The sequence below is a fragment of the Pontibacter aquaedesilientis genome (assembly GCF_014773225.1).
GTDB lineage: Bacteria > Bacteroidota > Bacteroidia > Cytophagales > Hymenobacteraceae > Pontibacter > Pontibacter aquaedesilientis.
This window is the reverse complement of the sequence record NZ_JACXAJ010000005.1, coordinates 115,343-173,013: the sequence shown is the minus strand read 5'-3', so window position 1 is coordinate 173,013 and position 57,671 is coordinate 115,343. Positions and strand designations below refer to the sequence as shown.

At 49.1% G+C, this 57,671-nt stretch carries 49 protein-coding genes and 1 pseudogene (2 of these 50 running past the window's edge); 31 read left to right on the top strand and 19 right to left on the bottom strand.

Annotation, left to right across the window (positions count from 1 at the left end):
* Together nadE and lgt are read left to right on the top strand one after the other, a co-directional pair.
* On the top strand, positions 1-1,835 hold the 3' portion of the coding sequence (nadE, locus tag H9Q13_RS12140) for an NAD(+) synthase (protein WP_191184076.1). Its footprint begins 46 nt before the window's first position; the window shows 1,835 of its 1,881 coding nt (coding positions 47-1,881); its start codon lies off the left edge, out of view; it ends in the stop codon at positions 1,833-1,835.
* A gap of 157 nt (positions 1,836-1,992) precedes the next feature.
* On the top strand, positions 1,993-2,838 hold the full coding sequence (gene lgt, locus H9Q13_RS12135; RefSeq protein WP_191184075.1) for a prolipoprotein diacylglyceryl transferase: 846 nt from the start codon (positions 1,993-1,995) through the stop codon (positions 2,836-2,838).
* A 78-nt stretch (positions 2,839-2,916) separates the two neighbouring features.
* Here the strand turns inward: lgt and H9Q13_RS12130 are convergent, their stop codons facing one another.
* On the bottom strand, positions 2,917-3,774 hold the full coding sequence (locus H9Q13_RS12130; RefSeq protein ID WP_224744252.1) for a hypothetical protein: 858 nt from the start codon (positions 3,772-3,774) through the stop codon (positions 2,917-2,919).
* A 133-nt stretch (positions 3,775-3,907) separates the two neighbouring features.
* Between H9Q13_RS12130 and H9Q13_RS12125 the strand changes: the two genes are divergently transcribed.
* The gene (locus H9Q13_RS12125) at positions 3,908-4,300 is read left to right on the top strand and encodes a VOC family protein (RefSeq protein WP_191184073.1); all 393 of its coding nucleotides are present in this window, start codon (positions 3,908-3,910) and stop codon (positions 4,298-4,300) included.
* A 43-nt stretch (positions 4,301-4,343) separates the two neighbouring features.
* Here H9Q13_RS12125 and H9Q13_RS12120 read toward each other — a convergent pair whose 3' ends face one another.
* The 3 genes and pseudogenes from H9Q13_RS12120 to cdd all read right to left on the bottom strand — a co-directional run.
* Positions 4,344-5,684: a hypothetical protein gene (locus H9Q13_RS12120; RefSeq protein ID WP_191184072.1), complete on the bottom strand. Its 1,341-nt coding sequence runs from the start codon at positions 5,682-5,684 to the stop codon at positions 4,344-4,346.
* 196 nt (positions 5,685-5,880) lie between these two features.
* Entirely contained in the window at positions 5,881-6,516 is a 636-nt protein-coding gene (locus H9Q13_RS12115; protein ID WP_191184071.1) for an alpha/beta hydrolase, read from the bottom strand.
* A 253-nt stretch (positions 6,517-6,769) separates the two neighbouring features.
* A pseudogene (gene cdd / locus H9Q13_RS12110) lies at positions 6,770-7,192 on the bottom strand (cytidine deaminase); the annotation flags it as partial.
* 127 nt (positions 7,193-7,319) lie between these two features.
* On the opposite strand from cdd, the gene H9Q13_RS12105 reads away from it, so the two are divergent.
* Positions 7,320-8,669 carry a saccharopine dehydrogenase family protein gene (locus H9Q13_RS12105; RefSeq protein WP_191184069.1) on the top strand — a complete coding sequence of 450 codons (1,350 nt, stop codon included), beginning with the start codon at positions 7,320-7,322 and terminating at the stop codon, positions 8,667-8,669.
* Between the two features lie 24 nt (positions 8,670-8,693).
* On the opposite strand, the gene H9Q13_RS12100 is transcribed toward H9Q13_RS12105, so the two are convergent.
* The 5 genes from H9Q13_RS12100 to aroQ form a co-directional block, all read right to left on the bottom strand.
* Positions 8,694-9,410: a tRNA1(Val) (adenine(37)-N6)-methyltransferase gene (locus H9Q13_RS12100; RefSeq protein WP_191184068.1), complete on the bottom strand. Its 717-nt coding sequence runs from the start codon at positions 9,408-9,410 to the stop codon at positions 8,694-8,696.
* Positions 9,411-9,732: 322 nt separating this feature from the next.
* Positions 9,733-10,197 carry a ribonuclease HI gene (gene rnhA, locus H9Q13_RS12095; protein ID WP_188502868.1) on the bottom strand — a complete coding sequence of 155 codons (465 nt, stop codon included), beginning with the start codon at positions 10,195-10,197 and terminating at the stop codon, positions 9,733-9,735.
* 124 nt (positions 10,198-10,321) lie between these two features.
* The gene (locus tag H9Q13_RS12090) at positions 10,322-10,888 is read right to left on the bottom strand and encodes a MarC family protein (RefSeq protein ID WP_191184121.1); all 567 of its coding nucleotides are present in this window, start codon (positions 10,886-10,888) and stop codon (positions 10,322-10,324) included.
* Between the two features lie 113 nt (positions 10,889-11,001).
* Entirely contained in the window at positions 11,002-12,063 is a 1,062-nt protein-coding gene (locus H9Q13_RS12085) for an aminotransferase class V-fold PLP-dependent enzyme (RefSeq protein ID WP_191184067.1), read from the bottom strand.
* A gap of 81 nt (positions 12,064-12,144) precedes the next feature.
* On the bottom strand, positions 12,145-12,597 hold the full coding sequence (aroQ, locus tag H9Q13_RS12080; RefSeq protein WP_191184066.1) for a type II 3-dehydroquinate dehydratase: 453 nt from the start codon (positions 12,595-12,597) through the stop codon (positions 12,145-12,147).
* A gap of 124 nt (positions 12,598-12,721) precedes the next feature.
* Between aroQ and xerD the strand changes: the two genes are divergently transcribed.
* The 14 genes from xerD to H9Q13_RS12010 all read left to right on the top strand — a co-directional run bounded on the left by xerD (position 12,722) and on the right by H9Q13_RS12010 (position 29,089).
* On the top strand, positions 12,722-13,621 hold the full coding sequence (gene xerD / locus H9Q13_RS12075) for a site-specific tyrosine recombinase XerD (protein ID WP_191184065.1): 900 nt from the start codon (positions 12,722-12,724) through the stop codon (positions 13,619-13,621).
* A 299-nt stretch (positions 13,622-13,920) separates the two neighbouring features.
* Positions 13,921-15,573, top strand: a complete 1,653-nt coding sequence (locus H9Q13_RS12070) for a beta-N-acetylhexosaminidase (protein ID WP_191184064.1) — start codon at positions 13,921-13,923, stop codon at positions 15,571-15,573.
* 152 nt (positions 15,574-15,725) lie between these two features.
* Positions 15,726-16,700, top strand: a complete 975-nt coding sequence (locus H9Q13_RS12065) for a YjgN family protein (RefSeq protein WP_191184063.1) — start codon at positions 15,726-15,728, stop codon at positions 16,698-16,700.
* A 1-nt stretch (position 16,701) separates the two neighbouring features.
* Complete coding sequence (locus H9Q13_RS12060) at positions 16,702-17,820, top strand: M48 family metallopeptidase (RefSeq protein ID WP_191184062.1); 1,119 nt, start codon at positions 16,702-16,704, stop codon at positions 17,818-17,820.
* A gap of 12 nt (positions 17,821-17,832) precedes the next feature.
* Positions 17,833-18,378 carry a TlpA family protein disulfide reductase gene (locus H9Q13_RS12055; RefSeq protein WP_191184061.1) on the top strand — a complete coding sequence of 182 codons (546 nt, stop codon included), beginning with the start codon at positions 17,833-17,835 and terminating at the stop codon, positions 18,376-18,378.
* A gap of 103 nt (positions 18,379-18,481) precedes the next feature.
* A complete protein-coding gene (locus tag H9Q13_RS12050; protein ID WP_191184060.1) occupies positions 18,482-19,507 on the top strand; it encodes a quinone-dependent dihydroorotate dehydrogenase in 1,026 nt (341 codons plus the stop codon).
* A 282-nt stretch (positions 19,508-19,789) separates the two neighbouring features.
* On the top strand, positions 19,790-22,411 hold the full coding sequence (locus H9Q13_RS12045; RefSeq protein ID WP_191184059.1) for an FtsK/SpoIIIE family DNA translocase: 2,622 nt from the start codon (positions 19,790-19,792) through the stop codon (positions 22,409-22,411).
* Between the two features lie 29 nt (positions 22,412-22,440).
* Positions 22,441-23,085 (top strand): LolA family protein, encoded by a 645-nt coding sequence (locus H9Q13_RS12040; RefSeq protein WP_191184058.1) that lies wholly within the window; start codon positions 22,441-22,443, stop codon positions 23,083-23,085.
* A gap of 149 nt (positions 23,086-23,234) precedes the next feature.
* Positions 23,235-24,065, top strand: a complete 831-nt coding sequence (pyrF, locus tag H9Q13_RS12035) for an orotidine-5'-phosphate decarboxylase (protein WP_191184057.1) — start codon at positions 23,235-23,237, stop codon at positions 24,063-24,065.
* 589 nt (positions 24,066-24,654) lie between these two features.
* Positions 24,655-26,385, top strand: coding sequence for a hypothetical protein (locus H9Q13_RS12030; RefSeq protein WP_191184056.1), 1,731 nt, complete (start codon positions 24,655-24,657; stop codon positions 26,383-26,385).
* Between the two features lie 223 nt (positions 26,386-26,608).
* Entirely contained in the window at positions 26,609-26,950 is a 342-nt protein-coding gene (locus H9Q13_RS12025; RefSeq protein ID WP_191184055.1) for a type II toxin-antitoxin system RelE/ParE family toxin, read from the top strand.
* Positions 26,934-27,245: a helix-turn-helix domain-containing protein gene (locus tag H9Q13_RS12020; protein ID WP_191184054.1), complete on the top strand. Its 312-nt coding sequence runs from the start codon at positions 26,934-26,936 to the stop codon at positions 27,243-27,245. Before H9Q13_RS12025 ends, H9Q13_RS12020 begins: the two co-directional genes overlap by 17 nt.
* A gap of 261 nt (positions 27,246-27,506) precedes the next feature.
* Complete coding sequence (locus H9Q13_RS12015; protein WP_191184053.1) at positions 27,507-28,025, top strand: GNAT family N-acetyltransferase; 519 nt, start codon at positions 27,507-27,509, stop codon at positions 28,023-28,025.
* Positions 28,022-29,089, top strand: a complete 1,068-nt coding sequence (locus H9Q13_RS12010; protein ID WP_191184052.1) for an aminotransferase class V-fold PLP-dependent enzyme — start codon at positions 28,022-28,024, stop codon at positions 29,087-29,089. Before H9Q13_RS12015 ends, H9Q13_RS12010 begins: the two co-directional genes overlap by 4 nt.
* Before the next feature lie 57 nt (positions 29,090-29,146).
* Here H9Q13_RS12010 and H9Q13_RS12005 read toward each other — a convergent pair whose 3' ends face one another.
* Positions 29,147-30,790, bottom strand: a complete 1,644-nt coding sequence (locus H9Q13_RS12005) for an ABC-F family ATP-binding cassette domain-containing protein (protein ID WP_191184051.1) — start codon at positions 30,788-30,790, stop codon at positions 29,147-29,149.
* Between the two features lie 311 nt (positions 30,791-31,101).
* On the opposite strand from H9Q13_RS12005, the gene H9Q13_RS12000 reads away from it, so the two are divergent.
* From H9Q13_RS12000 to H9Q13_RS11980, 5 genes are all read left to right on the top strand, one after another.
* A complete protein-coding gene (locus tag H9Q13_RS12000) occupies positions 31,102-32,391 on the top strand; it encodes a DUF2851 family protein (protein WP_191184050.1) in 1,290 nt (429 codons plus the stop codon).
* Complete coding sequence (locus tag H9Q13_RS11995; protein ID WP_191184049.1) at positions 32,388-33,707, top strand: hypothetical protein; 1,320 nt, start codon at positions 32,388-32,390, stop codon at positions 33,705-33,707. The genes H9Q13_RS12000 and H9Q13_RS11995 overlap by 4 nt, the downstream gene beginning before the upstream one ends.
* Positions 33,708-33,746: 39 nt before the next feature.
* Positions 33,747-34,382 carry a NeuD/PglB/VioB family sugar acetyltransferase gene (locus H9Q13_RS11990; protein ID WP_191184048.1) on the top strand — a complete coding sequence of 212 codons (636 nt, stop codon included), beginning with the start codon at positions 33,747-33,749 and terminating at the stop codon, positions 34,380-34,382.
* Positions 34,383-34,612: 230 nt separating this feature from the next.
* Complete coding sequence (trhO, locus tag H9Q13_RS11985) at positions 34,613-35,581, top strand: oxygen-dependent tRNA uridine(34) hydroxylase TrhO (protein WP_191184047.1); 969 nt, start codon at positions 34,613-34,615, stop codon at positions 35,579-35,581.
* A gap of 153 nt (positions 35,582-35,734) precedes the next feature.
* The gene (locus tag H9Q13_RS11980) at positions 35,735-36,589 is read left to right on the top strand and encodes a nucleoside phosphorylase (protein WP_191184046.1); all 855 of its coding nucleotides are present in this window, start codon (positions 35,735-35,737) and stop codon (positions 36,587-36,589) included.
* 229 nt (positions 36,590-36,818) lie between these two features.
* Here H9Q13_RS11980 and H9Q13_RS11975 read toward each other — a convergent pair whose 3' ends face one another.
* The 3 genes from H9Q13_RS11975 to H9Q13_RS11965 all read right to left on the bottom strand — a co-directional run bounded on the left by H9Q13_RS11975 (position 36,819) and on the right by H9Q13_RS11965 (position 39,015).
* A complete protein-coding gene (locus tag H9Q13_RS11975) occupies positions 36,819-37,118 on the bottom strand; it encodes a hypothetical protein (protein ID WP_191184045.1) in 300 nt (99 codons plus the stop codon).
* A gap of 92 nt (positions 37,119-37,210) precedes the next feature.
* Positions 37,211-37,996, bottom strand: coding sequence for a polysaccharide deacetylase family protein (locus H9Q13_RS11970; protein ID WP_224744262.1), 786 nt, complete (start codon positions 37,994-37,996; stop codon positions 37,211-37,213).
* 8 nt (positions 37,997-38,004) lie between these two features.
* On the bottom strand, positions 38,005-39,015 hold the full coding sequence (locus H9Q13_RS11965; protein ID WP_191184043.1) for an acyl-CoA reductase: 1,011 nt from the start codon (positions 39,013-39,015) through the stop codon (positions 38,005-38,007).
* Positions 39,016-39,123: 108 nt separating this feature from the next.
* On the opposite strand from H9Q13_RS11965, the gene H9Q13_RS11960 reads away from it, so the two are divergent.
* The 3 genes from H9Q13_RS11960 to H9Q13_RS11950 all read left to right on the top strand — a co-directional run bounded on the left by H9Q13_RS11960 (position 39,124) and on the right by H9Q13_RS11950 (position 43,004).
* A complete protein-coding gene (locus H9Q13_RS11960) occupies positions 39,124-39,474 on the top strand; it encodes a 4Fe-4S dicluster domain-containing protein (RefSeq protein WP_191184042.1) in 351 nt (116 codons plus the stop codon).
* 78 nt (positions 39,475-39,552) lie between these two features.
* A complete protein-coding gene (locus H9Q13_RS11955; protein WP_191184041.1) occupies positions 39,553-40,125 on the top strand; it encodes a pentapeptide repeat-containing protein in 573 nt (190 codons plus the stop codon).
* Positions 40,126-40,376: 251 nt separating this feature from the next.
* On the top strand, positions 40,377-43,004 hold the full coding sequence (locus tag H9Q13_RS11950; protein ID WP_191184040.1) for a valine--tRNA ligase: 2,628 nt from the start codon (positions 40,377-40,379) through the stop codon (positions 43,002-43,004).
* Between the two features lie 58 nt (positions 43,005-43,062).
* Here H9Q13_RS11950 and H9Q13_RS11945 read toward each other — a convergent pair whose 3' ends face one another.
* Positions 43,063-43,659 carry a hypothetical protein gene (locus tag H9Q13_RS11945; protein WP_191184039.1) on the bottom strand — a complete coding sequence of 199 codons (597 nt, stop codon included), beginning with the start codon at positions 43,657-43,659 and terminating at the stop codon, positions 43,063-43,065.
* Positions 43,660-43,708: 49 nt separating this feature from the next.
* A complete protein-coding gene (locus H9Q13_RS11940) occupies positions 43,709-44,224 on the bottom strand; it encodes a hypothetical protein (protein ID WP_191184038.1) in 516 nt (171 codons plus the stop codon).
* Positions 44,225-44,912: 688 nt separating this feature from the next.
* Here H9Q13_RS11940 and H9Q13_RS11935 point away from each other — a divergent pair.
* Positions 44,913-45,206 carry a hypothetical protein gene (locus H9Q13_RS11935; protein ID WP_191184037.1) on the top strand — a complete coding sequence of 98 codons (294 nt, stop codon included), beginning with the start codon at positions 44,913-44,915 and terminating at the stop codon, positions 45,204-45,206.
* Positions 45,207-45,228: 22 nt separating this feature from the next.
* A complete protein-coding gene (locus tag H9Q13_RS11930; protein WP_191184036.1) occupies positions 45,229-45,753 on the top strand; it encodes a hypothetical protein in 525 nt (174 codons plus the stop codon).
* A gap of 128 nt (positions 45,754-45,881) precedes the next feature.
* On the opposite strand, the gene H9Q13_RS11925 is transcribed toward H9Q13_RS11930, so the two are convergent.
* Both H9Q13_RS11925 and H9Q13_RS11920 read right to left on the bottom strand, forming a co-directional pair.
* Positions 45,882-47,231 carry a dihydrolipoamide acetyltransferase family protein gene (locus H9Q13_RS11925; protein ID WP_191184035.1) on the bottom strand — a complete coding sequence of 450 codons (1,350 nt, stop codon included), beginning with the start codon at positions 47,229-47,231 and terminating at the stop codon, positions 45,882-45,884.
* Between the two features lie 164 nt (positions 47,232-47,395).
* Positions 47,396-48,655: a competence/damage-inducible protein A gene (locus tag H9Q13_RS11920; RefSeq protein WP_191184034.1), complete on the bottom strand. Its 1,260-nt coding sequence runs from the start codon at positions 48,653-48,655 to the stop codon at positions 47,396-47,398.
* Between the two features lie 156 nt (positions 48,656-48,811).
* On the opposite strand from H9Q13_RS11920, the gene H9Q13_RS11915 reads away from it, so the two are divergent.
* From H9Q13_RS11915 to H9Q13_RS18210, 3 genes are all read left to right on the top strand, one after another.
* Positions 48,812-49,540, top strand: a complete 729-nt coding sequence (locus H9Q13_RS11915) for a DUF4197 domain-containing protein (protein WP_191184033.1) — start codon at positions 48,812-48,814, stop codon at positions 49,538-49,540.
* Positions 49,541-49,686: 146 nt separating this feature from the next.
* On the top strand, positions 49,687-50,967 hold the full coding sequence (locus H9Q13_RS11910; protein ID WP_191184032.1) for an erythromycin esterase family protein: 1,281 nt from the start codon (positions 49,687-49,689) through the stop codon (positions 50,965-50,967).
* A 254-nt stretch (positions 50,968-51,221) separates the two neighbouring features.
* Positions 51,222-54,155, top strand: a complete 2,934-nt coding sequence (locus H9Q13_RS18210; protein ID WP_191184031.1) for a ligand-binding sensor domain-containing protein — start codon at positions 51,222-51,224, stop codon at positions 54,153-54,155.
* 120 nt (positions 54,156-54,275) lie between these two features.
* Here H9Q13_RS18210 and H9Q13_RS11900 read toward each other — a convergent pair whose 3' ends face one another.
* Both H9Q13_RS11900 and H9Q13_RS11895 read right to left on the bottom strand, forming a co-directional pair.
* Positions 54,276-56,657, bottom strand: coding sequence for a glycoside hydrolase family 3 N-terminal domain-containing protein (locus H9Q13_RS11900; RefSeq protein WP_191184030.1), 2,382 nt, complete (start codon positions 56,655-56,657; stop codon positions 54,276-54,278).
* Between the two features lie 231 nt (positions 56,658-56,888).
* A protein-coding gene (locus H9Q13_RS11895) for a glycoside hydrolase family 30 protein (protein ID WP_191184029.1) crosses the window boundary here: on the bottom strand, positions 56,889-57,671 show its 3' portion. It continues 735 nt past the right edge of the window; the window shows 783 of its 1,518 coding nt (coding positions 736-1,518); its start codon lies off the right edge, out of view; the stop codon is at positions 56,889-56,891.

Here is a 57,671-nt window from a genome sequence, read left to right as displayed (position 1 = left end):
CCCCACTCGACTGGGAAGCCAACCTTCTGAACATACGATCAGCCATCCTGGAAGCAGCTACCCGGAATGTCGATATCCTGCTTTTGCCGGAACTTTGTATCACGGGCTATGGCTGCGAGGACATGTTCCTGCACCCTTGGTTTGCGGAGGAGACTTTTGAGAAACTGTTGCAGGTGAAGGAATGGTGCGATAACATCACGGTTTGCCTGGGTCTGCATGTGATTATCGGGCAGGATGTGTTCAACACGGCCTGTGTCATCAAAAACAAGGAAATTGTGGGATTCACGGCCAAGCAATTTCTGGCCCGAGATGGCATACATTACGAGCCGCGCTGGTTTACGCCCTGGCCAGCCAACGTGGTGGAAGAGTTTGAGATGAAAGGCAAACGCTACCCGATCGGCGACATCATCTATGAAGAGAAAGGCGTGAAATTCGCCTTCGAGATATGCGAGGACGCCTGGCGGCCCAACCGTCCGGCAGAGCGCCACATGCCCAAAGGCGTGCAGCTGATCCTGAACCCAAGTGCCAGCCACTTTGCCTTGAGTAAAACCGACCTTCGCCACCGCCTGGTGGTAGAGGCCTCCAAAAAATACCAGTGCGCATACTTGTACGCCAACCTGTTGGGTAACGAATCAGGCAGGGTGATTTTCGATGGGGAAGTGCTTATTGCCCAAAACGGCAAACTGATCAGGCGCAACGAACTGCTCTGCTTTAAGGATGTGGACCTGGAGTGTGCGGAAGTTTGCTTTGGGGAGAACCCTAAGATAGAGGAGACGATTGAATACCTGCCGCCGATCGATGAAAACGCTGAGTTGATTGCCGCGCTAAGCCTGGCCCTGTTTGACTATATGCGCAAAAGCCGCAGCCGGGGCTTTGTGCTGTCGCTGAGCGGCGGTGCCGACTCCTCGTGCTGTGCCGTGGCAGTGGCCGAGATGGTGCGCCGTGGCGTGGACAGCCTGGGCGTGACGGGTTTTGTGACCAAAGCGCGTATGTTCTCGCTCAAAGACGTGGAATACTTTGAATCGCTGTCGCAGGACCATGTGGTGCAGGCATTGGTAGGCCGCATGCTCACCTGCGCTTACCAGGGAACGATCAACTCGTCAGACGAAACCTATACCTCCGCCAAAAAACTAGCCGAATCGATCGGGGCTGTGTTCCATGACTGGACAATCGATGAGGAAGTAAAAGGCTATACCTCCAAAATAGAAAAAGCCATCAAACGCGACCTGACCTGGGAGCAGGACGATATTACCCTGCAGAACATTCAGGCCCGAGTACGTGCCCCAGCCATCTGGATGCTCGCCAACATCAACTATGCCTTGCTACTGGCGACCTCAAACCGAAGCGAGGCTGCAGTGGGTTACGCTACCATGGACGGTGACACGGCCGGCAGTATTTCCCCGATCGCAGGTATAGACAAAACCTTTATCCGCCAGTTCCTGATCTGGATGCAGGAGGAGTTGGGTTACCTGGGACTTGATTACGTGAATAACCTGCAGCCAACTGCCGAGTTGCGTCCGGCTTCGGAGTCACAGACAGATGAAAAGGACCTGATGCCTTACGAGATACTCAATATGATTGAGCGCCTGGCCTGGTATGACCGGCTTTCGCCGAAGCAGGTGCTGGACAGACTGGTGGCTGACAAAGTAGCCCCCACGCAGGCTTTGAAAGAGCACGTGCATAAGTTCTATACCTTATGGTCGCGCAACCAGTGGAAGCGGGAGCGCTATGCCCCTAGTTTCCATTTGGATGACTATAATCTGGACCCACGCAGCTGGCTCCGTTACCCGATACTGAGCGGCGGCTTCCGGGAAGAGCTGGACCAACTCAAATAACACGAATTAGTTTATATTAAAGGGCATTGCCTCTTATCTGCATCGGCAGTGTAGGGCAATGCCTTTGTTATGGGCTATATTTATACCTGCACTGGATCATCGCCGGTTTTTTACCTTTCTGATTTATTGTAACTTTGGCTGCACCATATATTCGATTATGAGCATTCTAAATTATATCACCTGGGATGTAAGTCCCTCTATCTTCTCGATCGGCTCCTTTGAGGTACGCTGGTACGGCCTCCTGTTCGCACTGGCCTTTGTGTTTGGGCAGCGTATCCTCACGAAAATATACGTGGCTGAGGGTCGCACAGAAGGCGATGTGGACGTGATCACCCTCTATATGATTATCGGCACGGTGGTAGGTGCGCGCCTAGGCCATACCTTGTTCTACCAACCCGAGTACTATCTGAGCAACCCCATCGAGATCCTGAAAATATGGGAAGGCGGATTGGCCAGCCATGGTGCCACCATTGGTATTTTGCTGGCGCTTTGGTTGTTTAGCCGCAAGCATAAGTTTGATTACATGTGGGTGTTAGACCGTATCGTGATCGTAGTAGCGTTGGGTGGTTCCCTGATACGACTGGGCAATTTAATGAACTCCGAGATTTTTGGCCGGCCGACTGACCTGCCATGGGGTTTCATTTTTTTACGGCAAAGCGAATACTCACACGTGCCACGCCATCCTACCCAGTTATACGAGTCGTTTAGCGTGTTTCTGCTGTTTGTGCTGCTCTACTGGCTTTGGAAGAAATACAAAGAGGCGCTTCCAAGAGGCCTGCTGTTCGGCATTTTTGTGACAGCCCTGTTCTCCTTCCGCTTCATTGTGGAGTTTTTGAAAGAGGATCAAGTGGCAAAAGAGGCAACCATGGCGCTTAACATTGGTCAACAGCTAAGCATTCCGCTCATCCTGGCTGGTCTTGTTATTCTGTTTATGGTATGGCGAAATCCCAAGCCTGCTCTGGCAGGCGGGCGTCTGGAGCGTGAAGCAGTAGGTAAAAAATAACCATACATTTTAAGATCTATCAATTTAAAAGGGCCGACATGAAATGTCGGCCCTTTTGCATGTGGCAGCATAGTGAGGTTACTTGGGGCCGTAGCGGTATAGCCCGCCATTTTCGCTGGTAATTACCAAGGTATGCTCGTTTTCGAAAGCCACAGCCTCTGTCTGCCCGGCTTCCTTAATGTTTATCTTCTGGTAGTCTCCCTCAAAGAAAGCTGCCGGGCTTTTCACGTTCCGGTAAATGTGCAGCGCACCTTCACTGATCAAAGCGACCTGTTGGCCACTTGGGCTGCTGGCTGCTCCTGTCACGGCTGTGCCTAGCTTATGCTCGCCTATCAGTTTCGCTTTGAATTTCCCACCAGTGTCAGGCAGTTCGTATACCTTGGCTGTCTCTTTGCGGCCCCTGTCCTTCGACACCAGGTATAGCTTGCCTCCCTGCCAAAATATCGCCTCTACGTCAAAATTCCTGTCTTTGGGGGAAGGAGGAAATTCCTTTTGGTCTTCGTAAGTAAACCGGATGGCCTCAATGTTTCCGGGCTGGCTGAGATTGAGTTTGTACACAGCGAGCTCGCGGCGCCTGTTATCGTTGTTGCCTGTGTCGGCGATGTAGATGTTGCCGGCATCATCCCGGGTCAGATCCTCCCAGTCCACGTTGGGCAATTGAAGTTTGATAGTCTCAAGCAGTTCTCCCTTTTGATCGACCACATACAGGTATGGCTTGTTTCCAGCGTCATTATGCGTGACATAGGCTTTTTTATTGGTGAGATACTCTACCCCTGAACTCTCGCTAATTGGAGACGGCAGGTTGGCCAGCTTTTCAAGTTTGGAAGAAGTAGGGGTATTAGCTACCGATTTATTTGCTACCGAGTCGGAAGGCTGCCCCAGAAAATAGAACAGGGCAACCATTACAGGTATAAAAAAGGCAAGTATTTTAAGCATAAGTTTCATAGAGTATCGAATAAGACGCTGGGGCGCTATGGTATAACGCAAAGCCAAAGGCCTTCGGTTGCGTAAAAGATGGAAATGCTGACGATCAGCTCAAAATTCGTATAGCTGCATAAATTATTGGGAGATGGAAATCAAGCAAATAAAGGAGACCTGCCTGTATGTAACCGACCTGGAGCGCACCCGGCAGTTTTATCAGGACAAGTTGGGCCTCCACGTGATCGGGGAGGTAGAAGGCAGACACATTTTCTTTCGGGCAGGGCGCTCTGTGCTGCTATGTTTCATTGCGGAAATGTCCGAAAAAGGGGGCACGCTGCCCCCGCACTTTGGGAGCGGCCAGCTGCATTTGGCCTTTGAGGTGAGCCGAGCGGAGTATGACGGCTGGAAAAAAAGAATAGAGGAGGCAGGTATAGCGATAGAGCAGGAGTACGACTGGGGGCGAGATTTCCTGTCTTTCTACTTCCGCGACCCGGACAAACATTTGCTCGAAATAGTGATGGAGGGGATGTGGGAAAAATAAAAGCCCCCGCTTTGTGCGGAGGCTTTTGCAATTGGGAGGGTGACTATTGTAGTCGTGCCTGTATCTCTTCGATAAGCCCGTCGTAGCGCTTGAGCAGTCGACCCCAGTCTTTGAAGTCCTCGTCGTCTTTCACACTGACGTTACGGTTCGTGTTGTTCTCGCGCTCGTGGCGCTGGCTGACGATCTTCACCACATATGTCAGGTCGTTGGTATTACCGCCGCTGCTCACAATAACACGGGTTCTGATCATGTTGGCTCCGTTAAAGTTCTGTACCTGCCAGGCACTGGTTAGGTAGCCGGTATTATAGTCTACCGTCTCCAGCACGTCGAAACGCTTGGTAATGATAGAGCTCAGAATCCTCCAGGCATCGGTTGGGTTCACGTTCTTACTGACAGGAATTGTGATACGCACATTGGCCATGTCTGATGAGATGGACGAGGTATAGGCTTCGTCTACGGCAAGCTCCACAAACTCTGTTGGGTCCGGGGCCTGCATATTTTCCTGGTTGCAGTAGTTTTTGATGTAGCGCAGAAAGGCGTCTTTGGTTACGCGCACTTCTACACAGGCGTTTTTTGCGACTTTCAGGTCATATTTGCCCACACCCACTACCTTTCCGGCTACTTCGATGTTGGCATCTGCCGGGGCAGTGGTGATTTTCACCAGTCTGTCTTCCAGCAGAGCACGGGAGCGCAGCGGCGGAATCGGGTCGGTAGAAGGTTTGTTGCAGAAAACCTGTACTACTTCGGCAAAGCCATCTTTTGTGACAGTTACCGTTACGCACGAGCCAAAAGGCACGCTCACATCGGTATTGCCTCTGCCCGCCACGACACCGTTCAGCGCTACAGACGCGTCTGCCGGAATCACTTCGAGGCGAACCTGACGGTCTTTTAACTCAAAGAAGTCCTTTACTGGCGGAGTTTCGCGGTCTTTCTGGTTGTAGTATACTTTGGTGATCGGAGCAAATCCGGGCTTTTTGATTTCCACGTTCAAAAACTTGTCCTTCTCTACGATCAGGTTGATGCGCTTAGAACCTGCCAGGCGACCATCGATGTAAATCTCGGCGTCGTATGGCTCCACGCTAATGTCGACCAGGCGATTTACAAGCTCTACCTTTTGCTCTTTTTCCCACTTCATGGTGCGCGGGAATTCTTTTACAACGGGCTCATAACCCTCCTTTACGACCGCAATGCGGTTACGGGAGTCTTTGTTCAGCTTCAACTCAATACTACCCATGCCAAGTTCAGTTACCTGGGTATTGTCTGCATCGTTCAGCAGGTAAAACTTGGCATCTGTAAAGTTAGAAGCGACATTGATTTTGCTCTGTGCGAAAGCCGAAAGCGTAACAAAGCAAAAAACGAAGGATAAGTAAAGGTTTCTCCTCATATGTATAAGAATAAAAGGGTGAATTAAATGCTGGACCTTTAGTAGCCTAGATAAAGTTAAAATAAATTTTTCAATATTAATATATAACAAAAGATATATACTATATATATTGGAATTAGTTGTGCTATTTGGTGAATTTGAACAAAAGAGGGTGTTGTTAGATGTGTGCGGTTTGGGAGTGAAGTGCTACAGGAGGCTACAACTTTATAAGCGTTTGGGGATGTATCGTGTGGCCGCCATCAAAGGTGTGAATTTGAGGTGAAATACCAAGCCGCGACATGAGTTGCTGCTGGCGACTCAGGGATTCTGGTGTGATGAACTCGTCCTTTGTGCCGTAGACCATGTCCACAGGCAGGTTGTTGAACGCAGATTTACCTGTTTCGAAATCAATATCCTCGGGGAAAGATGCGGCCCACAGCACGAGCCGGTGACAAGGGACTGTTCCGGAGGCAAGCCAACGGCAGACAGTGGCTCCCCCCTGCGAGAAACCCAGAACGTTTACTTTCACATCGGCTGGCAACTGCTTGAGCAACTCCTGCAACAAGAGATTGAGGTATGCTGCCTGGTCATCGATCTCGGAGAGCCGATCTTCTTTTGTCATCCAGGTAGCGCCAACACGACCCGAGAAGCCATCCAGGTAAAAGCGCGAGAGTCCTTCAGGAGCCACTATGAGTGTAGCACCATCGTCGAGCACGGCGAAGTGCCGCAAAAAGTAACGGGCCAACTGGCCATAGCCGTGGCATACCACCCACAGGTTTCGCGTCTGCCTTGAAGGCGTGCCCAAGGTATAATAGCGTGCCGTGCGTGGTACTATCAGCTTATGCTCGTGCATGGGTTGTTTGTTGTTTGTTGATCGTTATTCGTTGTTCGTTACCCGTGCCGGATTGCACAGGTTGGAGAAACAGGCCATACCTATAGCCTGTGCACGACTCGGTAAGTTCGCGACCTAGACCAGGAGGCCTTACCTACGCAACTTTGTAACACTTTAACATTCAAACTCCTCAACTTTCTAACTCCTAAACTTACAGATGTTCTTTGTTGAACTGGAAAGGCAAAAGGTCACCTACACTGCGCAGGCGATAGAACTTGCCATCAGGGCCTTGCAGTAATACAGGTATGGCTTCGTGTTGTTTGTGCTCGTATTCGGCCATTACCTGACGGCAGGCGCCGCAAGGCATAGCTGGCAGAAAATGCTGTTCACTTCTTCGTCGGGCCGTCACGGCAATCATCCTGATCTTTTTGTTCGGATGGTGGGCGCTCATGGCAAACAGGGCCGTGCGCTCAGCACACAAACCGGAAGGGTAGGCGGCATTCTCCTGGTTGCTACCCTTGAACATAGTGCCGTCTTCGAGCACCAAAGCGGCACCCACCAGAAAATTGGAGTAGGGAGCATAGGCGTCGCTGGCGGCCTGTTGGGCCATTTCCATCGCTTCACGCTCCTGTTGGGTTAATTCTTCTGCCGAGTCCAGTACGTCGATGCAGATATTTATATTCAGCTCACTTGCCATTTAAGACCTTGTAGGTATAGAAATTAGAAAAGGGCTATAAATTTAACGGAATATTCTGATAAAACAATGCAAAAGGTTGGCCTTGCAGGTGGTAATTGCTAAATTCAAATTCAACGACGTGCAGACTATGAAAAGAATACTTCTCCTCGGAGCTGGCCGGTCGGCCTCTTCGCTCATCCAATATTTGTTGCAAAATGCGCCTGCCGAAAACTGGCAAGTCACCATCGGCGATATTCAGGTGGATCATTTGCAGGACAGGCTCTCAAAGCTTGATTTTGCAGAAGCCATCGTTTTCGATGTGCATGACCAGGCGCAACGGGAAGCGGAAGTCAGCAAGGCCGACCTCGTGATCTCGCTCTTGCCGGCGATTTTGCACATCGAAGTGGCCCGTGCGTGTCTGCAGCAGGAGAAGCATTTGATCACCGCTTCGTATGTGTCGCCGGAGTTCAGGGAACTGCACGAGGAGGCGAAAAAGAAGAACCTGACCATTCTGATGGAGTCGGGGCTGGACCCAGGAATAGACCACATGTCGGCGATGGCGGTGATCCAGCGTGTGCAAGGTATGGGAGGTCGGATTACGTCGTTTAAGTCCTACACGGGCGGACTGGTGGCCCCTCAGTCGGATAACAACCCCTGGAACTACAAGTTTAGCTGGAACCCACGCAACGTCGTGCTGGCAGGGCAGGGGACGGCCAGGTATATCAAGAACGGAGCCTATAAGTATATTCCTTACCACCAGCTTTTCAGGCGCACCGATGAGCTATACGTGGAGGGCTACGGACATTTTGATGGTTATGCTAACCGCGACTCACTCAGCTACCGGGAGCACTACGGCCTGCAGGATATCCCGACCATGCTGCGTGGTACGCTGCGCCGCATTGGCTACTGCGCCGCCTGGGATGTATTTGTGCAGCTGGGCCTCACCGACGACAGCTATACCTTAGAGGGGGTAGAAAGCATGACAAACCGCAGTTACCTGGAGGCCTTCCTGCCACCTGCCGTCTCTGCAGACGAAACACTGCAACAACGCCTTTGCCGCTACCTCAATCTGCCTGCCGAAGGGGGCGTGATGGAGAAACTGGAATGGCTGGGCCTGTTCGAAGCCATACCGGTTAGGATGGAGGCTGCCACACCGGCACAGGTGCTGGAGAAAACTCTGGTCGGCAAATGGAAGCTGGAGCCCGGCGACAAAGATATGATCGTGATGCAGCACCTGTTTACCTACGAATTGAAGGGCGAGGAGCACGAGCTTACGTCCTCCTTGGTGGTGCTGGGCGACGATGAGGTACACACGGCCATGGCCAAAACGGTGGGCCTTCCGGTAGGCATACTGGCCAAATTACTGCTGCAGGGCAAAATAGATCGCCGCGGGGTGGTTATACCCATCTACCCGGATCTGTACGAACCCGTGCTGGAAGAACTGAAAACGTATGGGGTGGACTTTGTGGAAGATGAAATAAAGAAGACATCCCTTTAGCCTAGCATCGTCTCCTGATGTATCCTAGAAGATAAGGTAATAATCGCGGAGCAGTGCTGTGAAATGAGCGGTATAGGTAGTGCCATCTGCCTCGCGAATATCGAGGGCATGCCCTTTAGCCGCTGATGTCGGCCGGAAGGTATAGGTTTGGATATGGCGGATGCACTTGCCACCCGTGCGGGTATATACCTCGAGCGTATCGCACAGGTATAGGCCATTCGCTTTGGCGAGTTCTCCAAAGTGGGCAGCCTCGGCTGGGGGCAAGAGCAGGTATAGCTTGCCTTCTTTGGAAAGATGTTGCTGGGCAAAAGTCAGGATATCCTCAAATAGCAGATCGCCGGTATGTTTGGCTGAGTTTTTAGCAGCATCATCCGACTTGAGCGAGGCCAGGAAAAAAGGCGGGTTTGACAGGATCACGTCATACTGCTGCGCACAGGTTTTGGCAAATTCCTGCAAGGGCATCGGGTGCAGCTTCAGTCGCTCAGCCCAGGAACTTTCCTGAAAGTTTTGCAAGGCCTGTGCCTGCGCCTCCGGGTTAATCTCCACTGCTTCCACCACAGCCTCCGACCGCTGCGCTACCATCAGGGCCAGCAATCCTGTACCTGTCCCGATGTCGAGGATCCTCTTGGCTTGTGCCACCTCCACATACGCCCCAAACACGCAAGAATCCGTGCATACCTTCATGGCACACTGGTCCTGGTTGATGCGGAATTGCTTGAATTGAAAGTAGGTGTTGGGCAAGGCTTTAGGCTGAGTGGTGAATTATGCTTTCTTTTGAAACCGCTTGGTGCTTAAAAGGAAGAAACTGTTAAAGAGAATGATAGCAATAGTAGAAACAAAAATATAGTCAGGATTCTTAAAGTTATGGGTTAAGGCATACCCTATAATAAATAGTAGTGGAGTGACGCAAAAATAAATAGCACTTACGAATCTTTGCCTTTTCAAAATGACAAGTACGCCGATAATTAAGTAGAGAATAAGAGCTATCATTAACAGTGGTATTGTCACATAAACTGCCGCTACCAATCCATCAAGAGCAATCATTTGCAGGTATAGTTAATTTTTACTTCGAGTTAAACTGTCCTGATTCAAAACCCTCATCGATGAGCAAATTAGGCGAAAGGGCACTGGCAACAGCCAGCTCATCGCAGCGCTCGTTCTCCGGGTGGCCGGCGTGGCCTCTGATCCAAACAAAACGCACGTTATGCTTAGCATATACCCTTAAAAACCGAGCCCAAAGGTCGCCGTTGGCTTTGCCGGCAAAGCCTTTCTTCTGCCAGCCAAAAACCCAGCGCTTTTCCACGGCATCCACCACATACTTCGAGTCAGAGTAGACCGTGACAGGTATACCGGGCTTGGTGATGGCCTCCAATCCTACGATCACGGCCAGTAGTTCCATGCGGTTGTTCGTTGTTTTACGGAAACCGGCGGTCAGTTCTTTCTCATGGTTTTTCCAGCGCAGTATGGTACCATACCCTCCCGGACCCGGATTCCCTCGTGATGCACCGTCTGTAAAAAGCTCGATCATAGATTAGTTTTGAATGAGTGAATGAGTGCTTGAGTGAATCTACTGAGTTTTGAATAAGCGAATATGTTGAAATGAGAATTACGAATTCTAAATTATTCACTCATTCGCTCAATCACTCATTTGTTTAAATAGGTAAATTCGTTTTGAACAGCTTGATGGCGATGGCTAGCAGGATAACCCCGAAAACTTTGCGGAGCACGTTGGCGCCGGCCTTACCAAGTTTACGCTCCAGCCAGGGCGATGCCTTTAAGACGATGTACACAAACATCAGGTTGAGCACAATGCCTACCAGCACGTTTGGCAGCGAGTAGGCAGCCCGCAAGGAGAGCAGTGTGGTCATGGTGCCGGCTCCCACAATAAGCGGAAAAGCCAGCGGGACGATAGAGCCACTTTTTACTTCGGGGTCGGAGTGGAAGAGGTCTTTGCCCAGGATCATCTCCAAACCGATCAGGAAAATAATGATGGCACCGGCCATGGCAAATGACTCGAAGTCTATGCCGAACAATTGCAGGATACCATCGCCCACAAACAGGAACACGATCATCAGTATACCTGAAATAATGGTGGCCTTTTCGGACTCGATCTTGCCCTCGCGCTTGCGCAGGTCGATGATGATAGGGATAGAACCGAGAATGTCGATTACTGCAAAAAGGATAAGCGTAACCGAAGCGATTTCCTTGAAGCTGAACAGTTCCTGAATCATGGGTTTGGTGGTCGTTAAAGTGTTAGGGCCAGCAAATTAGGGTATAGCTATACCTTGATTTGCCGTGTACAGTCATTTAACAAGCCGCAAAGGTAGGATTCTTAGGCGTAATAATGCAGGAAAAACCGCTTTAGCTCTTCGTACTCCTCATCGGCAATGGCCGGGAAATTGGCGATCCGGAAGGTGTTGCGCTGCCAGGGGCCGTAGCCATTGCCCAGTCGGATGTGGTGGTGCAGGGCACGTTTCTTGATATCCTCCACCAACCGTTCGTTTGCCTCCAGTGCCAACACGGTTTTGGAGCGTACCTCCTCATTCTCAACCAGCAGCTTAAAATCTGTGAACTGCCCAAAGAACTCGTACAGGTCATTGGCACGGTCGGTCAGGTCAATATCGAGTTGCTTGATGAACTGCCGGTCTTCCAGCATGCGCTTGAGCAGGTAGATGTTGAGGACGTTGGGCGTATGCGTAGTCTGGTAGTTGAGCATTTTCTCATGCATAAACACCAAGCTGTTGTAATGATCGCGTTCGTTCATCTGCTTGGCCCGGAAGATGGCCCTCGGAGAACATACCAGCACCGCCAGCCCCGGCGGCAAACCAAAGCACTTCTGCACCGATGCAAACCAGATGTCGGCCTTGATGTACTTCAGGTTCAGGCCCGCCATAGACGAAGTCGCGTCCACAGCTGTGAGCGTGTCGCGGTAGCGGTTGTGCAGGTTCAGAATGGTGGTGGCCGATACCTGGGTACCGTTGGATGTCTCGTTTTGGGTAAAGCAGATCAACTCTGTGTCTGTGTTGATGTCGAGCCCCTCTACCGGCATAGCCTCATTGATGTCGAATTTCAAACCCTCAGACTCCGGCCGCAGTTTTTTGGCATACTCGTACCACTTTTCTCCAAATGAGCCATTGTAGATATGGTAGCTTTTCTTTTTGGTAAGGCTCTGGATGAGGATTTCCCAGCATTCGGTAGCCGAAGAAGTGAAAAAGATATGATAGTCCTGCGGAATGTTAAGCCGGCGTTTCAGCGAGCCCACCACGGTACGGGAGAGCTGCACAAATTGCTCTCCCCGATGCGGTGCCCCCAAAATCCCCTCATCATACGCGTCTGTCAGGTAGGTGCGTACCTCCGGGTATAGCTTGGATGGTCCTGGATAGAAATTCAACATGGAGGGTAATATAGATAATTATAGTATTTCTACTATAGGAATAAGCGAATATTTAGTGAATAGAAAATTGGTGTTGCCACGCTATTTCTTGGCACCGAAACCGATTTGCTTGGGTTTCATGCGCTCAAAATACTGCAGGGCAAGCCGGTAGCTCTCCAGCCCGAACCCGGTGATGACTCCTTTGCAAAAGGGGGCGAACATGCTCTTGTGCCGGAAGGCGTCGCGGGCGTACACATTCGATATATGCACTTCCACTACAGGCGCCTCGATGGCCTTTATCGCGTCGGACAGGGCCACGGAGGTATGGGTATAAGCGCCGCCGTTGAACACAATGCCTTTGTAGCTGAAACCAACCTCATGCAGTTTGTCGATGAGCGTACCCTCCGAATTGGATTGGAAGTAGGTCAGCTCCATAGCCGGGAACGCCTCTTTCAGTTCCTCGAAGTAGGATTCGAAGGATTCGGAGCCATAAACTGCTTTTTCGCGAATGCCCAATAGATTGAGGTTAGGGCCATTCAGAATAAGTATTTTCATAGTGCGGAGGTATAATTGTGTTTTCAACCAAAATCAGCAGCTGCAATTTAAGGATTAACTATCTTTGCTCTGTTTTTTTGACAAAAGAAAGTTTGCTAAAAGCTTTCTTCAAAGCACCCGACTTATGAAGTGGTCCATCTGCATTACTCAGTTCGAACAATACCTGCGCCTGGAAAAGTCGCTGTCCGGTAACTCCGTGGAGGCTTACCTGCGCGATATCCGCAAACTGACCGATTTTCTGGCTTTCAAAGGTATAACGGTGCAGCCGGAGCAGATGTCGCCGCCGGTTTTAAGGGAGTTTCTGGAATGGATAGCCGGGCTAGGCATGACGGCGCATTCGCAAGCACGCACGCTCTCAGGTATAAGGGCCTTTTACAAGTTCCTGATTATGGAGGATATGCTCACCGCCGACCCGACCGATACCATCGAAGCACCTAAATTGAGCCGAAAACTGCCCGATACGCTTCACTTTCACGAAATAGAACAATTGCTGGCCGCCATCGACCTTTCCACGCCGGAAGGGACGCGTAACCGGGCCATGCTGGAGACACTCTACAGTTCCGGGCTGCGTGTATCGGAGTTGCTGGACCTGAAGCTGAGCAACCTCTACGAAGACATGGGTTTCCTGAAGGTGGCCGGTAAGGGCGACAAGGAGCGACTGGTTCCGATCGGGCGCGATGCCCTCAAGCACATCCAGCTCTACCGCGAGGGCGTGCGCTGCCACCTCAACATCAAAAAAGGCCACGAAGACTATGTGTTCCTGAACCGCCGTGGCGCCAAACTGACCCGCGTGATGGTCTTCACCATTATCAAAGACCTCACCGCCAAGGCAGGAATACAGAAAACCGTGAGTCCCCATACCTTCCGCCACTCTTTTGCCACGCACCTGATCGAGGGCGGCGCCGACCTGCGGGCTGTGCAGGAAATGCTGGGCCACGAGTCCATCACAACCACCGAAATCTATACCCACCTCGACCGCGACTATCTGAAGCAGGTGATTAAGGATTATCATCCTAGGAGTTAGAAAGTTTTGAAGTTAGAAAGTTTAGAAGTTAGAAAGTTAGAAAGGTAAACTCGTAGGGACAGGTCGCGACCTGTCCGAATCGTGCACAGGCTATACCTGTACAAACTTATCGGGGCTATACCTAGCAAACTATCCGAATCTTGCACAGGCAACGATCAACGATCAACAATCAACAATTAACGAACAACGATTATCAACTATCGGTCAGGTATAGCAACCATACCAAATACATTGAACCAGCCGTTTCTAAATAAGTCTGAAGGCGACACCGTAACCCATTCTATACCTACGACCCCCACATGTTACCAATCCGATACCGTTTGCTCACTCTTGTCCTGCTGCTTGGGCTAGCTATACCTTTCCGCAGTATGGCCCAGTCCATCGACGACATCATGCCTATACCTGTCGAGGTGATGAAAGCCCGCCGGGGCCATGTGACCATCGATGGAAAAACACAGATCGTGTTCGACAGGCAGTTTGCAGATCAGGCGGTATACCTAAGAGAATTGCTGGCGGCCCAAACCGGTCTGAAACTTAAATCACAAGCCACTAACCAGACAATCACAAAAGCAAGCCACCGCATCCGCCTCGTGTTTGACACAAAATCCATCACCAAAGACGAGATGTATACCCTGACGGTGTCCGGCAAAGACGTGACCATTCGCGCCAAAGACACCGGCGGTGTGGTGTACGGCATACAGACTTTGCTACAGCTTTTCCCGCTCAGGCAAGTGAAGGAGGTGAAGATTCCGGACGTGACGATCAGAGACTACCCACGCTTCGCTTACCGGGGTATGCACCTGGACGTGGTGCGCCACATGTTTCCGCTGACGTTCATCAAGAAGTACATCGATTACCTGGCTTTCCATAAGATGAACACCTTCCACTGGCACCTGACCGACGACCAGGGCTGGCGCATCGAGATCGAATCCTATCCAAAGCTAAACACCATCGGCTCCTGGCGCGACTCCACACTGATCGGCCATTTTAAGGCGGCTCCAGCCCGTTACGACGGAAAACGCTACGGTGGTTTCTATACCAAAAACGAAGTGCGCGAAGTGATCCGATATGCAGCGGTAAGAGGTATCACTATTATTCCTGAAATCGATATCCCGGGCCATAGCCGCGCCACCATTGCCGCTTATCCGGAGTTCAGCACTCGCCCCGACACCACCTGGAATGTAGCCTATACCTGGGGAATGTATAACCGCCAGAACAACGTGCTACAGCCAAATCCGGCTACGTTTCAGTTTCTGAAAACGGTGTTTCAGGAAGTGGCCGAGCTGTTTCCGGGAGCCTATTTCCACTTGGGTGGCGACGAAACGAGCAAAATGTGGTGGAAAGCCGACCCGGTGTCACAAGCTTTCATCAAGGACCACAAACTGAAAGATGAAAAAGGCCTGCAGACCTACTTCGTAGAACAAGTGGCGGGCTACCTGGCTGCCAAAGGCAAGAAAGTGATCGGCTGGCACGAGATACTGGAAGGCGACCTGAACACGACCACCCTTATTATGAACTGGGGAGGAGAGAAGGAAGGTATAGCCGCCGCCAAACGTGGCCACCAGGTGATCATGTCGCCGGGCAAGCCACTTTATTTTGACCACTACCAGTCCAAAGACCCCAACGACAGCCTGGCCATACACGGCTACAACCCGGTGGACGCAGTATATGCCTTCGAACCTATACCTGACACACTCCACAAACTGAACCTCGACAAGTATATGATCGGGGCACAAGGCAATGTTTGGACCGAGTACATGGGCAGTCCGGCCAAGGTGGAGTACATGATCTTCCCGCGCATGACGGCCCTGAGCGAAGTGCTGTGGTCGCCGAAGGAAAAGAAAGATTATGAGGACTTCAAACGCAGGCTAAAAACGGCCATTATCCCACGCTATACTTTCTGGAAAGCCAGCTACTTCCCCAGCTTCGAGCAGTGGACAATGGAAAAGTAGGCTGAAATATGTGTTAAAATATGAAGAGCAGGTATCATAAATAGTTGATATTTACTATATTTAAAAGCTGTAATAACACAGGCTGTGTTCACGCACGGTCTGTGTTATTTTTATACCGTTCACAATCAGTTTTAACCGTTTTCCAAGCTTTTATGACAACAACTTTACTCGAAAAAGAAAAACAGACCAAATCCTTCACTTTTACCGGCAGGGGCTCTGACTACTTCGCCATCGAAATCGTTAATTTCCTGCTTACAGTTGTGACACTGGGGCTTTACTACCCTTGGGCGAAGGCTAAGTCCTTGCAATACCTGTATCGCAAGACGGAGCTGGCCGGTACACCTTTCGTTTTTCATGGCACTGGCAAAGAGATGTTTGTCGGTTTCATTAAAGGGCTAGGCGTATTCATATCCCTGTACTCTATGTTATTTTTCGCCGCGCTTTCGACCACACCTTTCATATCGGTGCTGTTTGTCTTTGCATTTATTGTTGGCGTTTTGATTCTGATACCTGTGGCCCTTCATGGCATGATGCGTTACCGCACGTCACGCACAAGCTGGCGCGGCATACATATGGGCTACCGGGGCGAACTGTCCGACATGGTCACTACCTACCTGGTTGGCTTCTTCCTGACTGTTTTTACTCTGGGCATCTACGGCTCGTGGTTTGTGGTGAAGCTGCGCAAGCAGATGATCGACAATGTGCGCTTTGGCAATGCGAGTTTGAGGTATGTAGGCGATGGTGCCGATCTTTTTCTGATCAACCTGAAAGGCTATTTCTTGTCTGTTTTCACGCTGGGTATTTACTTTTTCTGGTTCACCAAAAACCTCCTGCACTTTTATGTGAATAACATCGTGGTGTTGCAGGACGACGGAACGTATAGCCGCCTCAAATGCCATGTCTCCGGCTGGGAAGTGCTTAAACTGACTGTAGGCAACATTTTTATAGTGCTATTCACACTGGGGCTGGGCATTCCGCTCACGACTACTCGTACCCTGTCGCTGATCATGAACAGCATCGTGATGAGCGGGGATTTCGATGCCGACGCGCTGGTACAAACCGAGGAAGCCTATGACTCGGCCATGTATGAGAGCATGTCGGACATGATGGATATCGGCGTGATTTAGCATGACCTTTGAAGGGAAATACTATAACGGGCGTAGCTCCAAAGGTATGCCGGCCCAGATCACACTGCGTCCGGATGGCCTGCGGATAGATTATTGTGCGGATGAAGTAACGGACACGGTGCACTGGGAAACGGCAGGTATACACCAGTCGGAATTTAACGATGCGACCACACTCTTGCGTTATGGGAAATTTCCCCAGCAAAGTATCTCCGTTGTAGACAAAGGGTTTAGGGAGGCGCTGTTGCAGTGCTATCGCGGTGCAGCCTTCCTGAAGTCCGGCTACAACAGTATGCTGAGACTATGGGCCTCCGGTATAGCCGTTATGGCCCTGAGTCTGCTGGGCCTGCTGGTGGCCTTTATCGTTTGGGGGGTGCCGGCACTCGCCGACCGTGTGGCCCTGTATTTTCCGCAGCAATATGAGCGCCAGCTCGGCCAGCAACTCTATACCCAACTACTTCAAGGCTATCAGGTAGACGATGCGAAAACGGCCGCACTGAACGGTTACCTGAGCGAACTGGACACAGACCTGGATTACCCAATCAAAGCCGCCGTTGTGAAAAGCGACGAGGTCAATGCCTTTGCTATACCTGGGGGCTATATGGTGGTGTATGAAGGTATAATCGATAAAATGGAGCACCACGAGGAGCTGGCAGCTCTGGTGGGGCACGAACTGGCGCATATCCAAAACCGACATTCGTTGCGCGCCCTGACAAGGAGTTTGTCTTACTACATGCTGGCCTCCGTGCTCTTCGGAGATATAAGCGGTGTGGCCGCCGTGCTGGTGGACAATGCATCGGCACTTCGAAACCTGGAGTATAACCGCAGCCTCGAACTGGAAGCAGACCGCGAAGGGCTGGAACTGCTGCGTCGGAATGAGCTGAACCTTCAGGGGGCCGTGTTACTGATGGAGCGCCTGGATTTCGGAAGCGAATCTGACATGCTGGCCTTTGTGAGTACCCACCCCAACACAGGAGACCGCATCAAGGTCTTGAATGAGCTGATAGGAGATAGGAAGCAGCCTTACAAAAAAAATCCGGGGCTGGAGCGGCACTGGGAGTCGCTTAAAGGAAGAAACAAAACTAAAGGTTCTGATACACTAGAGCAGAATCAGACGCGTTAAACAGGATTTTTTATGAGAGTCTTCATTATATTTTTTGCCCTATGCCTTGTTTTTACCGCTCAGGCGCAACAGCAAGTGGTTAGCAAGCATGTGGGAGCCCCTATGATACCATTCGTAGCGGAAGACATGACAGGTATAACCTATTCGTCCAATGAGTTGCGAGGAAAAGTGGTGGTGCTCAACCTGTGGGGCACCTTCTGCAAGCCTTGTATCCTGGAAATGCCAGAGTTGAACAGGTTGAAGCAAAGCTATGCCGAAAAGGATGTCGTGTTTGTTTCGATGTCGCCTGAGGATAAGCCCATCATCAAAAAATTTCTGAAAAAGCATGTGTTTGATTTCATCATCTTACCAGGCAGTGCCCATTACATGAAGGATTTTGGGAACACGGTACCTCAGACAATATTAATTGACAGAGTAGGCATAGTGAGAGAGGTGCATATCGGAACTATGCCGGTAAAGGTGTCATCGGATGAAAAAGGAGAGAAGATGTATGAATTTAGGAGCGATGATCTGAAAGCGAAGATAGATCAACTGCTGTCAGAGCAGCAAATAGATTAACAGGATGCACAGTATTGTAAGCAGGCAAGGCACAATTATCGAGGATAGTATAAATTCGCTTTCTATCTTTGCAGGCAGCTAACTGTAACCTAAACCCGCTGCCGTGTATAAGAGCCTCATTCGCCCGCTTCTCTTCAAACTAGACCCCGAGAAAGTCCATTACCTGACCGCCGACGGGCTCAAAACCGCTTTCAGCCTGCCTTTTGCCAAAAGCATTAGCAGGAGCATATTCCGGGTAGAAGACAAGCGACTGGAACGGGAGCTGTTTGGCTTGAAGTTTCCTAATCCGGTTGGGTTAGCGGCAGGTTTTGACAAGGACGCCAAGCTAGTGGACGAACTGGCTGAGCTGGGCTTTGGTTTTATAGAGATCGGTACGCTCACCCCGAAACCGCAGGAAGGCAACCCGAAACCACGCTTGTTCCGACTCCCGGAAGACCAGGCCATCATCAACCGCATGGGTTTCAACAACGAGGGGGTAGATGCGGCTGTGCAACGACTGCGGGAGCGGAAGAGCAACATTATCGTGGGAGGGAACATCGGCAAGAACAAAGTTACGCCGAACGAAGAGGCACTCAACGATTACCTGTACTGCTTCAAGGCGCTGTATGACGTGGTGGACTACTTTGTGGTGAACGTTAGCTCGCCCAACACCCCGGATTTGCGTGCCCTGCAGGAAAAAGAGCCGCTGCAGCATTTGCTCATGGCATTGCAGGAGCAGAACAATCGCATGGCCAAGCCGAAACCCCTGCTGCTTAAGATCGCTCCAGACCTGAACGAGGCTCAATTAAATGATATAATCGAGATTGCTGTGGCTGCCAGGCTGAGTGGTATTATTGCCACCAACACCACCATCAGCCGCGAAGGATTGCACACCCCAGGCACGCGTGTTTCAGAGATTGGAGCTGGTGGCCTCAGCGGCAAACCCCTCACGAAACACGCCACCGAAATCATCCGTTACCTCCGCAAGCATTTACCCCAGGAAATCAAGATCATTGGGGTAGGCGGCATTATGACCGCCGAAGACGCCCAGGAAAAATTAGAGGCCGGAGCCGATCTGGTGCAGCTCTATACCGGTTTTATTTATGAAGGACCAGCATTGGTTGCAGCTATTAACAAGGCGCTGCTGTAGAAGTAGGACGCAGCATCAGGGCAGCACGTTGGCCAGTTTGCTTCAAGGCAAGGCAGTCAAACGCACAAGCAACCTGCACCATCACCTGAAATACTACCCAAAAGAAAAAAGCTATACCCGATTCGGATAGGGTAACCCCTATACCTACAGGTTACTCCCAACTCCTAAACTCTCCAACTCCCAAACTCTTATTTTTTAGCATATTTCCTGAAAAGCCTGCCAATTTGCTGGGTGTCGTTTGCCGAAAAAATGTAAATTTGGAATCTTAATTAGTCGAAGGGTATGGCAAAGAACACTTACAGAGACGATGCGATCAGCACGGGGAGGGCAAGGAACGAGGTACGTGGCCGAAACGAACCACGAAGCAGCAATACATCCGCCGGGGAAAAGACCAAGCAGAAGAAAGCCAAAAAGCCTTTCTTCAAGATGCCGTCCTTCCGGGTGAGCTTTAAAATGCCTGCGTTCCTCACAGACAGACGCTTCAAGCTTTTCATCGGTTTCTCCTTCCTGCTCATCTCGTTTTTCATGACCATTGCCTTCGTTTCTTACCTGTTCACGGGGGCAGCTGACCAGAGTGTGGTGGAGTCGGTGGAGGGAACCGGGCTTAAGGAGTCGGGTCAGGAGGCTGAGAACTGGCTCGGACTGGTCGGGGCTTGGGTATCGCATTACTTCATCTATGATCTCTTGGGTATAGGAGCTTTCTTCCTGATACCTGTTTTCTTTTTTGCCGGAAGCCGCATTGTGTTCCGATGGAAGTCCATCTCTATGTCGTATGTGCTGGGGCTGTGCTCATTTAGCATGCTTTGGCTGAGCCTGACGCTGGGTTATATCGTGATCTTAACCGGAACACTGGGGTCGCTGGGCTTTATGGGTGGGGGTATCGGCATTGAGACTGCCATCTGGCTGAGCAGCCTGATTGGTTGGGGAAGCGGCCTGTTATTGGGTTTCCTGCTGTTGATTTTCCTGGTGTTCTTCTTTAATATCACGAGCATTAACTGGAGTAAGCCTGCCACGGAAGAAGTGGAGGAAGTGGAAATTGACAGAGGCGGTGCCTCGTCGCTACGCGATGTGGTGCATGGTTCTGCCCGCCATAACATCAACCACAATGCCGACCCGACGGCTTCTCTGGATGCGGACGAGGAGGAGGAAGAGGAGCTGTACTTTGAGGACGAGGAGGAAGAAGCCATCAACCGTGCGTTGGAAATGGAGCTGAACTCCCTGCAACCAGAGCCACCCAAGCCTGCCGCACCTGCGCCAAGCCTGGAGCTGGACATTGAAAATGAGCTGGAGGAAGACCTGGCCGACGACGAGTTTGACACAGCCGAGGGCGAAGAAGAAGAGTTGGACCTGCAGATAGAGAAGACACCAGAGGAAGAAGCAGCCGATGTGCTGGCAACCGAAAACTACGACCCAACGCTGGACCTGGCCCGCTACCAATACCCTACCATCGACCTGCTCACCGACTACGGCACGAGCAAAGTACAGGTAACAAAAGAGGAGCTTGAAGCCAACAAAGACAAGATCGTAGCCACGCTTGGCCACTACAACATCGGTATAGCGAGCATCAAAGCGACTATCGGCCCAACTGTCACGCTTTATGAAATTGTGCCGGATGCCGGTGTGCGTATCTCCAAAATAAAGAACCTGGAAGACGACATCGCTCTGAGCCTGGCGGCCTTGGGTATACGCATTATTGCGCCTATACCTGGCAAGGGTACAATTGGTATAGAAGTGCCGAACACCAAAAAGGAGATGGTTTCGATTAAATCGATCCTGTCGACGGAGAAGTTCATGAAGAGCGAAATGGACCTGCCGATTGCGTTCGGTAAGACCATCACGAACGAGGTGTTTATTACGGACCTGGCCAAAATGCCACACTTGCTCATGGCGGGTGCCACGGGTCAGGGTAAGTCGGTTGGCCTCAACGCCATCCTGACCTCGCTGCTCTACAAGCGCCATCCTTCGCAGCTCAAGTTTGTGCTCGTTGACCCGAAGAAGGTGGAATTGTCGCTCTTTAACAAGATTGAGCGCCACTTCCTGGCTAAACTGCCAGATACCGAAGAGGCCATCATCACGGATACCAAAAAGGTGGTGAACACGCTCAACTCGCTCTGTATGGAAATGGACATGCGCTACGACTTGCTCAAGGACGCCGGCTGCCGTAACCTGAAAGAGTATAACAAGAAATTTATCGAACGTCGCCTCAACCCGAATAAGGGACATCGTTTTATGCCCTACATCGTGCTGGTGATAGACGAGTTGGCTGACTTGATGATGACGGCCGGCAAGGAGGTGGAAACACCGATTGCCCGTCTGGCGCAGCTGGCCCGTGCCATTGGTATACACCTGGTGGTAGCCACGCAGCGTCCTTCCGTAAACGTGATCACGGGTATCATCAAGGCAAACTTCCCGGCGCGTATTTCCTTTAAAGTGACCTCCAAGATCGACTCGCGCACCATTCTGGATGCCGGTGGTGCCGACCAGCTGATAGGTCAGGGGGATATGCTCTTCTCGATCGGTTCGGACATGATCCGTATTCAGTGCGCCTTTGTGGATACCCCGGAAGTAGACCGCATTTGCGACTTTATCGGGGAGCAGCAGGGGTATAGCGATGCCTACCTGTTGCCGGAGTTTGTGGGCGATGAAAGTGGTTCTGAAAAAGCGGACTTCGACTCGAGCTCTAAAGACCCGATGTTTGAGGAAGCGGCACGCATTATCGTGCAGCACCAGCAGGGCAGTACCTCGCTGCTGCAGCGCCGTCTCAAGCTGGGCTACAACCGCGCTGGTCGCCTGATCGACCAACTGGAGTCTGCAGGTATAGTGGGACCGTTTGAAGGAAGCAAGGCCCGCGAAGTTTTAATTCCGGATGAGTACAGTTTGGAACAGTTATTGAACACGTTGTAGCAAAGAACGAAACAAGACATTTACAACACATGAAAAAAGTATTATCCCTACTGCTGGCCGTAATGATGTTTGTGAACCTGGCGAATGCACAGCAGGACCCAAAGGCAGGCAAAATTCTGGACCAGATGAGCCAGAAGTACAGAAGCATGAAAGGCTTTAAGGCAACGTTTGCACAGACACTGGAGAACCCATCTGCCAAAGTGAAAGAAACCATGGAAGGCGATATTCTGGTGAGTGGCCCCAAATACAGACTGGCAGTAAGCGGCCAGGAAGTGATTAACGACGGCAAGCTGATGTGGACCTACCTGAAGGATGTGAACGAAGTAACCATTACCGAAAACGACGCGGAGGCAGAAGCCATGTCGCCAAGTAAGATTTTCGATATGTATAAGAAAGGCTACAAGTATGCCTACGCCGGCACCGAGAAGCAAGGCGCTGAGGTGTTTGACGTAATTGAGCTGTCGCCTGAAGACCGTAACAACCCGATCTTCAAAGTGCGTCTTTATATCAACCAGAAAGACAAGACTCTGAAAAGCTGGCAGATGTTCCGTAACAACGGTAACCGCTATACCTATACCATCAAGAACTTCCAGGCAAACCCTGCCTTGGCCTCTGATGCCTTCAGCTTCAATAAGGCAAAGTACAAAGGCGTGCAGGTGGTTGACCTCAGATAATCCGACCGAATTATGATCATAGAAAAGAGCTGCTCCGTTTGGGGCAGCTCTTTTTGTTTGCATTTACCGACCTTCCGCTACAAAAACTTTTGCGCCTGCCCGTAAAAATGTAGCTTTGCTATACCTGAAACTTAGCTCCTATACCTATCATGACCAGAGAAAAGCTGTTTGAGCAGATCCTCCAGAAAAAATCATACCTGTGCATCGGCTTGGACACCGACCCGAAACGACTGCCAGAACACCTGATGGACGCCGAAGACCCTGTGTTTGAGTTTAATCGACAGATTATAGAAGCCACGGCCGATCTGTGTGTGGCCTATAAACCAAACATCGCTTTTTATGAAGCACAAGGGCCAAAAGGTTGGGTTAGTTTGGAGAAGACATTGGAGGTTATACCTGAAGAGATATTTACCATAGCGGATGCCAAGCGTGGAGACATCGGCAATACCTCTGAGCTTTACGCGAGGGCCTTCTTCGAGACAATGAACTTCAATGCCGTGACGGTAGCGCCTTACATGGGTTCGGATTCTGTGAAGCCTTTCCTGGTGCAGCCCGGCCGCTGGGTCATTCTGTTGGCCCTTACCTCTAACCCCGGTAGCCAGGACTTTCAGATGCTGAAGCTATCGGATGGCAATGAGGAGTATCTTTTTGAGCAGGTGCTGCGCGAGAGCGCCAATTGGGCCAGCGTTGGGCAGATGATGTATGTAGTTGGGGCTACACAGGCAGAATATATCGAGCGAGTGCGTGCCATTGTTCCTAACCACTTTCTGCTGGTGCCGGGGGTGGGCGCGCAGGGCGGTAGCCTGGAGGAGATTTCCCGATTGGGCATGAACCAACAGTGCGGACTGTTAATAAACTCTTCCCGCGCCATTATCTATGCCTCGTCTGGCCGCGATTTCGCAGATCGTGCCCGTGAGGCTGCTTTGGAAGTTCAGAAAGAAATGGAGCAGTACCTGGAGCAGTATGTAATGCATTTGTAGCATAGCACGGCAGCAACACCCTTTTAACAAAAAAACCGCCATGCCTGTGCGTATTAGCCAGGGCATGGCGGTTTTTTTGTTAAAAGGGTGTTGGAAATATCCTGTTTATGATAGCTCAAAAGCTTTGATTTTTTGTGGCTATACCTGTTGCGGTTGTAATAAGTTGAATATCAAATATTTGTGCAGGTGATGAGGGTTTGTGCCCGTCTTTGAATGGGTATAGTCGTGTTATTACTCGTGTATGCACGGCTATTCAGGGGATTTTAATTGTGCGTAGTAGGTATAGATATTAAAAATATTCAATAAAGTGGGCTTGCAGGCTGCGACAATCCAGGAAATTTCTGTGGAATTAGCTGCTGTGTTAAATCTGCCCGTTTCTTTTTGGGAGATTCTAAATATTTGCGGAAATAATCAGGGAATTGTATATATTGAATTAAGAATTGAAATAGGGCTAAAAAGGCCTTTAAAGCTGGTTTTAAACAGGTTAGGCCAATTAAGCTAGACTATAGAACCTCCGCATATATGGCAGATAAACGTCACAGTGACGTTTATACAGTAGTTACCTGCAAGGCAAAACAACGACACGACAATGAAGAAACTAACGATAATACTTTTGACTTTCACCTTTGCATTGACGGCATTAGGACAGACCTATGAACCTCAAATTTTAATATTGACACCAAATGAGTTGAAGTTTGACAAGTCATTTGAAAAAGATGTAAAACAAAAAAACAAGGAACTATCTAAACGACCTGAAAACAAAGAGCAAGCTGACTATTTAAAATCTGAAGAGTTTAAAAAACAGCCTGAAAACATTCAAAAAATAACACAGTCGGGAATGGAGTTTACAGAGAAACTCGATTTATCAAAACAGGCAAGTTTTATTGCACACCAATATTTGGCTTATCGTTTTTACGAACGATTCCCAAACCTTCTAATTCTACTTTCAAATTCGAAATCAAGCGGTAATTTGACAGAATTAAAGAAAATCGCAGATACGGATAAATTGCAATACATTTTGAACTTTTCAAGTATAGAACTATTTAAAAAAGACGAAATAAGTTTTGCGAAAATATCCGTTCAGCTATATGACAATTTTTCTCAAACCTTTTTGATAAATTCCGAATATGAAGGAGATTGGACAAACCCAGGGTTTGAATTTGCTTGTACCGACCAATCTATTGACTGCACAATCAGCAACGCTTTATCCAAAGCACTTGGAGATGTAATCTATCAAGTCGCTTCAAATAGTCCTACAATAAAAAGAGACCGTGAACTCGCACAACTTCGTTTTGAGGAGCTTGTTTCAAAGTATTATTCAAATACTAGCGACAAAGAGTTTTTAAAGCCAATAATTCCTCAGCCTGACAGCAAAATTCTTTTAAAAGACCAATATCAAATTTTACTAGATACCTCACAAACTAAGTTTGTTGCCTTTTTCATAGAACAAGTTTCTGCTCAGGACTTCAAAGCTATGAAGGACAACAAGAGAGATAAAAATGTAAATATCATTTCAAGCAAAGACATTAAAGATGAAGGTTTCTTGGATGACATTCCCCAAACTTACGCATACATTGTCAAGGGAGTAAAGTATAATGGAAAATGGTTTTACGAAAAATCCAATGTCACCTACTTTGAAGCTCAAAATCTCGATGAAGGCAAACGGAAATATTTCTACAACCTTACAAAATGGAATTTTTTCAAAGAAAACACAACTGAATTTAATCCTGACTTTTGGGAGACGAGTTTGTTTAAAAAAGTAAAAGACCTCAAGCAAGAACCCGATTGGGATGAATACGGAGAGACGATTTGGAAAACTCAAGAAAAAAACGACCGACCGTATATTGGACAATATGAGATAGTTGCAAACCAACTTAAAAAAGAAGCAACCGAAAAAGCAAAGAACTTCGACCAAAATATAATTGATGACATAATTCGACCGCTTTCTGAACGAATCAAGATGGAAGGGAATTACGAGCTTGTTTCTTTAAACCAAATGTCAAAGGACTATTTACTTATTTACCCAAATGACAAATCTATTCTACTAACCCCAGTTAAAGTCAAAGAAAAAAATGGTGAAATGTTCCTAAGATACTTTGTTCTAATTCCAAACAAAGACAACTATGACATTTATGAGTGGAACTATTTAGAACCTAAAAAATTTAAGAATATACAGATGGGACCAAGTTTTATGGACCAAATCAATACTTTGACAACTTGGAATTTCGCATATAAAAACTTGGACGACAAGGAATTTTGGGATAAGTATGTAGTTGTTAAGTCTAATGGGGAATACAAATATTTAAAAGAAATAAAATGAAAGCCCAGCAGGTAACAATGTATATAAAAAATAGGCGAGTTAGTAATAAACCCAAGGCTTTTAGCTCGTATCAAACTTTGTGCTTAACCGAAAGTTTAGTGCTTCTTAATCGCCTACTTTTCATATACTAACCGTTACGGGAAATAAAGAATTATTAAAAGGCTATATTTTTTTATAGATTATAGTAACTTTTAAGTTACATTTACTGTTGCAAATACAGCAGATGGAGAAAATCAGAGAAATCATTGCTTACAAAAACTACTTTGAAGATTTCTTAAAAGAGCAGCCCGTAAAGGTGCAGGACAAGATATTCAAGATTTTGGAAGCAATAGAAACACTTAAGCAAGTGCCTCAGAATTATCTGAAGCATTTGACAGGCACAGAAGGACTATATGAAGCACGCGTGCAACTTGGTTCCAACATTTGGCGGGTGTTCTGTTTTTTCGACGAAGGCAAGCTAGTCATCTTGCTTAACGGCTTTCAGAAGAAAACACAAAAGACACCAAAGAAAGAAATTGATAAGGCACTACAATTAATGGCTGAATATTATGAAGGGAAAAGATAAAGAAAGAGAAGTTAGTTCTTGGGCAGACATCAAGAATAGAGTGTACGGAATAAAAGGCACAGAGAGACGTGATAACCTTGACAGGGAGTTTGAATCTTTTAAAATTGGACTTGAATTAAAAAAGGCCCGTGAAGCTCGACATCTTACACAGCAGGAGTTAGGGGAAATCATTGATAAGAAAAGAACTTATATATCTAGAGTTGAAAACGACGGGAGCAACCTTACGCTCAAAACCTTATTTGATATAGTTGAAAAAGGTTTAGGGGGAAAGGTTAAAATTTCAATTGAATTGTAAAAGAAGAATTACTACTCCGTAACCAAGTTCAGCCGTGCCCCTCGCTACGCTGCGGATCAAATTCGCAGCATAAGTTTTTAAAGAAAATACCAGTAGGGTTTCTCTCTTTTTGATGTTGTTGGTATTTGTCACTTAGCTGGCTATTGAAATCGGTAACGACAACGACATGGGCGCATCATTCTTGCATATTGAAATACCACAACATTTATAACTCAGTCGGGCCAACCCTGAGCTCAAGGCCGATAGGCAAAATTTCTTATAATGATCATAAAAAAACCGGAGTCAAAAGAAGAGTTTGAACAGATATTCAAACTCAATTATGAAACTTTTGTGGAGGAAATACCTCAGCATGAGGCAAGGCAGGACAGGAAACTGATCGATCAATTTCATTCAAAAAATAATTACCTGATTGCTGTCAAAGATGAGATCGTGATTGGGATGGTGAGCTATAACACGCAAAGACCGTTTTCACTTGATAAAAAGAAAGTTGAGATAGATAGTTTGATTCCGGAAGGTGCCAAAGTAGTCGAAATAAGACTGCTCGTCATAGATAAGAAATGGAGGAAAACGCGTGTTACTTTTCAGATACTTAAAAAACTATTTGAGCTTGTAACTGCTCAGGATATTACACTAGGCTTCATTTCCGCAGCTTCAGGACGACTCGATTTTTATAAAAAGATTGGATTTGTTCCTTTTGGTGAGATGGTTGGAAAGCAGGGTGCATTTTATCAACCCATGTACATAAATGAATCCAGCCTCCATAATATTTTCCCTAAATGATAAACCTTACGACAGGCCCAATAGCATTACATCAGGAAGTTACAGAAGCCCTATCCGCTCCAAGCATATCGCATCGGTCTCCCGAATTCAAACAGCTGCATCAGGAGATCGTTGACACCATGTGCCAACATTTAAACACTAAGGAAACATTTGTTTTGCAGGGGAGTGGCACACTTGCTAATGAGGTGATGATATGGCAGATTAAGTTGCTCGGAGGCCAGGGGATTATCATGTCCAACGGCGAATTCGGTTTGCGCCTGACCGAACAATCTGAAAGGGCAAAACTCAATTTCGTAGCCCATGCTATACCATGGGGAGAAGAATATTTGTTGCGTGACATTGAACTCCTCCTTGATTCTACCAACCCTGACTGGATCCTTTTTACACATTGCGAAACTTCAACAGGAATCGAAAATAACCTGGAAGCCATCGCCAAGATCGCTCATAAAAGGAACTGCAAAGTCTTCGTGGATTGTATCAGCAGCATTGGAACCAAGCCCATAGACCTGTCGCATGTAGCCATGGCCACTGGGTCATCAGGAAAAGGGCTATGCTCACTCTCGGGCATAGCCCTTGTTTTTTCGAACATAAAGCCACTGGGAAATTCTGAAATCCCGAAATACTTTGATCTTCAGATTTATGAAAGTAACGAAGGGATCCCTTTTACCCTTTCCTCAAATCAGTTAAAGGCACTGCATGTTTCCATTAAGAAAACAATGAACGTGGATTGCTGGAAAGGCAAAGACACATACGCTGAAAAGATTTACAGTGCATTACAACCATTTGGGATAATTCCGTTTGCCACGAAGGAATCCAGGGTCTTTACCATTGTTCAGTCAGAAGTTAACAGCGAAGACCTGTATTTGAAGCTTAGCCAGTCTGGTGTATTATTGAGCTGTCAAAGCAGGTACTTAAGAGAGAGAAATTGGATACAGTTAACCCTTCTCGGACTTCATGAGGAACATGAGATCGATTTTGTAATCGAAGCCCTTAAAGAAGCGCTGCACCTGACAAAGAACAGTGAGCATTTGCACCTAGAGGAGTGCACGCACACCATCGCGTAGTCCTTGCAAAACGCACTAAAGCAAAAAAGGCTATACCTGCAGGTATAGCCTTTTTGATTACTTCGCTACGGTTCGTTCAATTTCCCGCAGGTTCTCCATTTTTTTGTTTCTAAGGAAGCCGTTGATGTCCTCAAAGTGCTCACGTATACGCTTGTTGCCAAATTCAAATACCTTATCGGCCAGCCCGTCCAGGAAGTCGCGGTCGTGCGAAACCAGGATAATAGTGCCGTCGAAAGCCTTCAGGGCATCTTTCAGGATATCTTTGGTTTTGATGTCGAGGTGGTTGGTCGGTTCGTCCAGGATGAGCAGGTTAACCGGCTGCAGGAGCAGCTTGATCATGGCGAGTCGGGTTTTCTCACCACCCGAAAGTACTTTCACCTTTTTCTCGATGGTGTCGCCGCTGAACATGAATGCACCCAGCAGGTCTTTCACACGGGTACGCGCATCACCCACAGCAATCTCGTCGATGGTCTGGAAAACGGTCAGTTCGCCATCGAGCAGGGAGGCTTGGTTCTGGGCAAAGTACCCGATCATGCAGTTGTGTCCCAGTTGCAGATCGCCTTCAAAATCGATCTCGCCCATAATGGCTTTTACCAGCGTAGACTTACCCTCGCCGTTCTTGCCCACAAAGGCTATTTTCTCGCCCCGGTTGATGGTCAGGGAGGCGTCTTTGAACACGGTATAGTCACCATATTTCTTGGTGAGACCATCCACGATTACCGGGTAGTTACCGGAGCGTGGCGCTGGCGGGAATTTGATATTGAGAGCAGAAGTATCTACTTCGTCCACCTCCACAATCTCCATCTTCTCCAGCATTTTTACACGCGACTGCACTTGCAGCGTCTTGGAGTACGTGCCTTTAAAGCGGTCAATAAAGGTCTGAATATCGGCAATCTCTTTCTGCTGGTCGTCGAACTGCTTCTGCTGCTGTTCGCGGCGCTCTTTGCGCAGCTGCAGGTATTGGCTATACGGTACCTTATAATCGTAAATGCGGCCCATGGTCACCTCAATGGTGCGGTTGGTGATATTATCCACGAAGGTCTTGTCGTGCGAGATCACGATCACAGCCTTGGCATTGTTCACCAGGAAATCCTCGAGCCACTGAATGGATTCGATGTCGAGGTGGTTGGTCGGTTCGTCGAGCAGGATCAGGTCCGGCTTTTGGAGCAGGATTTTGGCTAGCTCAATACGCATGCGCCAGCCACCGCTGAACTCTTTGGTAGGGCGTGAGAAATCTTCGCGCACGAAGCCCAGACCTTTGAGCGTTTGCTCAACTTCAGCATCAAAATTTATTTCTTCGATAGAGTAGTATTTCTCACCCAGTTCCGATACCTGCTCGATGATTTTATAATAGTCATCAGAGTCGTAATCGGTGCGGGTTTCCAGTTGCGCGTTCAGCTCATCCATCTGCTTTTTCATGTCGAGCACCTTGGCAAAAGCCTTGGATGCTTCCTCGAACACGGTGCAGTTGTCTTCTGTGAGCAGGTGCTGTGGCAGGTAGGCGATCACGGCCTCTTTTGGAGCCGATACCTTACCACGGGTAGGTTTGTTTACACCCGCAATAATTTTGAGCAGCGTAGACTTACCTGCTCCGTTTTTTCCCATCAGGGCGATACGGTCGTTTTCATTGATGTTGAAGGCAACATTACTGAAAAGGGCCGCCCCATTGAACTCCACGCTTACCGCGTCAACTGAAATCATAATCGTTTAATTTTAAGGCTGCAAAGATAGGGAAGTTTGGGAGTTAGAAAGTTAGAAAGTTTAGGAGTTTGGAAGTTAGAAAGTTGTAGGGTGACTTTGTGGGGACGTGGCGCGACCTGCCCGAAGAGTATTTCGGTATAAATGGTCTGAATCAGGATTTATATATCTTTTCTTGTTCTGAAATTTACCACCCATTTTAAAATTCAGGTATATGTGGTCTTTTCTCCAACTTTCTAACTTCTCAACTTTCTAACTTTTTAACTACTAAATCTTTTCCCTCGTAAAACTTTCCCAACTCACAACCACCGCCCATGAAAGAAGAGTTCCTGCACTACATCTGGCAGCATCAGTATTTTGACAAAACCGACTTGTGTACTGTAGAGGGCGAACCGGTACAGGTGCTGCGGGTGGGCATGTACAACACCGACGCCGGACCTGACTTTAAGGAAGCCCTGGTGAGAGTAGGGAATGTGGAATGGTCCGGAAGTGTAGAGATACATTTGCGGGCAACGGATTGGCGGCGGCACCAGCACCAGCTCGACTTCAAATACAACCAGGTGGTGCTGCATGTGGTATGGGAAGCCGATGAAGCCATAAGACGCCCCGATGGCAGCCTTATACCTACTCTGGAGCTGAAAAACAGAGTGAACCTGGCCCTGCTGCAAACCTACGAACAACTACGCCGGGCACCCTTTGCTATACCTTGTGCCGCCTTCTGGCCGCAGGTGCCCGACATCACCAAGACCATGATGCTGGGCCGGGCCCTCACAGAGCGGCTGGAGCTGAAAGGGGAAGAGGTGTTGCAGGTATACCGGCAACTGGGCAACGACTGGGAAGCAACAGCCTACCAACTGCTGTACAAGGGATTTGGGTTTAAGATCAACCAGGAGCCTTTCGAGCGATTAGCGAGGGCGTTACCCGTGCAGGTTGTTCGTAAGCATTATAACAACCAGTTTCAACTAGAGGCGCTGCTGTTTGGGCAGGCAGGCTTTTTGGATAACCTAGGTGATGAATACAGCATAGCCTTGGCTAAAGAGTATGATTATCTCAGCCGGAAGTATGGCATAAAAGAACAGGCCATGCAGCGCCACCACTGGAACTTCCTGCGCATGCGTCCTGCCAACTTCCCGACCGTTCGTTTGGCACAGCTAGCTGCTTTGCTCACTAAACACAAAAGCCTCTTCTCGACCATCATCCAAACCGAAAACCCCAAGGCGTATGATGCCCTGTGGCCGGCGCCGGTGTCGGCTTATTGGCAAAAACATTATACCTTTGGGGCAGAGTCCCGGGCAGTGCAGACGCAGTTGGGCAAGCCTAGTGCCCAGAACCTGACCATCAACGTGGCGGTGCCGCTGCTGGCGGCCTATGCCAGCCACACCCAGGAGATTGGCTACCTGGATAAAGCGGTTGGTTTGCTGGAAAAGGTGAAGGAAGCATCGAACCGGATTACGCGGCAATATGAGGAACTGGGTTGGAAAGCTGCCTCTGCCGCCGACAACCAGGCCACGCTCGGACTCTACAAACGCTATTGCCAGCCGGTAAACTGCCTGCGCTGCGCCATCGGCAACAAGATCATGAAGCAAAATCTACCTACTGCGTGAGTATACTGATTAACAGCCTGAATCTGCTGGCACTGGCCGGTCTGGTTTGGTGGCTCTGGAAGCAGGATTGGGAAAAGCCGATCCGGGCCTACTTTTTTCCTGCCCTGCTGCTCAAGCTGGGCTGCGGGTTGCTGTTAGGTATACTGAGCTTTCATGTGTTTGATAAAGGCGATACGCAGCTCTACTACAAGCGGGCCCTGCTCATGACCGAGCTGGCCCACGAGCAGGGGATGGGCACCTACCTGCGCTACCTGCTGCTCAACGACCCTACCGATACCTCGCTGGCAGCATTGCAGCGGCCTTTTTACGAAAGCGCCTGGAACATGCCAAGGCTGCTAAGTATCCCCATGTTGCTGACCAACGGCAACTATTACATCAGTTCGCTATACCTGTCTTTGTTCAGTTTCACGGGCCTGTGGGTTCTGGTGAACGCCATTTCACGCTACTTTCCCGCTACCACATGGGCTGCGCTCATCGGGTTTATCTTTTTTCCTTCGGTGCTATACTGGGGGGCGGGCGTGACCAAGGAGAGTTTCATGATGGGGGGGATGGGCCTGGTGCTGGGAAGCTTCATGCATCTGTTAAATACGGCTGACAAAAAACGTATTTTATTATACTTTACGCTGTTTTTGCTGGGCCTATACCTGGTCTGGCTGGTGAAGTACTTTGTAGCTGTGGCACTGGTGCTCACGTTGGTGCTGTGCCTGCTGCTCAAAGCGGTTTTCTATACCCGGAGGCTGGCGCACCTGCACTGGCTGCCGAAGCTGCTGGGCCTGACAATACTGTTTTCAGGTATAGCCTACCTGGGTACGCAACTCAATCCCAACCTGCATCTCGAGAACCTGCCCGATGTGGTATACCGGAACTACCAGACTAGCCTGCTGGCTTCGCAAGGCAAGCCCCGTATCGATTTTCCTTTCCTGGAGCCCACTTACCTCAGCTTTGCGCTGCATTCGCAGTTGGCCTTTATCGGCATGCTCTTCAGGCCGTTTATCTGGGAAATCTATAGCCTGCGGACTTTGGCGGCGGCATTGGAGAATACGGTGCTGCTTCTGTTGGTTTTCGGTTTCCTGCGCGACCTGTTCTCAGAAAGCAGGTGGAAATGGCGGCATGGTTATCTCCTGATTGCGGTGCTCGTCTTTGTATTCGTGATGGGGACTTTGCTGGCCTACAGCATGCCAAACCTGGGTACGCTGAGTAGGTATAGGGTGGTGGTGCTGCCTTTTGTGGTACACCTCTTGTTTATGTGCAGAACCAACCAGGCTTTGCTGGCACAGCTCTTCCCCCGGAATGAGTTTCAAACCGCAGCAGATTAGCATTATTCTTTGTACCTTTGCAGCTTATTTAAATTGGCTATGCAAAATCCGGTGATAATTCTTGGTGCCCAGAAACTGGGTACCGCAGCTCTCGATATTTTCAACAGCAACAATGTGGTGGTGTACTGCTTCCTCGACGACAGCAAGGACTTGCAGCAGCAGGAACTGAACAATGTGTCGGTCATGAGCAGCACAGAGGACAATGATTTTCTGAAACTGATCGGCAAGAAGTGCGACGTGTTTGTGGCCGTGGAGGATTCAGCGGCCCGTAAAGGCCTCATCAAAATGCTTAAAGGTGAGTATAAGGTGGTGCCTGTTAACGCTATACACAAGTTCAGCGCTGTTTCGGAGTTTGCCTGGCTTGGCCACGGCAACATGATAGGAGCTGGCGCAGTGTTGAACAATAACGCTAAAATAGGCAACTACAACGTTATCGAGTCCCGTGCGCTGGTAGATACCAAAGCAGAGATCGGCGATAACGTGCAGATCGGGGCAGGTGCCATTATCAATTCCGAAGTGATCGTGGAAGATGGAGCCTTTATCGGTACTGGTGCTGTGATCGTGTCAGGAGTGAAGATCGGGAAAAACGCCCGTGTTGGCGCAGGTTCTGTGGTGGTAGCCAATGTGCCCGCCAAAGCCACCGTGTTTGGCAACCCGGCTGCACCGGTTAAGTAAACTTTTCTGCCGGCATCTGCTGTTTCAAAACTGACATAGGTCGTTTTGCAACTGAAAAATAGGTCATTTTGCAACTGAAAAGTAGCTGGTAACTTTGTAGGATAAATGGTTAAATTGCTAAACTGTTTAATTGTTGAAAATAATCAGCAATTTAGCAATACAGCCATCCAACAATTTAACAATCAACAATTAAACAATTTATTTTAACACTTAGCTGAAACTAAGCCGTTATGAACAAACCATACAGCATACTACTGTACTACTGCTACACACCGATAGCAGATCCGGAGGCGTTCCGGGAAGAACATCACCTACTTTGCCTGGAGCTGAACCTGCTCGGCCGAATCATCATTTCCAAAGAGGGCCTCAATGGTACTGTGTCTGGTCTGAAGGCCGACTGCGACAGGTATATGGAGATCGTGAAAGCAGACCCGCGTTTCGCTAAGGTAGACTTCAAGGTGGACGATTCGGACAAGCACGCTTTTGCCAAACTGCATGTGCGCACCAAAGCCGAAATTGTACACTCCGGGCTGCTGCACATCGATCCGAATGTACGTACTGGCATACACCTGGAGCCGAAGGAGTTCAAGGAAATGAAAGACCGCGAGGACGTGGTGGTGGTGGACATGCGCTCAGATTATGAGTACAGTGTAGGTCGTTTCAAAGGTGCCGTTACCTTGGACATTGAGAACTTCCGTGAGTTTCCGGAACGAATCGATGCCCTGAAAGAAGAGCTAAAGGGCAAGAAGATCCTGACTTACTGCACAGGCGGTATCAAGTGCGAAAAAGCCAGTGCCTTCCTGTTGGAGCAAGGCTTTGAAGACGTGTATCAGCTGCATGGCGGCATCATCAAATACGGCAAAGAAGCAGGCGGTGAGGATTTTGAAGGCAAGTGCTATGTGTTCGACAACCGCGTGGCCGTGGATGTGAACTCCGTGAACCCAAAGGTGATTTCGAAGTGCTATGTATGCGGTACCGAGGAAGACCGGATGGTAAACTGCGCTAACTCGGTGTGCAATCTGCACGTGCCGATCTGCGAGAAGTGCGGCTGGGAACTGGAAGGTGCCTGCTCCACTGAGTGCAAAGAGCACCCGGAAAAACGCCCTTACGATGGCACAGGCTACTACCAGAAAAATATGAATGGCTACAATCCGCTCAAAGGATTTAACCGTCGCAAGGTTTCTGACGTAACTAAATAGGTATTCTCTAAAGCAAAGAAAAGCGTGTACCCAACGGTCACGCTTTTCTTTGTTTATATCAAACAGATGCTAGAAGTTAGATATTAGATATTGACTTCTAAACATCATTTTAATCGTCTAAAATCTAGCATCTAACATCTAAAAATCTAAAAAATGGTCATTCCAGAATCAGAACTTATCATCAACAAAAACGGCACGATCTATCACCTCAACCTGCAACCGGAGCACATTTCGGATACTATCATCACAGTCGGCGACCCCGATCGTGTGGCGATGGTGAGCAAGTATTTTGATGAGATAGAGGTTCAGGTTGCGAAACGTGAGTTTGTGACCCATACCGGCTACTACAAAGGCAAGCGCCTCACGGTGATTTCCACCGGTATGGGCACCGATAACATTGACATTCTGATGAACGAGCTCGATGCGCTGGTTAACATCGATTTCCAGTCGCGAGAGGTGAATGAAGAGAAAATCTCGCTTAAGATCGTGCGCATCGGTACTTCGGGCTCCTTGCAGTCAGACATTCCGTTAGGGAGCCACCTGGCATCGCATTACGCAGTAGGTTTAGACTCACTCATGGAATTCTACCCGCTGCAGCAGAACGAGAACGAGGAAAGTATAACCAAAGCGCTGCAGGAGCAACTGGGCGTGGGTTTCCGTCCTTATTGTGTGAACGGTTCCAAAAGCCTGATCGAGAAGATTGCGTTTGACATGGTGCCAGGCAATACACTAACTTGCCCGGGGTTCTATGCACCACAGGGCCGTGTGCTGCGTGGCGGTTTGCGTAATCCTGATTTACTCAAGGTATACCAGGATTTCCGTGTATGCGATTTCCGTATCACGAACTTTGAGATGGAGACAGCCGGCTACTACGCCATGGGGCGCTTGTTGGGTCATGAGATGCTATCGCTCAATGCAATTGTGGCCAACCGCATTTCGCAGGAATTTGCCTCTAATGCCGAAGAAGTGATCGACAGCCTGATTGTGAAAGTGCTGGATAGAATTTAATTAGTCGTGTAGGGACAGGTCGCGACCTGTCCGAATCGTGCACAGACCTTTTGAAGCTCTGGCGCGGGAATTATTCCCGTGCCCACCTATAAAAGCGAGTCTGTGACTCGCAAAAGTATAAACCAAAACAGCCCGCATGAGAAGTGAATCTTCGAATGCGGGCTGTTTTTTTATCTTTAAAAGCTTGTCGCAGGTATAGCCGGCGTATCAGGCCAGTGAAATTGCGCCATCAACAGTTCTCAATCTTAAGAATAGATTTCAGCGGAAGAAACGTCCCTGACTTGAGTAAGACGAAGTTGTCATCATAGCACCATACAGTGGTTTCCACCTGCTTCACCTCCCCATCATCGGTACAGAACGTGATAAGGGCTTTGTTGCGATAAGCATTGCCTAAAATGGTAGCGCGGTTGGCCTCGTAGTGTCGTATGCTACGGGCTGTGGGATCCTTCAATACATCTTCCTGTCCGAAATGTAGCATAGGAATATGCTCCTTTTGGATCAGATTGGCTCGTTTCTCGGTCCTCTTCATAGTTTTAAATAATTAGTGTGAGCAGGTATATACCCACAAAACATGCCACACTATTATTTTGGTTCTAAGGAGGATACGGTTTTTTGAATGGTTTATAATATTAACTCTCTAAATGTAAGCGAGCTTAAGTTATGCTTTTGGGCGAGTTTAAATATGGATTCAAGAGTTTGTGGTGATATACTATAACCACTAGGTTGTTCTAAAATATTATGAGCATAAATAAGGATTGCCTCATTATTTTGCGCTGCTCTTCTAAAGCCTATTTCCAAATCCTGCAAAGTGACGCCACTATTAGCATCTACACCTAAGCCATGAACTAAACGGTTACCATCATACTTATAAAAAATCCTGTCAAGTTCATCTATACCTTTGCCCGCCACTTTCCAAGAGTCGCCGCGAAGCAGATGGAAATATTTGTTCAGCTCTCGGTCAATTGTTATAGAGCGAGCTCCATAAGGATAAGCAAATGTAGAAGGTGTAAAACCAATGGCCTGCATTGCTTTGATAGCAGATGTAATTTCTTTTGCAACATATGCGGGCACACCATTTCTTTTAATAAACTTAGACGAGTTTTCGTGGAGATAGCTATGTGATGCAATCTCATGACCATCTGCTGCCAACTGCTTTAACATTTCTATCTCAGACGGAGATAGCTGATGCGGCATGGTAATAAAGAAGGTAGCCCTTACACTGTACTTTTTGAAAAGCTCCCTATGAGCATACCATTCACCTACATATTTATCGTCGAAACTCATAACAAAAGCCGGTTGAGCAGGACGGTTATAGATATAAGAGGGCCTAAACAACACATAAACAGCCCAACTCGAAGTAGCAGCAAATAACAGTGCTAGTAAAGCCCAAAAAATATGTGTTCGCATAAATTCAACTACAAACGCTGCAAAAACGCCATCGTATCCACGCCATCGGCGTAGTCCCATGGCATGGGGCACTGGGCGTCTCCGAACGGGATACTGCCCTCGAGCCAGCCGTGTGCGGAAACTACGCACTGCGTTTTTTCTTTCACGGCAGCCAGTTTGTCGCGCAGGTCAGATAATGAAGTGAAGGTTTCGTAGAACAGCACTGAGATCGGAGATACCAGTTGCTCACTCGGCTGCACAAGCAGAAAACCATTGTCGAAGTGCGGTACCCGGTTCACGAGCAGGATGGACTTGTTGTAATCGTAGTTATTGTGGTATTTGTGGTGCTCGACAATGGTTTGATGGTGCTCGATGGCTTCAAACAGTTTGTCGAAGGTATAGCCTTCCGGGACGTATACCTTGGAAACGTTGCGGCAACCCAGCCCATAGTACTGGAAAATATCGTTGCCCAGTGCCTGCAGGTCTTCTTCCTCTTCGTGGCCCGTCAGTATGCCTATGCTGGTACGGTTCTTTCGGATGATGTGCGGTCGCTTTGCAAAGTAGTACTCGAAGTAGCGGGCCGTGTTATCGGAGCCGGTTGCAATGATCGCGTCGGCTTCCTTGAGCATATCCACAAACTCGAACTGGCTGGCAAAGGCTGGTTCTATACCTACCAGCATGCTGGCGATACGGCGCATCAACACATCGTCATCAGCGCTCAGTTTGGCCAGCAGGAAGTGTCCACTCAGCAAAACCGACATAAAATCGTGAAAACCGACCATCGGGATGTTTCCCGCCATCACAACGCCAACCTTTTGGGGTGTAACCTGTTTGAGGTGGTAAGGGTAAATCCATTCACGGAGATACTGTTCGTCGAGCAAGGTGATGATCCCCTGCAGGGCAGCAGAAACGCTAGCCTCATCGAACCACGGGTTCTTGGCTTTTGCAACAAAAGCGAGGGCTTGGCGGTCCTCAGGTGTCATGTCCTGCAGTTGCTTCCCCAGCTTCACGAAAGCTTCGATTCTGTTCTCTATTGTCATGGCAAACCGCTGTGTTAAAATTTATTTGATACGGATACTTAATGTTTCTAATTTTGTTCGGTAAATAAAGCGATACAAAAGTACTAAAAATATACAGGAGATACGATTATGGCGATAATGATCACTGATGAGTGTATAAACTGTGGCGCCTGCGAACCAGAATGTCCGAACACTGCCATTTACGAAGGCGGTGCGGAATGGACTTGGGGCGGTGGCACGGAGCTGCAAGAAGTAGAGATTGACGGCGGCGAGACCATCCCCGGCGATGCGGCGCAGCCACCTATTTCGGACGAGTTCTACTACATTGTGTCAGATAAGTGCACCGAATGCATGGGCTTCCACGAAGAGCCGCAATGTGCCGCTGTGTGCCCGGTTGACTGCTGCGTTGATGACCCAGACTACCGCGAAACAGAGGAAGAGCTATTGGCCAAGAAGGACTGGCTGCACCAGGCCAGCTAAGGTATAGCCATACCAAATACAAAAAAACCTGTCTCTTATGGCAGGTTTTTTTATTTTTAACCCATTCACTTAACAGCCATGAAAGAACAACTGCACCAGGACAGACTATTCGAGAAAATCATAAATCCTAATCAGACTATCACCGGCAGGGAGTTTGAGGATTGCGTGTTCAAGAACTGTGACTTCTCTAACGGCGATTTCTCCCAGAACCGCTTTACCGATTGTCAGTTTGTGGGCTGCAACCTGGCTATGTTGCGCCTGAGCGGTGCGACGCTAAACGATGTGGTATTCAAGGAGTGCAAGCTCACAGGTATAGATTTCAGTGCGTGCGAGGAGTTTCTGTTCACGGTCCGGTTTGAGAACTGCCTGCTGGACTATGCCTCTTTCCTGAAACGCAAAATGCCCAAGACACACTTTATCGACTCGTCGCTTAAAAACGCGGTATTTGAGCAAGCCAACCTAACCAAAGCGAAGTTTGATAATACCGACCTGGCTGGAGCAGTTTTTGAAAGAACCAACCTGAATGAAGCCAATCTGGTTACAGCGTTTAATTACACCATAGACCCCGAACTTAACAACATTAAGAAATCCAAGTTTTCGCAAAGTGGCTTGATAGGACTTCTGGCAAGGTATGATATTCGGGTGGAGTGAAGGGTAACAAGTTGATTTAACAGTGTACAGGTATGGAAGTGTTGGTGCCTGCTCTCTCAGGAGTAAAGCAAACGTCGCGATACATCCCAAGCAAATACCTTCGCAGCTTGTAGTGGAATCCTATACCTGATTTGTGTTGGAGCGCCACTTTGCCTGGTGCATGCATAACAATCAACAATTAGCGACCAACAATTAGCGTAAAATCCGTAATTTTGCCTTTTAGCGCAAAAAGCAGAAAAAATCAGTTTAAGATGTCGATTTCAACAAAATATAACCCCAGAGAAGTAGAAGAGAAGTGGTATAGCAGCTGGATGCAGCGCGGCTTTTTCCGTTCTACGCCTAACCCGAAAAAGGAACCCTACACCATCGTGATTCCGCCACCGAACGTGACGGGCGTGCTTCACATGGGCCACATGCTTAACAACACGATCCAGGATGTGCTCATCCGTCGTGCGCGCATGAAGGGCAAGGAGGCTTGCTGGGTACCGGGTACCGACCACGCTTCTATCGCCACAGAGGCGAAGGTGGTGGCCATGCTCAAAGAGAGGGGCATCAACAAAAGCGATCTTACCCGTGAAGAGTTCTTAACCTATGCCTGGGAGTGGAAAGAGAAGTACGGCGGCATTATATTGGAGCAGCTAAAGAAACTGGGTGCTTCCTGCGACTGGGACCGTACCCGCTTCACGATGGAAGACGACCTCAGCGCTGCCGTGATCGAGGTGTTTGTGGACCTGTACCGCAAAGGACATATCTATCGCGGAGTACGCATGGTAAACTGGGACCCACAGGGTAAAACCGCCCTCTCAGACGAAGAGGTGGTGCCAAAAGACACCATGGCCAAAATGTACCATCTGAACTACGAAGTAGTGGGTGCCGCAGAGCCGACCTTCATCACAGTGGCGACTTCACGTCCCGAGACTATCATGGCCGACGTGGCTGTGGCTGTGAACCCGAATGACCCACGCTATACCCATCTGCATGGCAAGTCCGTGCGCATACCTTTGCTGGGCAAGGAAATTCCGGTGATCGTAGACGAGTACGTTTCCATTGAGTTCGGTACAGGTGCCCTGAAAGTAACACCGGCGCACGACCTGAACGACTACGAACTGGGACAGAAGCACCAGTTGCCAACCATCGACATACTGAACGATGACGGCACGCTCAATGAGAAAGCACAGCTCTATGTTGGTCAGGATCGATTTGCGGCTCGTCGCAATATTGTGAAAGACCTGGAGGCAGCCGGTTTGCTGGTGAAGATAGAGGAGTATGCGAGCGTGTTGCAGACATCGGAGCGCACAGGTGCCGTAATTGAGCCACGCTTGTCTATGCAGTGGTGGTGCAAAATGGAGGCAATGGCCAAGCCAGCCCTCGACGCCGTAATGAACGACGAGATACGCCTGCACCCACCTAAGTTCAAGAACATGTACCGCTCCTGGATGGAAGGTATTCGCGACTGGTGTATTTCGCGCCAGCTATGGTGGGGACAGCAAATCCCCGCTTATTACCTGCCAGATGGCTCGTTTGTAGTGGCCTCTACCCCAGAAGCTGCGCTGGAACTGGCACGCAAGCAGAGTGGCAACGACAGTCTGCAACTGAGCGATTTGCGCCAGGACGAAGACGTGCTGGATACCTGGTTCTCCTCCTGGCTCTGGCCCATCTCGGTATTTGATGGTTTTAAGGACCCGGATAACAAAGATATTCTGTACTACTACCCAACCAACGACCTGGTAACGGCCCCTGAGATCTTGTTCTTCTGGGTAGCGCGTATGATCATGGCCGGTTATGAGTTCCGTAATGAGCCGCCGTTCCGCAACGTATACCTGACAGGTATTGTGCGCGACGCGCAGGGCCGCAAAATGTCTAAGTCGCTGGGCAACTCACCAGACCCGCTTGACCTGATCGACCAGTATGGTGCCGACGGTGTGCGTGCGGGTATGCTGTTCAGCTCGCCAGCCGGAAATGACCTGTTGTTCGACGAGAAACTGGTAGAGCAGGGCCGTAACTTCAGCAATAAGATCTGGAACGCCTTCCGACTAATCAAAGGATGGGAAGTGGACGAGACCCTGCCGTGCCCGAACGAAACGGCCATGAAGTGGTTCGACTCCCGCTTCAATGAGGCTTTTGTGCAGATTGAGGACCATTTCAGCAAGTTCCGTATTTCGGATGCTTTGCTGTCGGTGTATAAATTGGTGTGGGACGATTTCTGCTCGAGCTACCTGGAGATGATCAAGCCTGCTTACCAGCAGCCGATCGACAAACAGACGCTGGATACCACGATCGTATACCTGGAAAAGGTACTGAAAGTGCTGCATCCGTTCATGCCATTTATCACGGAGGAGATCTGGCAAGACCTGAAAGAGCGAAAAGATAAAGAATATCTGATTGTAGCGGCCTGGCCAAAGCAGGAGAAGTTTGACAAGCAGCTGACGGAGAAAATGGAAGCGGTGCTCAAGATCGTAGCCGCTATCCGCAACATCCGCAACTCGAAAAATATCTCCCCGACCAAATCGCTTGATCTGGCCATTAAGGTGATGAACCAGGACGGATACGAGGACTTCATCAGCATTATCCGCAAGCTGGCAAATATCAACGAAATCACCCTGGTGCAGGAGAACGTTGAGGGAGCCATCAGTTTCGTAGAGGCCGGTGATGAGTTCTTTATTCCGATGGAGGGTAACATCGACGTAGAAGCCGAACGTGCCCGTCTTGAGAAGGAACTGGAGTATACCAGAGGTTTCCTGAACTCAGTGGTGAAGAAGCTGAGCAACGAGCGTTTCGTAAGCGGTGCACCGGAAACAGTAATTGCGAACGAGCGAAAGAAGCAAGCCGACGCCGAAGCGAAGATTCATGCCATTGAGCAGAGTCTGGCGTCACTCTAAGGTATAGGCTTTAATAATGGCAGCGGCCGTTCCTTCTCGGGAACGGCCGCTGTTTTTTTTATTCTTTACTTAGGGCCACTACCAACTGATCCAGTTCGTCCTTCACCTTTGGCATGACATCCGTCAAGCCTTGTTTCTTCTTCGGATACATAAGTTCCACGTGGCGGTCGTCTATTTTATACTCCAGCAGACCTTGCTCTGCTTCGGTAAGGTAATATAACTTAATAAGCGCATCCCTAGTCGAAACAGCATAGGTGCGGAAGGTAAAGTCGTTCACGATCCGTAGCTGTGTAGGGGGACGGTTTTCGAGGTAGCGCTGCGTCACAACCGTGTCAAGTGCTAGGGAGGTTTCGATCTGGTGAATGGCTCTTATGTTGCCCTCATTAAATCGCCACGTCTGCACATGATGTTTGCCATGCTGCCTGGCGCTATACTTCCCCTCAGATAAGTTGATGCTGGCCATCACATGAAACAGATTTAAATCACTTTCAATAGTGCGCAACGAAGGACTGGAAGTCGCATTATCGCTGATGAAGACAGAGGTGCTGGCAAGTATTTTAGCATCTTTGTTGAGGTCCTGCTCTAATAGAAAGCTACTGCCTTGGTTTAGGGAGAAAGCGAAGAGCACAGGCAACAGAAGGGAGCGTAGGGTCATAGCATTTGGGTTTGTACCTGTTTCCTATACTCAAATATCGTGCAGAAGGCTACAAGGCCGAGCTATCCACTACTTTCCAGGTGATATTGCCGTTGTTTACTTCATATTTCAGAATCATGTAGCCGCCTACGTGGCCGTCTTCATAGTAAGCCATGGCATAGCGGTCGTTTAGGATGCGGCTGTCTCGGATGGTCATGGTGCCGCCGACTACGCCCTCTCTAGGTATAAGCTGACGCTGCTTGCGGTTCAGGTCATTCATCAGGTCCACTTCGGGGTTGCGCAGGCCTTTTTTGCGAAGCTTCTGTATGTCGCTTTCGCTCAGACTGCCCAGTTCGTCCACAAACTCCACGCCGCTGGGAGGTACGATATGCATGGTGTCGGGTGGCAGCATCAGGCCTTCGAGTGAGTCAGTTTCGGTTTCTTCCTGCTCCAACTGCTGCCCTGTTTCGGCCAGTTTGTTGTCAGCTATGCGCAGGCGGCTTTCCGCATCATTTTTCTTCCAGTAGAAATACACGGCTGCGAATAGGAAGATGGCAACCAGAATCCAGGCAATGGCAACTTTCATAGGTTTATTCTTTTAGATTTATGTTATTTTCAAATTAAACATACTTGCGGTAGATATTCGGATTTTTATTATTATTGTTATTATTATTATTATTATTATTTTAAAGTGCTTTAATCTAATAAAAATATGAAAAAGCATTTAATCATCACAATACTGCTATTTATCAGTGTACTAGGAGTTAACCAGGTTTCTAATGGTCAATCTCAATCTAATACACCTAATAGAGCTAGTATTAATCACATCAGTTTAAAAGGTAGTTCAAATACTAATGTGGCCATATTAAGTTCTCAATCGCAACTTAAATCAAGCTTAGGTACGCCAATAGCTAACCTTTAAGAATATTCGGAATCAGCGCAAACTGACTTGTCACATTTAAAATACAGTTGGGGCCTGATCAGGTATATTGGAGAAGAATTTTATGATTTAGAATTAAATGCAAATGGAATTGCTTTAAATATTACGGGCGCAGGTACCTATAAAGTAGGAGATAACATTACTTCTTTGGCTTCTTCTTTTCCTGATTCTTACAATCTAAGAAAGGGTGGACGCATATATTACAACTCTACCTCCAACCGGCACCTTGACAGATTCCTTTATATTATTTGAGTTTCATTCAAATAATATAATCACGGGTATATTTTTATGAGGGCAATTGAATGCCTAAACATAAACCTAATAGCTACATATTATGAAAAAAGTTTTAATGGTTTTTCCAATTACAGCATGTATAGTGACCACTCTCCTATATGTAACCTTTGGAAAAGGCCCCCAAAATTATCGGTCTTTTAACAAAGTAGAGTTAGGCATGAGTAAGTCAAATGTATTGGAGCTAATGGGGCCACCTGAGCACATCATAAATAATGAGGAAAATCGAACTTACGTTTACTTATACCAACCACCTGTGATTTATGTCTCTGAACAAATTGAGATTGTATTTAATGAATCAAGCGATAAGGTGGTAAAGTTGTCAAATCCACAATAATTATTCAAAACAATAAGTATCAATGAATAAACTTTTTATTTTGCTCGCCGTGATCGCAGTTATGAGCATTTATGTCTACAATGCCCAGAGCCAGACCAACTCGAATCTGCCAGATCTTATAGACCAATCCATAGTAACCATTAAGCCTAGTGCCGGATCAAGTTCTGGATTTAAATTAACTAATACTCCAACAACACTAACCTCAGTATTAGGAGAGCCTAAGAGTATTGACAACATACACTCTGAACAAGATGATAAGAGGTATGATGTGTATACCTATGAGGATGCAAGCTTTTATTTTGATGCTGATAAATTAGTCAGCACTAGTATAAATTCAAGCTCCATTATCGTGAGTTTTAACGGTCAAAACCATATAAGGGTAGGGGATAATATCAGTAGCTTGCAAGATATTTTTCCAAACTCATACAACTTGATGAAAGACGGCCAGCTATTCGTGAATTTCAAAACAAGCAATGGGATAGCAACAGATGAAGCAATCCTTTTTGAGTATAAAGCAAATGGCGTAATCACTAATATTATTATCTAGTTTATAACAGCGATACCTGCAAAAAAGCCTGCCCCAATTTCTTGAAGCAGGCTTTTATATGATCATTAAGTATTTAGTCACAAGGTGTTTTTCTAAACTCTTGTGTCTAACGTCTAATATCTAAATTATTAAATCGTCTGGTTTACGTCGAACTGCTCGAGGTAATCCGCCACACGGCGCACGAACATGCCGCCCAGCGAGCCGTCCACTACGCGGTGGTCATAGGAGTGCGATAGGAACATGAAGTGACGGATACCGATCAGGTCGCCTTCCGGTGTTTCGATCACAGCTGGTTTCTTCTTGATAGCGCCCACGGCCATAATCGCTACTTGCGGCTGCATGATAATCGGCGTGCCCATCACGTTACCGAAAGAACCTACGTTAGAAACAGTGTAAGTACCGCCAGCCAGATCGTCCGGAGTCAGCTTGTTCATGCGGCCACGGTTCGCGAGGTCGTTTACCCTCTTGGTCAGGCCGTTCAGGTTCAGCTGGTCAGCGTTTTTGATGTTCGGAACGATCAGGTTACCGCTTGGCAGGGCCACAGCCATACCGATGTTGATGTCTTTGTGGCGAATGATGTTGCCACCGTCTACCGACACGTTGATCATCGGGTAATCTTTGATCGCTTTGGCAATCGCGTCGATGAAGATTGGCGTGAAGGTTAGGTTCTCACCTTCACGTTTCTTATACTCGTTCTTCCACTTGTTGCGCCAGTTCACAATGTTGGTCACGTCGGCCTCCACAAAAGAAGTCACGTGAGGAGATACACGCTTGCTGTCCACCATACGGTCGGCGATCATCTTGCGCATGCGGTCCATCTCGATGATCTCCACATTTCCGCTGTAAGAAGCGGCCGGTTTAGCGGCGGCAGGAGCAGCCTGAGTTTGTGGCTGTGCGGCTGGTGCAGGAGCTGCTTGTGGCGCTGCAGCAGGAGCCTGTGTAGAAGCGGCTGGCTGCGGAGCATTTTTGCGGTTTTCTACATAAGCCAGGATGTCTTTCTTCGATACACGGCCTTCTTTACCAGAGCCTGGTACATACTCAAGCTCTTGCATTGAAATACCTTCTTCGCGGGCAATGTTAAGCACAAGCGGAGAATAGAAACGGCCAGATGCTGGTTGCTCAAGCTTTCCTACAGATCCGTCAGAAGAAGCAGTTGCGGGCTGTGCGGCTGCTTGGGGCGCCGGAGCGGCGGCAGGCGCTTCTGTAGCAGCCGGGGCAGGAGCGGTAGTGTCTTCGCCGTTGGTAGAAATGATCGCAATTGGGGCGCCTACGGCTACCACATCACCTTCCTGTACCAGTATCTCCTTTAGCACACCGCCTTGAATGGCTGGTACTTCCGTGTCCACTTTGTCTGTAGCTACTTCCAGCACCGATTCGTCCTGCTCAATCGTGTCACCCACGTTTTTAAGCCATTTCAGAACGGTACCTTCCATGATACTCTCACCCATTTTGGGCATAATCATTTCTACAAGTGCCATATTTAGTTTATTCGTTTCTAAGATGTTAGATTGTAGATGTTAGATTGTAGACTCAGTTAAACTCTAATAGCGACAAGCAGTAACGCTAGTAATAAATAAATAAATCTAATATCTAACTTCTATATACTATAGTCTAATTTGCAAACAAAGTTAATGATTTTAGCCTATTCCTCAACCGCTATACTTAAACTTTGCCGGATGAGGTTGAGTACGGCCAAGGCAGTATACTCAATATTGAGCTGGCGGTTTTTGTTGAATTGCAAAAGTTTCGCTCTGGCCCCGTGCTGATCCGCATAGGCAATCCAGATTGTGCCAACAGGCTTATCAGGCGTGCCGCCATCTGGTCCGGCTATACCGCTGGTAGCCACTCCAATATCGGTGTTGAGCTTGCGACGTACGTTTTGGGCCATTTCCAGCACCGTGGCCTCGCTTACAGCGCCATGCGTTTGCAGGGTTTCTGGCTTCACGCCGAGTACCTGCGTTTTTACCGCATTGTCGTAAGCCACCACACTGCCCCTGAAATAAGCCGAGCTGCCTGGCACGCTGGTCATGCGATGAGCCAAATAGCCGCCCGTACAGCTTTCGGCGGTGGCTATGGTCAATCCCCGTTCTTTCAGCAACTGGCCAAGCGCTTCTTCCAGCGGCACCTCGCCATGGGCAAATATGTGCTTGGGTATAAGGGAGGATAGCACGCCGACTTCTCGCTCCAGCTCCAGCTCCAACAGCTGTGCGTCTTGCCCCATACCTGTCAGGCGCAGGCGCACCATACCCAGGTGTGGCAGGTACGCAAGCCGTATATGCGGTGGTAGGCTCAGTTCCCAGGCTTCCAGTTTCTCAGATAGAGTAGACTCCGGTATACCTATCGTCTGCACCACTTTGTGCCTGATTTCCGGGGTTTTGAAGTAGGTCTTGAGCTTGGGCAACACAATGTCGGTCATCATGCGCTTCATCTCAAAAGGCACGCCCGGCATCGACACGAACACTTTGCCCTCGTCCTCGAACCACATGCCCGGCGCTGTGCCCAGCACGTTGCGCACCGGCGTGCAGGCAGCCGGCAAAAAAGCCTGCTGGCGGTTCAGGTCCGTCAGTTCGAAGCCCCGGCTTTTGAACAGCTCTGTCACGTCAGCCAGCGATTGTTCGTCGAGTTTAAGCTCGGTGTGGAAGTAGTCGGTCAGCACGGTTTTGGTGAGGTCGTCCTTGGTAGGACCCAGGCCACCAGTCATCAGAATGATGTCTGCCCGGCTCCTGGCGTTGTCGAGCGCCGCCACAATGTGCGCCGCATCGTCTGAAATGGAGGTAATCTGCTTCACCCGAACACCTATCCGGGTCAGCTCAGTGCCCATCCAGGCAGAGTTGGTGTCAACGATCTGTCCATACAGTATCTCGTCCCCGATCGTAATGATTTCTGCGTATACCGCTTCCATATTTTATTTTGGTCTGATTTGTGCGTAGGTATGCAAAACTGTTTCAAGATAAAGATGTTCGTGCGATATGGTGCAAGCTTGCTTGTATTTTCTGTAATTTCATCAGATTTTCAGGTATAGCATACCGTTTCACCCGGCTCTAAAAGACAATAGCATATGAAAAAACTCATTTACACATCCCTGGTAGCACTTGTACTTGGTGCTTCGGCTTGTACGGTTACAGATATTCAGCGCACGGTTGATGGCGTGATAGCCGGAACAGGCGGGGCAGTAACCCGCGAAGAGGTGGCATCCGGCCTGAAGCAGGCCCTGGAAGTCGGCATCACCAAAGGATCAAACCAAGCCTCTCAGACCGACGGCTACTATAAAAACTCCCTCATCCGCATACCTTTCCCGCCCGATGTGAAAAAGGTGGAAAACACGCTTCGTCAGGTAGGCCTGGGCAATGAGGTGGACCGCTTTGTGATGACCCTGAACCGTGGTGCTGAGGACGCAGCCAAAAGCGCTGTCCCTATTTTTGTGACTGCCATCAAGCAGATGACAATAGCCGATGCCTGGGGTATACTGAAAGGTGACAAAGACGCCGCTACGCAGTACCTGATGCGTACTACCTCCACACAACTACAGAGCGCTTTTATGCCCGTGATTCAGCGATCATTGGAGAAAACCAACGCCACCCGTTACTATACCGATCTGGTAACAAGGTATAACCAGATACCGCTGGTGCAGAAGGTTAACCCGAATCTGGATGAGTATGCGACACAGAAAGCCATGGACGGACTTTTCCTGCTCATAGCGCAGGAGGAGGCAAATATCCGGGAAAACCCGATTGCCCGAACCACAGAACTGCTTCGCCGCGTGTTTTCAAACCAGAACCAGTCGTAGGTTAAAGTTACCGGCTATTTGTAAAAGTACCCGCCTCCGATAAGGGAGCGGGTACTTTTTTTTGTAAAACATTAACTCCTGATTAGAAGTACAATACAGCAAAATTTCAAGAATAAGTTTGATATCCCAATAGCACTCCGACAAGTATGGAAAACAAACGTTTCAAATACAGCACCATCACCAAAGAAAAAGACCTCGACGCTCTGATAGAGGAAATCGGAGATGCCCGTGTGGTCATGCTGGGAGAGGCTTCGCATGGCACATCCGAGTACTATACCTGGCGCACGGCCATCTCCCGGCGGTTAATAGAAGACAAAGGGTTTGACTTTATAGCGGTGGAGGGCGACTGGCCGGAATGTTATGCCGTGAACCGTTTCGTGAAGGGCTATCAGGACTCCGGGCGGAAAATTGCCGACGTGCTGGAGGTATACCGCCGCTGGCCGACCTGGATGTGGGCCAACTGGGAAGTGGCAGCCCTAATTGAGTGGATCAGGGATTTTAACCATCTCCGTAAAGTAAATGAAAAAGCCGGATTCTACGGGCTGGATGTGTACAGCCTGTGGGAGTCGCTGGAGCAGGTGCTCAAGTATATGGAGAAGCATGACGGACGAGCCGCAGAGGTGGCCCGCAATGCCGTACGCTGCTTCGAACCCTACCACCGCGATCCGCAAACCTATGCGCAAGCCACCGCTTTTGTGCCGACCGACTGCGAAGACGAGGTGGTGCAGATGCTGGAGCAGGTATACCGCCGGCCGGTATACCCGGATGATCCGGAGCATGAGTTCAGCACGACCCAGAATGCGTTGGTGGCCGTGAATGCTGAGAAATATTACCGCGCTATGATCAGGGGTGGGGTAAACTCCTGGAACGTGCGCGACACGCACATGATGGATACCCTGGATCGTTTGCTGGATTTTCACGGACCAAACTCCAAGGCTATTATTTGGGAGCACAACACGCACATCGGCGATGCCCGCTTCACCGATATGGCCAACGATGGCATGTATAACATCGGGCAACTGGCCCGGGAGAAGTACGGCCGCGACCAGGTAAAGCTGGTGGGGTTTGGCACCTACCAGGGCAATGTGATCGCTGGCAGGTCATGGGGTGCCCCTATGCAGAAGATGGAGGTGCCGCCAGCCAAGGAAGGAAGCTGGGAGCATATGCTGCACGAAATGAGTACCGACGACAAGATTATCCTCTCCAAAGACTTGAAAGAGGTGCCGGAACTGCAAAGCCCTATTCCGCACCGGGCCATCGGGGTTGTGTATGACCCAAAGTTGGAGCACCTAGGCAATTATGTACCTACCATCATTCACGAACGCTATGATGCCTTTATGTACTTTGACGAGACCGAAGGCGTCCATCCGCTCCATATGAAGGTGAGAGGCGCCAAAGAACCCGAGCTATACCCCTGGAACTACTAGAAGCGTAAGCGTACGAGAGTTAGAGGTAGTAGGCATAATGCAGGTCCCGGTCTGATCGCAAGGTCACCTGCCACGTGCTGAGGCAACAGTAATATCATGCCTAACCTACCTGGCCTGTTTAGGAAGGGAGAATACTTTTTTGCCCTTTTAGCATGGCGGCTTTCCGACTCGAAATAATTACGCGGCATGCGCTTAGTTTGAAAAGTGCTCCGAATTTCTGATATTCCGGGTGGAAAACCGGGATCAGGCCTATCGTGAAAAAGTATCTATCCGTTCTATTGCTTTTACTTCTCTTCTGTGGTCGGCTTCATGCGCAGATCAGGAATGAAGGGGTGCCCTATATCAAAAACTACGGCCTGAAGGAATATCAGGCATCTCCTCAGAACTGGGCCGTTGTGCAGGACCACCGCGGGATCATGTACATCGGGAATAACTATGGTGTGCTGGAGTTCGACGGGAACCATTGGCGCCGACTGGGGCTGCCCAACCGGTCGACTGTGCGCTCGCTTGCTATCAGCAAAGAGGGGCGGGTGTATGTTGGCGGGCAGAATGAATTCGGCTATTTGCAACCCGACGAGCAGGGGCTCATGGCTTTTGTGTCGCTTAAGCCTTACATCACTCACAAGGATAGTAGCTTTGCGGATGTCTGGAATATCTATACCCAGGATGAGGAGGTCTTCTTCTGCACTGTGTCAGGTGTGTATCATTACAAAGACAACAAGATAAAGGTATACAGGACACCCCACGAACCGACTGGCTTCCCATCCTTTGTTCAGGGGAAACTGCTGGTACCGGTATTGGGCAAAGGGCTCTTTGAGCTGAAGAACGAAAAATTGGTACTAATTCCGGGCAGTGAGCGAGTCGCAAACTACACGTTGGCGTCTATACTGCCCTACCCGGGAGGGAAAGCCCTGATCGTAACAGAAGACAACGGCATTTTCCTGTATGACGGGTATAGTGGATTCAGTGCCAGCAACTGGGCGGTGGAGCCTTTCCTGATCAAAAACAAAGTGAACACGGCAATTACTTTATCAGACGGGTACGCGATTGGCACAACCCTGAACGGGCTGGTGGTGATCGACATGGACGGACAGCCCAGGCAGCACCTCAACCGCGAAAAAGGGTTGCAGAACAGCACTGTCCGTGGCATTTACCAGGATCGGAAAGAAAACCTGTGGCTGGCACTCAACAACGGGATCGACTATGTGGAGGCCAACTCCCCATTCACTATTTTCAACGACCGGATGGGCCTGCCCGGAACCGGCTATACCTCTCTGCTGAACAACTCCAAGCTATACTTTGGTACAAGCGATGGATTATTCTATAAAGCCATTTCTGAGCATGAGAACCCACTGAACCCGATGCCGCTGCAGCGTGTGGAGAACGCAGAGGGACAGGTATACAACCTGCAAAAGCTAGGCGGCAAGCTCCTGCTTTCGCATCACAATGGTCCTTTTGAGATTATAGATAACAAGGCCGTTAAGCTATCAGACCATCGGGGAGCCTGGAAGTTCCTACAACTAAAATCCAGGCCAAACTACTTTATCTGTGGTACCTATTTCGGGTTGCTGCTCTACAAAATGGTGGATGGCCAACTCATTTTTCAGAACAGTATACAGGGATTCGACGAGTCTTCGCGGGTGATGGAAGAAGACAGTGAGGGAAATCTATGGATCGCCCATGGCTACATCGGACTGTTTAAAATGAAGCTCTCCAAAGATCTCAAAAAAGCGGAGAAGGTCAGCTTCTACGGGGAGAAACATGGTTTTCCTTCCAACCTGGGCATCAATGTTTTTAAAATCAACGGAAAGCTCGTGTTCACCGGGCTGCGAGGCATATACCACTACAACAAGAATACAGACCGGTTTGAGGTATACGACGAACTCAACCGCCTCTTCGACAAGGACGTGCAGGTAAGCAAGCTGGTGGAAGACAAGGAAGGAAACGTGTGGTTTTCGGCTGGAGCTGAGATGGGCGTTATCCGGAAACTGAGCAACGGCAGCTACGAGGTCACCAAAAACGTTTTCAATAAACTGGAAGGCAAACTGGTGGGAGGCTTTGAGCATATTGCCTATTACAACAATCAGAATGTGCTGATAGGTATAGATGAGGGCTTCGTGCAATACCGCCCCACTTATCTGCAGAAAAGCAGCTTGCAGGAACGGTTTACAACGCTTATCCGACGGGTTGAGGTCAGGAAGCAGGCCTCGGACTCACTTATTTACGGAGGTTCCTTTGTGAATAATGGCCTTGCGGAGAGCGTGCAGCCGGAACACAGTATCCCAACGCTGCCCTATACCCTGAACTCCCTTAAGTTTACTTTTGGGTCCATTCTTTACGATGGGATAGAGGATGTGCAGTACAAATATTTCCTGGATGGCTTTGACGAAGGCTGGTCGCCCTGGATGACAACGCTGCAGAAAGAGTACACCAATCTGAGGGAAGGGACCTATACCTTCCGTGTCAGGGCCCGGAACATTTACAATCAGGAGAGCGAAGAGGCCTTCTATACCTTCAGTATCTCGCCTCCCTGGTACAGGTCGGGATGGGCTTATACCTTCTATGTGTTGTTTGGCGTGTTGCTGGGTATACTGCTCTGGAAAATCATAGACCGGCATATTAGCGAAACCAAGAAAAAGCTGAGGCAGGAGCAGGAGAAGGCGCTCAGACTCAAAGAGGCCCAACACATGGAAGAAGTGCTAAAAGCCGAAAAGGAAATAATCCGGCTTAACAACGAAAAACTGGAGAGCGAGCTCAGCCATAAGTCCCAGGAATTGACCTCCTCGGCCCTGCATGTAATGCAGAACATGGAGGCCGTGCACAAAGTAAAAGATCAGTTGCAGCGTGTGCTGGATGAGGTAAACGACAAAGAAACCAGGCAGCAGCTTCGGAAGATTTTACGCTCTGTGGATGAAGAGATCAAGATTGAGAACAACTGGGAGCAGTTCGAGCTGCATTTCAATCAGGTGCACCAGGACTTTTTGAAACGCCTGAGCAACGACTACCCGGAACTCACCCACAAGGATTTGAAAATGTGCGCCTACCTGCGTCTGAACCTGTCCAGCAAAGACATTGCCTCCCTGCTTAAGCTCTCGCTGCGGGGCGTGGAGACCAGCAGGTATAGGATCCGGAAAAAGATGAACCTGGAGCATGACGAAAGTCTGACAGAATGCATTCTTAAATACTAAGCGGCCTCTGACAGCCACAGACTATATGCCAAAAAAAGCGCCCGGTTCTGCCGGGCGCTTTTTTCTCAATCAATATACTCACTATAATTCATGCTATACCTCTAGCCAAAACCAGGGGCCTTAGTTGGTCCCGATGGCATCCGGATTAAGGAGCGTGAATTTCTTTACCTGATCGCCTACCCGGATCTCAAACTCCCCGGCCTCCGTGATTTTACGTCCGTCGCGGCCTGTGTAGCTCAGGTCATCGGCCGTCAGCGTGAAGGAAACGGTTTTGCTTTCCTGAGGCTTCAGGGAAATCTTCTCGAAGCGGCGAAGGCGCTTTACGTCTGGGGTTATACCTGTCGCATAGAGGTCAGAGGAGTAAAGGTGCACCACCTCTTTTCCTTCTCTGGCACCTGTGTTGGTCACCCGCACACTTACCTGGATCGGTTCGCCCATCTTGATGTTTTCTTTTAGAGTAAGGTTGTCATACTTAAAGGAGGTATAGCTCAGGCCGTGGCCGAACTCATACTGCGGGTTGTAGTCGGCCTCGTAATTGTACACCCCTTCCGCCTTGCGCTGCTCTGCCGATGGCTTGTGTATAAACGGTACCAGGGCATTTGGGTAGCGCGGGTAGTTATAGGGTAGTTTGCCGGATGGGTTCACATCGCCAAACAGTACATCTGCCAGTGCATCGCCGCCAAAGTTGCCCGGCTGATAGATTTGCACAATGCCTTTCATCTGCTGCTCAAAGCGGCTGATCACCCGTGGCCGGCCCTCGTTGAGCACCAGGATCACCGGCTTGCCAGTCTGGGTCATTTTTCGGGCCAGTTCGGTCTGCAGGTCCGACATGTAGATGTCGTTGATGTTACCCGGGGTTTCGGTGGAGGTGTTTTCGCCGAGGCAAAGGATGATTACATCTGATTTTTTGGCCGCTGCTACTGCCTGCTCCATTTTATCAGCAAATTCCTCGTAATAGAAGCCATCCATTTTATAGCTCACACCCGGCAAAAAGGTCACGTTGGAAGCACCGATCTCATTTTGCAATGCCTCCACAATGGTGTTATACCTGCCGGCGAACTCCTCTACCTTTTCGCCCTGCCAGGAGTAGGTCCAGGCACCGTTGAGCGTGCGCATGCTGTTGGCGTTCGGGCCAGTCACCAGCACTTTTATGTTTTTGCGCAGGGGCAGTACGTTGTTTTCGTTTTTGAGCAGTGTGATGGACTCTGCGGCCATTTGGTAAGCGGCCTCCTCAAACTCTTTGCTGCCGAATTTAGGGTAGTCCTTCGGATTAGTCGTAGGCTGCTCAAACAGGTTCAGGTTATGCTTCACGCGCAGGATACGGCGCACGGCGTCATCGATACGCTCTTGCTTTACTTTACCCTCCTGCACGAGCTCCACTAATCCTTCACAAAACGGCTCATACTGATAAGCGATCATCGACATGTCTACCCCCGCATTGATGGCCATCCTAATGGCGTCCTTCATGGTGGCGGCTACCTTGTCGCGGGTGTGCAGGTACTCAATATCGCCCCAGTCGGTAACCACAAGTCCTTTGAAGCCGAGTTCCTCTTTCAAAAGTTTGGTCAGGATATCATGATTGGAGTGCACCGGCACACCGTTGATAATGCCCGAGTTGATCATGATCGTCTGGGAGCCTGCTTCGATGGCTGCCTTGAAAGAGGGCAGGTGATACTCGCGCAGGGCTTCGTCTGAAATATAGGTCGGTGTTCTGTCCTTGCCAGACGTAGGCACCTGGTAGCCCAGAAAGTGTTTCATGCACGATGCCACATGTTCCGGGTGACCGATGTTGTTGTCGTCACCTTCATACCCTTTGATCATCTGCACACCCAATTCTGAGATCAGGTAAGGGTCTTCACCAAATGTTTCGAACTGGCGCGAAAAACGTGGGTCGGGACCCATGTCGAGCACAGGCGAGAAGTTCCAGGGAATGGAGCTGGCGCGTGTTTCGTAAGCGGTTATCTCGGCACCGCGTCGAACCAGCTCACGGTTTCGGCTGGCGGCCTGGCCGATCTGCTGCGGAAACATGGTGCCGCCTGCGGTATAGGTAGCGCCATGTATCTGATCGACGCCATAAATCACCGGTATGCTGAGGCGGCTCTTGTTCATGGCCACATCCTGTATCTGGCTGATGATGGCATACCACTGCTCTGGCGTGCGGGCGCGGTTGTTGGCCGTGTTCAGCACCGATCCGATCTTGTAGTCAAGCAATGCCTTTCTTAGCTCCACCGTGTCGAGCGTGAATGGCTCAAAGCTGGAGTAGCGGTTCTCACCCTTGCCTACCACATCCAACGTAATCTGCGCCATCTGGCCAACTTTCTCTTCCAGGGTCATCTGGCTGAGCAGGTCTTCTATCTTTCTGTCAATTTCCGACATACCTGCCTTGTTAGGCACCGTGGTAGCCGTATTGGCAGCAGGTTCTGCGGCAGGTTTTGGAGTCTGGCAACCGGCAAGCAGTACAAAGGCGGCTGCCGTGGCCAGGGTTACATTTCTGAGTTTCATTGCGTCTTGTTTTGGTGGGTAATGCTTTCTAGTCAATTGGCAATTGTTAATTTGGGAACCAATCAGGATGTAAGAGCCCTGATCACTCGTCCTCCGGTTTTGCTTTGGTCAGCGTCCGGTAAAGTGCTTTGCCAGATTTCCTGTTTCTGAAACCTGGCAGGAACGAGCAAAAATGATTGGTCTTCCTTATAAAAGTAGTCTTGCTTTTAAGGGTCGGCTTGGCCATACGATTTACCATACATAAGTGCCTACTGCCCCTTTGGCGAGGGTAGTAGTGACAAGTTTTCCATTGAACTGGATATTGAAAGTCCGCGAAGCCGGGCCTTCATTCAGCACAATCAGGACCTTACTACCATTCGGAGTTTTGAAGGCCACGTTTGGTATACCTGCCAGCATGTTCGAGGCAACTCGCACAGAGCCGGGCCTCACAAATTTGGAGGCGTGCGCGATAATGTAGTAAGCCGGGTTTCGGGTTACGCCACCGTTTAGCGTAATGGCCCCCAGGCATTCGGTACAGCCGCCTTCGGTATGCGGGTCCTGGTTGGCGTCAGCGGCCAGGTTCCATTCCAGCACAGTTTTACACCAGTTGCGGGTAGCACCTATCAGTAGGTTTTTGGTATGCCAGCTGAGATCGCCCGCCAGGTTGCCGGGTGCGCCCACCCACTGTTCGGTAAAGTACAGGTTCTTGTCCGGATGCGCTTGATGCACCTGATTCAGGGCGTCGATGTTGCCGCCATACAGGTGAAAGGCCGAACCATCAATGTACTTATTGGCTTCCGGGTCGTTGAGGATGCTGATCGGGTAATCTATCCGATCGGCGTTATGGTCATAGATGATGATCTTGGTACCGATATTGGCGGCCTGAAAAGCAGGGCCCAGGCTTTGTTTGATGAAATGTGCCTGCTCCGTTGCCTGCATCAGCATACTGGGGTTATTGCCGGGGTGCAGCGGCTCGTTCTGTACGGTTATCGCATCTATCCGGATGCCTTCTGCCGCCATCGCCTGTATATACCT

Bases quoted from the DNA above. Each gene is read 5' to 3' on its own strand.
- H9Q13_RS12115 (WP_191184071.1), bottom strand. From the start codon at position 6,516: ATGCACGAGCATAAGCTGATAGTACCACGCACGGCACGCTATTATACC.
- H9Q13_RS11920 (WP_191184034.1), bottom strand. From the start codon at position 48,655: ATGGAAGCGGTATACGCAGAAATCATTACGATCGGGGACGAGATACTG.
- H9Q13_RS11965 (WP_191184043.1), bottom strand. From the start codon at position 39,015: ATGACAATAGAGAACAGAATCGAAGCTTTCGTGAAGCTGGGGAAGCAA.
- H9Q13_RS12015 (WP_191184053.1), top strand. From the start codon at position 27,507: ATGATCATAAAAAAACCGGAGTCAAAAGAAGAGTTTGAACAGATATTC.
- H9Q13_RS12010 (WP_191184052.1), top strand. From the start codon at position 28,022: ATGATAAACCTTACGACAGGCCCAATAGCATTACATCAGGAAGTTACA.
- H9Q13_RS12070 (WP_191184064.1), top strand. From the start codon at position 13,921: ATGTTACCAATCCGATACCGTTTGCTCACTCTTGTCCTGCTGCTTGGG.
- H9Q13_RS11950 (WP_191184040.1), top strand. From the start codon at position 40,377: ATGTCGATTTCAACAAAATATAACCCCAGAGAAGTAGAAGAGAAGTGG.
- xerD (WP_191184065.1), top strand. From the start codon at position 12,722: ATGAAGTGGTCCATCTGCATTACTCAGTTCGAACAATACCTGCGCCTG.
- H9Q13_RS11935 (WP_191184037.1), top strand. From the start codon at position 44,913: ATGAAAAAAGTTTTAATGGTTTTTCCAATTACAGCATGTATAGTGACC.
- H9Q13_RS12055 (WP_191184061.1), top strand. From the start codon at position 17,833: ATGAGAGTCTTCATTATATTTTTTGCCCTATGCCTTGTTTTTACCGCT.
- H9Q13_RS11980 (WP_191184046.1), top strand. From the start codon at position 35,735: ATGGTCATTCCAGAATCAGAACTTATCATCAACAAAAACGGCACGATC.
- rnhA (WP_188502868.1), bottom strand. From the start codon at position 10,197: ATGATCGAGCTTTTTACAGACGGTGCATCACGAGGGAATCCGGGTCCG.
- lgt (WP_191184075.1), top strand. From the start codon at position 1,993: ATGAGCATTCTAAATTATATCACCTGGGATGTAAGTCCCTCTATCTTC.
- H9Q13_RS12120 (WP_191184072.1), bottom strand. From the start codon at position 5,684: ATGAGGAGAAACCTTTACTTATCCTTCGTTTTTTGCTTTGTTACGCTT.
- H9Q13_RS11915 (WP_191184033.1), top strand. From the start codon at position 48,812: ATGAAAAAACTCATTTACACATCCCTGGTAGCACTTGTACTTGGTGCT.
- H9Q13_RS12020 (WP_191184054.1), top strand. From the start codon at position 26,934: ATGAAGGGAAAAGATAAAGAAAGAGAAGTTAGTTCTTGGGCAGACATC.
- H9Q13_RS12085 (WP_191184067.1), bottom strand. From the start codon at position 12,063: ATGTTGAATTTCTATCCAGGACCATCCAAGCTATACCCGGAGGTACGC.
- H9Q13_RS11955 (WP_191184041.1), top strand. From the start codon at position 39,553: ATGAAAGAACAACTGCACCAGGACAGACTATTCGAGAAAATCATAAAT.
- H9Q13_RS11990 (WP_191184048.1), top strand. From the start codon at position 33,747: ATGCAAAATCCGGTGATAATTCTTGGTGCCCAGAAACTGGGTACCGCA.
- H9Q13_RS12125 (WP_191184073.1), top strand. From the start codon at position 3,908: ATGGAAATCAAGCAAATAAAGGAGACCTGCCTGTATGTAACCGACCTG.
- H9Q13_RS12025 (WP_191184055.1), top strand. From the start codon at position 26,609: ATGGAGAAAATCAGAGAAATCATTGCTTACAAAAACTACTTTGAAGAT.
- H9Q13_RS11970 (WP_224744262.1), bottom strand. From the start codon at position 37,996: ATGCGAACACATATTTTTTGGGCTTTACTAGCACTGTTATTTGCTGCT.
- H9Q13_RS11930 (WP_191184036.1), top strand. From the start codon at position 45,229: ATGAATAAACTTTTTATTTTGCTCGCCGTGATCGCAGTTATGAGCATT.
- H9Q13_RS11925 (WP_191184035.1), bottom strand. From the start codon at position 47,231: ATGGCACTTGTAGAAATGATTATGCCCAAAATGGGTGAGAGTATCATG.
- H9Q13_RS11940 (WP_191184038.1), bottom strand. From the start codon at position 44,224: ATGAAAGTTGCCATTGCCTGGATTCTGGTTGCCATCTTCCTATTCGCA.
- H9Q13_RS12105 (WP_191184069.1), top strand. From the start codon at position 7,320: ATGAAAAGAATACTTCTCCTCGGAGCTGGCCGGTCGGCCTCTTCGCTC.
- pyrF (WP_191184057.1), top strand. From the start codon at position 23,235: ATGACCAGAGAAAAGCTGTTTGAGCAGATCCTCCAGAAAAAATCATAC.
- H9Q13_RS12005 (WP_191184051.1), bottom strand. From the start codon at position 30,790: ATGATTTCAGTTGACGCGGTAAGCGTGGAGTTCAATGGGGCGGCCCTT.
- H9Q13_RS11900 (WP_191184030.1), bottom strand. From the start codon at position 56,657: ATGAAACTCAGAAATGTAACCCTGGCCACGGCAGCCGCCTTTGTACTG.
- H9Q13_RS12030 (WP_191184056.1), top strand. From the start codon at position 24,655: ATGAAGAAACTAACGATAATACTTTTGACTTTCACCTTTGCATTGACG.
- trhO (WP_191184047.1), top strand. From the start codon at position 34,613: ATGAACAAACCATACAGCATACTACTGTACTACTGCTACACACCGATA.
- H9Q13_RS11910 (WP_191184032.1), top strand. From the start codon at position 49,687: ATGGAAAACAAACGTTTCAAATACAGCACCATCACCAAAGAAAAAGAC.
- H9Q13_RS12130 (WP_224744252.1), bottom strand. From the start codon at position 3,774: ATGCTTAAAATACTTGCCTTTTTTATACCTGTAATGGTTGCCCTGTTC.
- H9Q13_RS12040 (WP_191184058.1), top strand. From the start codon at position 22,441: ATGAAAAAAGTATTATCCCTACTGCTGGCCGTAATGATGTTTGTGAAC.
- H9Q13_RS11945 (WP_191184039.1), bottom strand. From the start codon at position 43,659: ATGACCCTACGCTCCCTTCTGTTGCCTGTGCTCTTCGCTTTCTCCCTA.
- aroQ (WP_191184066.1), bottom strand. From the start codon at position 12,597: ATGAAAATACTTATTCTGAATGGCCCTAACCTCAATCTATTGGGCATT.
- H9Q13_RS11960 (WP_191184042.1), top strand. From the start codon at position 39,124: ATGGCGATAATGATCACTGATGAGTGTATAAACTGTGGCGCCTGCGAA.
- H9Q13_RS12060 (WP_191184062.1), top strand. From the start codon at position 16,702: ATGACCTTTGAAGGGAAATACTATAACGGGCGTAGCTCCAAAGGTATG.
- H9Q13_RS12065 (WP_191184063.1), top strand. From the start codon at position 15,726: ATGACAACAACTTTACTCGAAAAAGAAAAACAGACCAAATCCTTCACT.
- H9Q13_RS12000 (WP_191184050.1), top strand. From the start codon at position 31,102: ATGAAAGAAGAGTTCCTGCACTACATCTGGCAGCATCAGTATTTTGAC.
- H9Q13_RS11975 (WP_191184045.1), bottom strand. From the start codon at position 37,118: ATGAAGAGGACCGAGAAACGAGCCAATCTGATCCAAAAGGAGCATATT.
- H9Q13_RS12045 (WP_191184059.1), top strand. From the start codon at position 19,790: ATGGCAAAGAACACTTACAGAGACGATGCGATCAGCACGGGGAGGGCA.